The organism is Streptomyces sp. A0958 (assembly GCF_004795035.1).
Classification (GTDB): domain Bacteria; phylum Actinomycetota; class Actinomycetes; order Streptomycetales; family Streptomycetaceae; genus Streptomyces.
On the sequence record NZ_SSBK01000026.1, the window covers coordinates 55,935 to 98,389 of the forward strand.

Annotated in this window: 33 protein-coding genes, 1 tRNA gene and 5 pseudogenes (1 of these 39 only partly in view); 23 read left to right on the forward strand and 16 right to left on the reverse strand. The window is 70.3% G+C overall.

What is annotated here, in order from left to right; translation table 11 throughout:
• From E6P78_RS23425 to E6P78_RS33910, 5 genes and pseudogenes are all read left to right on the forward strand, one after another.
• Positions 1-767, forward strand: the 3' portion of a protein-coding gene (locus E6P78_RS23425; RefSeq protein WP_206307889.1) for a type II secretion system F family protein. It extends 76 nt beyond the left edge of the window; only the last 767 of its 843 coding nucleotides appear in the window; its start codon lies off the left edge, out of view; its stop codon occupies positions 765-767.
• Entirely contained in the window at positions 764-1,603 is an 840-nt protein-coding gene (locus E6P78_RS23430) for a type II secretion system F family protein (protein WP_206307890.1), read from the forward strand. The genes E6P78_RS23425 and E6P78_RS23430 overlap by 4 nt, the downstream gene beginning before the upstream one ends.
• 66 nt (positions 1,604-1,669) lie before the next feature.
• Positions 1,670-1,876, forward strand: coding sequence for a DUF4244 domain-containing protein (locus E6P78_RS23435; protein ID WP_206307891.1), 207 nt, complete (start codon positions 1,670-1,672; stop codon positions 1,874-1,876).
• A complete protein-coding gene (locus tag E6P78_RS23440; RefSeq protein ID WP_136205601.1) occupies positions 1,863-2,381 on the forward strand; it encodes a TadE family type IV pilus minor pilin in 519 nt (172 codons plus the stop codon). The genes E6P78_RS23435 and E6P78_RS23440 overlap by 14 nt, the downstream gene beginning before the upstream one ends.
• Positions 2,382-2,425: 44 nt before the next feature.
• Positions 2,426-2,725, forward strand: a pseudogene (locus E6P78_RS33910) (Rv3654c family TadE-like protein); the annotation flags it as partial.
• Positions 2,726-2,765: 40 nt separating this feature from the next.
• Here the strand turns inward: E6P78_RS33910 and E6P78_RS23450 are convergent.
• Positions 2,766-5,363, reverse strand: coding sequence for a DEAD/DEAH box helicase (locus tag E6P78_RS23450; protein WP_240799340.1), 2,598 nt, complete (start codon positions 5,361-5,363; stop codon positions 2,766-2,768).
• 78 nt (positions 5,364-5,441) lie between these two features.
• Here E6P78_RS23450 and E6P78_RS23455 point away from each other — a divergent pair, with 78 nt between their 5' ends.
• From E6P78_RS23455 to E6P78_RS23475, 5 genes and pseudogenes are all read left to right on the forward strand, one after another.
• Positions 5,442-5,795 carry an STAS domain-containing protein gene (locus E6P78_RS23455; protein ID WP_003967428.1) on the forward strand — a complete coding sequence of 118 codons (354 nt, stop codon included), beginning with the start codon at positions 5,442-5,444 and terminating at the stop codon, positions 5,793-5,795.
• Positions 5,796-6,085: 290 nt separating this feature from the next.
• Complete coding sequence (locus E6P78_RS23460; RefSeq protein WP_136205602.1) at positions 6,086-6,556, forward strand: ATP-binding protein; 471 nt, start codon at positions 6,086-6,088, stop codon at positions 6,554-6,556.
• Positions 6,557-6,773: 217 nt separating this feature from the next.
• A pseudogene (locus E6P78_RS23465) lies at positions 6,774-7,970 on the forward strand (sodium/proton-translocating pyrophosphatase); the annotation flags it as partial.
• Positions 7,971-8,234: 264 nt separating this feature from the next.
• A complete protein-coding gene (locus tag E6P78_RS23470) occupies positions 8,235-8,867 on the forward strand; it encodes a small secreted protein (RefSeq protein ID WP_136205603.1) in 633 nt (210 codons plus the stop codon).
• Between the two features lie 123 nt (positions 8,868-8,990).
• Positions 8,991-10,541 carry a class I SAM-dependent methyltransferase gene (locus E6P78_RS23475; RefSeq protein WP_136205604.1) on the forward strand — a complete coding sequence of 517 codons (1,551 nt, stop codon included), beginning with the start codon at positions 8,991-8,993 and terminating at the stop codon, positions 10,539-10,541.
• 115 nt (positions 10,542-10,656) lie between these two features.
• Here the strand turns inward: E6P78_RS23475 and E6P78_RS33580 are convergent, their stop codons facing one another.
• A complete protein-coding gene (locus tag E6P78_RS33580; protein WP_240799341.1) occupies positions 10,657-10,974 on the reverse strand; it encodes a hypothetical protein in 318 nt (105 codons plus the stop codon).
• Here E6P78_RS33580 and E6P78_RS33585 point away from each other — a divergent pair.
• The 10 genes from E6P78_RS33585 (at position 10,963) to E6P78_RS23525 (ending at position 25,233) form a co-directional block, all read left to right on the forward strand.
• Positions 10,963-11,367: a hypothetical protein gene (locus E6P78_RS33585; protein ID WP_240799349.1), complete on the forward strand. Its 405-nt coding sequence runs from the start codon at positions 10,963-10,965 to the stop codon at positions 11,365-11,367. The two genes, E6P78_RS33580 and E6P78_RS33585, sit on opposite strands and share 12 nt — an antisense overlap.
• 8 nt (positions 11,368-11,375) lie before the next feature.
• Positions 11,376-11,543, forward strand: coding sequence for a helix-turn-helix domain-containing protein (locus E6P78_RS33590; RefSeq protein WP_240799347.1), 168 nt, complete (start codon positions 11,376-11,378; stop codon positions 11,541-11,543).
• 274 nt (positions 11,544-11,817) lie between these two features.
• Complete coding sequence (locus E6P78_RS33595; RefSeq protein WP_240799342.1) at positions 11,818-12,258, forward strand: ABC transporter ATP-binding protein; 441 nt, start codon at positions 11,818-11,820, stop codon at positions 12,256-12,258.
• Positions 12,259-13,067: 809 nt separating this feature from the next.
• Positions 13,068-14,594 carry an ABC transporter permease gene (locus tag E6P78_RS33600; protein ID WP_240799343.1) on the forward strand — a complete coding sequence of 509 codons (1,527 nt, stop codon included), beginning with the start codon at positions 13,068-13,070 and terminating at the stop codon, positions 14,592-14,594.
• A 194-nt stretch (positions 14,595-14,788) separates the two neighbouring features.
• A complete protein-coding gene (locus E6P78_RS23500) occupies positions 14,789-14,986 on the forward strand; it encodes a hypothetical protein (RefSeq protein ID WP_136205605.1) in 198 nt (65 codons plus the stop codon).
• A 335-nt stretch (positions 14,987-15,321) separates the two neighbouring features.
• Positions 15,322-18,198 (forward strand): type I DNA topoisomerase, encoded by a 2,877-nt coding sequence (gene topA / locus E6P78_RS23505; RefSeq protein WP_136205606.1) that lies wholly within the window; start codon positions 15,322-15,324, stop codon positions 18,196-18,198.
• 458 nt (positions 18,199-18,656) lie between these two features.
• Positions 18,657-21,965: a dTMP kinase gene (tmk, locus tag E6P78_RS23510; protein ID WP_206307894.1), complete on the forward strand. Its 3,309-nt coding sequence runs from the start codon at positions 18,657-18,659 to the stop codon at positions 21,963-21,965.
• Positions 21,966-22,157: 192 nt separating this feature from the next.
• Positions 22,158-23,363 carry a DNA polymerase III subunit delta' gene (locus E6P78_RS23515; RefSeq protein WP_136205607.1) on the forward strand — a complete coding sequence of 402 codons (1,206 nt, stop codon included), beginning with the start codon at positions 22,158-22,160 and terminating at the stop codon, positions 23,361-23,363.
• A gap of 128 nt (positions 23,364-23,491) precedes the next feature.
• The gene (locus tag E6P78_RS23520; protein WP_136205608.1) at positions 23,492-25,042 is read left to right on the forward strand and encodes an alpha/beta hydrolase; all 1,551 of its coding nucleotides are present in this window, start codon (positions 23,492-23,494) and stop codon (positions 25,040-25,042) included.
• Positions 25,043-25,159: 117 nt separating this feature from the next.
• A tRNA-Thr gene (locus E6P78_RS23525) sits at positions 25,160-25,233 on the forward strand.
• A gap of 128 nt (positions 25,234-25,361) precedes the next feature.
• On the opposite strand, the pseudogene E6P78_RS23530 reads toward E6P78_RS23525, so the two are convergent.
• Positions 25,362-26,267: pseudogene (locus E6P78_RS23530) on the reverse strand (site-specific integrase); the annotation flags it as partial.
• A gap of 100 nt (positions 26,268-26,367) precedes the next feature.
• Between E6P78_RS23530 and E6P78_RS23535 the strand changes: the two are divergent.
• A pseudogene (locus E6P78_RS23535) lies at positions 26,368-27,876 on the forward strand (ISL3 family transposase).
• Positions 27,877-27,974: 98 nt separating this feature from the next.
• Here E6P78_RS23535 and tyrS read toward each other — a convergent pair.
• From tyrS to E6P78_RS23585, 10 genes are all read right to left on the reverse strand, one after another.
• A complete protein-coding gene (gene tyrS / locus E6P78_RS23540) occupies positions 27,975-29,378 on the reverse strand; it encodes a tyrosine--tRNA ligase (protein ID WP_136205609.1) in 1,404 nt (467 codons plus the stop codon).
• Between the two features lie 97 nt (positions 29,379-29,475).
• Entirely contained in the window at positions 29,476-30,387 is a 912-nt protein-coding gene (locus tag E6P78_RS23545; RefSeq protein ID WP_136205610.1) for a glycosyltransferase family 2 protein, read from the reverse strand.
• Positions 30,384-31,346 carry a hypothetical protein gene (locus E6P78_RS23550; protein ID WP_240799344.1) on the reverse strand — a complete coding sequence of 321 codons (963 nt, stop codon included), beginning with the start codon at positions 31,344-31,346 and terminating at the stop codon, positions 30,384-30,386. The genes E6P78_RS23545 and E6P78_RS23550 overlap by 4 nt, the downstream gene beginning before the upstream one ends.
• Positions 31,347-31,471: 125 nt before the next feature.
• Positions 31,472-32,236, reverse strand: coding sequence for a methyltransferase domain-containing protein (locus E6P78_RS23555; protein WP_240799345.1), 765 nt, complete (start codon positions 32,234-32,236; stop codon positions 31,472-31,474).
• Between the two features lie 93 nt (positions 32,237-32,329).
• Positions 32,330-33,346 (reverse strand): hypothetical protein, encoded by a 1,017-nt coding sequence (locus E6P78_RS23560; protein ID WP_136205611.1) that lies wholly within the window; start codon positions 33,344-33,346, stop codon positions 32,330-32,332.
• The gene (locus E6P78_RS23565; RefSeq protein WP_136205612.1) at positions 33,343-34,239 is read right to left on the reverse strand and encodes a radical SAM protein; all 897 of its coding nucleotides are present in this window, start codon (positions 34,237-34,239) and stop codon (positions 33,343-33,345) included. Before E6P78_RS23565 ends, E6P78_RS23560 begins: the two co-directional genes overlap by 4 nt.
• Positions 34,233-35,384: a hypothetical protein gene (locus tag E6P78_RS23570; protein ID WP_136205613.1), complete on the reverse strand. Its 1,152-nt coding sequence runs from the start codon at positions 35,382-35,384 to the stop codon at positions 34,233-34,235. The genes E6P78_RS23565 and E6P78_RS23570 overlap by 7 nt, the downstream gene beginning before the upstream one ends.
• Before the next feature lie 17 nt (positions 35,385-35,401).
• On the reverse strand, positions 35,402-36,415 hold the full coding sequence (locus E6P78_RS23575; protein ID WP_136205614.1) for an alcohol dehydrogenase catalytic domain-containing protein: 1,014 nt from the start codon (positions 36,413-36,415) through the stop codon (positions 35,402-35,404).
• Positions 36,400-37,077 (reverse strand): HAD family hydrolase, encoded by a 678-nt coding sequence (locus E6P78_RS23580; protein ID WP_168712687.1) that lies wholly within the window; start codon positions 37,075-37,077, stop codon positions 36,400-36,402. The genes E6P78_RS23575 and E6P78_RS23580 overlap by 16 nt, the downstream gene beginning before the upstream one ends.
• 306 nt (positions 37,078-37,383) lie before the next feature.
• Positions 37,384-37,581, reverse strand: a complete 198-nt coding sequence (locus E6P78_RS23585) for a hypothetical protein (RefSeq protein WP_136205616.1) — start codon at positions 37,579-37,581, stop codon at positions 37,384-37,386.
• A gap of 212 nt (positions 37,582-37,793) precedes the next feature.
• Between E6P78_RS23585 and E6P78_RS23590 the strand changes: the two genes are divergently transcribed.
• On the forward strand, positions 37,794-38,834 hold the full coding sequence (locus E6P78_RS23590) for an AAA family ATPase (RefSeq protein ID WP_136205617.1): 1,041 nt from the start codon (positions 37,794-37,796) through the stop codon (positions 38,832-38,834).
• Entirely contained in the window at positions 38,831-39,391 is a 561-nt protein-coding gene (locus E6P78_RS23595) for a guanylate kinase (RefSeq protein WP_136205618.1), read from the forward strand. The genes E6P78_RS23590 and E6P78_RS23595 overlap by 4 nt, the downstream gene beginning before the upstream one ends.
• A 37-nt stretch (positions 39,392-39,428) precedes the next feature.
• On the opposite strand, the gene E6P78_RS23600 is transcribed toward E6P78_RS23595, so the two are convergent.
• From E6P78_RS23600 to E6P78_RS23610, 3 genes and pseudogenes are all read right to left on the reverse strand, one after another.
• Positions 39,429-40,286 (reverse strand): NAD(P)-dependent oxidoreductase, encoded by an 858-nt coding sequence (locus E6P78_RS23600; protein ID WP_136205619.1) that lies wholly within the window; start codon positions 40,284-40,286, stop codon positions 39,429-39,431.
• Positions 40,283-40,957, reverse strand: a complete 675-nt coding sequence (locus tag E6P78_RS23605) for an HAD-IA family hydrolase (RefSeq protein WP_136205620.1) — start codon at positions 40,955-40,957, stop codon at positions 40,283-40,285. Before E6P78_RS23605 ends, E6P78_RS23600 begins: the two co-directional genes overlap by 4 nt.
• A gap of 559 nt (positions 40,958-41,516) precedes the next feature.
• Positions 41,517-42,320: pseudogene (locus tag E6P78_RS23610) on the reverse strand (NADP-dependent oxidoreductase); the annotation flags it as partial.
• Between the last annotated feature and the right edge of the window lie 135 nt (positions 42,321-42,455).

A 42,455-nucleotide genomic window follows, 5' to 3' on the forward strand; every position in this document is an offset into this window, starting at 1 on the left:
GGGGGCTGTTCTCCGACGAGGGCAGGCTGTCGCGGCCCGAGGAGCGGTGGGGGAGTGTCCGCACCCGGATTCAGGAGCGGCTGAAGGGGCGGTGGGAGTGGCTCTGCCTGCCGGTGGCCTCGGTTCTGGCGGTTCTCGGACAGTCAGTGCTGCCGATGGTCGCGGGGGCGGCCGCGATTCCTGTGGTGCGGAGGTGGTTGTGCAGAAGGAAACTGCGTGCGGAGCAGGAAGCCCGGGCTGACGGAGTCGTGGACCTGTGCGGTGCGCTGGTCGGCGAATTGAGAGCGGGGCACGAGCCGGGGCAGGCACTGCTCGCCGCGGTGCGCAGCACGGGTGTGCTGGGCGAAGCCGGATTCCGGGTATCGGCCGCCGCGCGGTTCGGTGGCGATGTCCCGAATGCGCTGGTGCAAGCGGCGGGTGAACCGGGTCTGGAGGGGTTGGCCGGAGTGGCCGCCTGCTGGCGGGTGGCAGTGGGCAGCGGGGCAGGCCTTGCGGCGGGGCTGGACCGGCTGGAGAGCGCGTTGCGGGCCGAGCGTCGTCAGCGCGAGGAGCTGCGGGCGCAACTGGCGGGCGCGTGGTCGACGGTCGCGGTCCTCGCTCTACTGCCGGTGCTGGGCATGGGACTGGGCGCCGCCCTGGGAGCAGATCCGCTGAGGGTGTTGTTCCACAGTCCCGCCGGCTTGGTCTGCCTGGTCATGGGCGGGCTGCTGGAGGTCTGCGGTCTTCTGTGGGCCGCCCGGATCGTGCGGGCGGGAGAAGTGGGATGAGGGTCTTGGCCGGCGATGTCGTTCATGCGGTTGGGGCCGTTGGGGTGGCACTGGGTCTCTGCGGCCAGGTGGTTGTGCCGTTGGTCAGGCGGCAGACCGGTCAGCGGGTGCGACGGCGGGGCGAGTGGCTTCTCGCGGTAGCTCCGGTGGCGCCTGCGGTGTGGTCGGGTCCGCCCCGGGCGGCCATGCCGCAGGTGGGGCGGCCGGTGTCCGTGGGGCCGGCCAAACGGTGGGCGGCGTTGCTGGGTGTCGTGCTGACCGGCTGGTTCCTCGTTGGGGGTCCGGCGGGGTGGGCGGTTGGTCTGGCGTCGGCCTACGGCGCCTGGCGGTGGCAGCGGGCTCGCCTCGGGCAGGCCGCCGGGCTCGCGGCGGAGGAGAAGGCGCGTGCGGCGGAGGCCGCGCGGCAACTTCCTCTGGCCGCCGACCTGCTGGCGGCCTGTATCTCCGCCGGTGCCGGTCCGACGGAGGCGGCCGAGGCGGTGGGTGAGTCGCTGGGCGGCCCCGTGGGCGAGCAGCTTGCACGCACCGCGGCGGAAATCCGGCTCGGTGGTGACCCAGCCGTCGCTTGGGGGCGGTTCGGAGGAATACCGGGTGCTGCAGCGCTGGCCAGCTGCCTGGACCGAGCGGGTTCGACCGGTGCTCCGGCGGCGGTGCCGGTCGCCCGGATGGCCGAAGCGTTGCGGGCCGAGCGGGCGAGGGCGGCTGTGGCCCGGGCCCAGCGAGCCGCCGTGATGGTCACCGCGCCTGTCGGGCTCTGCTTCCTCCCCGCCTTTTTGGCGGTAGGGGTGGCGCCTGTGGTGATCGGGCTGGCCGGGGGCTTGCTGCAACCCGCATAGCCGGAAAAGGACTGTAAGAGAAATATCATACGATTAATTCCGTAAGTGAGATATCGGGGGTTTGAAATGGTGCGCAAGATCATGCACTGGGTGCGGTCCGTGTCCGACGTCGTCCGGGCCCGAGCCGACAGCGGAATGACAACTTCTGAGTATGCGGTGGGCACGATCGCGGCCTGTGCCTTTGCCGCGGTGCTCTACAAGGTGGTCACCAGCCCTGCGGTCATGGCCCAGCTGCAATCGCTGCTGAAGGGCGCACTCGATGCGAAGTTCTGAGACCGGCGCTGAAGCGGTGGCAGGCGTCAGGTGGCTGGGCGATCGGGGCGCGGTGACTGCGGAGGCCGCGATGGTGATCCCGGTGCTGGCGGTTTTCGCCCTCGCGTTGCTGTGGGCGTTGATGGCCGCCTCTGCCCAGATTCGTTGTGTGGATGCCGCCCGGGCCGGCGCCCGTGCGGCAGCCCGTTCGGAACCGGCGCCGCAGGTGAAGGAGGCCGCTCTTTCCTCAGCGCCCGAGGGGGCTGCGGTCGATGTGGAGCGGTCCGGGGCGCTGTGGCGGGTGAGGGTGACCGCCCCGACCCCCGGCCCCGGGCGCCTGGCCGTGACCCTGAGCGCGGAGGCCGCTGCGGCGGCGGAGGACGCGCCGGTGACGGGGGCCGCGTCGGTCGCGGAGACGGAAGCGGGTGCGAAGCCGGGGGCCAGGAGCGGGGCCGGGGCGGCGGATGGGCAGGGCGGAGGAGGAGGGCTTGGCGGGGGACGAGCTGTGAGGGAGGACGAGGGGTGAGGGGGTGGGGCCGGCCGCCGGTCTGCCCTCCGGCCCGGTGGTGGGTGCGTCCGTCGGCTCGGTGGGCGGCCCGATGGCGGGGCCGGGCGGGGGATCAGGGGCTGGCGACTGTATGGGCTGCGGTGACCACGACGACGTTGTGCACCGTGTTCGCGGTGGTCCTGGCTCTCGGACAGGTGGTGGCCGCCCGGCACCGTGCCGGGGGTGCGGCTGATCTGGCCGCTCTGGCTGCGGCCGACCGGGCACTGGAGGGCGTGGCGGAGGCATGCCGGTCGGCCCGGGAGGTGGCCGAGGCGCAGGGGGCGGAGGTGGTGCGGTGTGCTGTCCAGGGTCAGGTGGCCGATGTGACGGCCAGAGTGCGGTTCGGGCCGTACGCGCCCGTGGTCAGGTCCCGGGCGGGGCCTGCGACGGCGGCTCCTCCGCCTTCGACGCCTCCGATGGAGACGCCACCGCGTCCGGCGGGCCAGGAGAGCCGGGCTCGGTCGGACCGTCCTCCGGGCCGGGCGAGCCCGGCGACGCAGGACCGTCTGGGGCAGGAGGTGCGGATCGGAGGAGTTCTGTGAGAAGCCGGACGGCGCCTCGTTTGTGCAGGGGCTCGTTGCCGTTGCCGCACTTCGGGGACTGGATGCAGGACGGGCAGCCCGCATCGCACTCGCAGGACGCGATGGCCAGGCGTGTGGCGGACAGCCACTCGCGTGCGGTGTGGAACGCGCGCTCGGCGAATCCGGCACCGCCGGGGTGGCCGTCGTACACGAAGACGGTCGGCAGCAAGGTGTCCGGGTGCAGGGGCACGGACACCCCGCCGATGTCCCAGCGGTCGCAGGTGGCGAAGAGCGGCAGCATCCCGATCGAGGCGTGCTCGGCGGCGTGCAGCGCGCCACCGAGGATCTCGGGATTGATCCGGGCGGCGTCGAGCTGCTCCTCGGTCACCGTCCACCACACGGCACGGGTGCGCAGGGTGCGGGGCGGCAGGTCCAGCTTGCTCTCGCCGAGCACCTCGCCGGTGATCAGTTTGCGGCGCAGGAAGGAGACGACCTGGTTGGTGACTTCGACGGACCCGTAACAGAGCCGCCCGTCCCCCCAGGGGATCTCGGTGTCGGTGTCCAGGACGGCGATGGCGGTGGTGTCGCGTGCGGTGGTCGAGTACGGCGGGGAGGCCTCCTCGACCAGGGCCACGGAGTCCTCCAGGTCCAGTTTCCGGACCAGGTAGGTGCGGCCCTGGTGGAGGTGGACGGCACCCTCGTGCACGGCGCTGTGGGCGGCGGATTCGTCCACGGTGCCCAGCAGCCTGCCGGTGCCCTCCTCGACGATCTGGACGGGCCGGCCGCCTTCGCCGCGGATGTCGGTGAGGTCGGCGGCCCGCTCGCGCCGGGTCCAGTGCCAGCCCGACGCCCGCTTGCGGAGCAGCTTCGCGGTCTCCAGCTGCGGGAGCAGACCGGCCGCGGCCGGTCCGAAGAGCTCCAGGTCGCGCTCGGTGAGCGGCAACTCTGCGGCGGCGGCGCACAGGTGGGGGGCCAGGACGTACGGGTTGTCCGGGTCGAGGACGGTCGACTCCACGGGCTGCTCGAACAGGGCCTCGGGGTGGTGGACGAGGAAGGTGTCCAGCGGATCGTCGCGGGCCACCAGGATGGCGAGGGCGCCCTGGCCCGCCCGGCCGGCCCGGCCCGCCTGCTGCCACAGGGAGGCCCTTGTGCCTGGGTATCCGGATATGACGACGGCGTCCAGGCCCGACACGTCGATGCCGAGTTCAAGGGCGGTGGTGGCGGCGAGGCCGAGCAGTTGGCCGGAGTGCAGAGCGCGTTCCAGGGCGCGGCGTTCCTCGGGGAGGTACCCCCCGCGGTAGGCGGCGACCCGCGCCGGGAGGGTGCGGTCGACCTCGGCGAGGCGTTCCTTGGCGATGACGGAGATGAGCTCCGCGCCGCGCCGGGAGCGTACGAAGGCGACCGAGCGGACGCCCTGGACGGTGAGATCGGTGAGCAGGTCGGCGGTCTCGGCCGTGGCGGTACGGCGTACCGGGGCGCCCTTCTCGCCGTGGAGCTCGGTCAGCGGCGGCTCCCACAGGGCGAAGACCATCTCGCCGCGCGGGGAGGCGTCGTCGGCCACCTCTGTGACGGGGAGGCCGGTGAGGCGGCCCGCCGCGAGTGCGGGCTGCGCGGAGGTGGCGGAGGCGAGGAGGAAGACGGGGTCGGCGCCGTAACGGGCGCACAGACGACGGAGCCGGCGCACCACCTGGGCGACGTGGGAGCCGAAAACGCCCCGGTAGGTGTGGCACTCGTCGATGACGACGTAGCGCAGGGAGCGCAGGAAGGAGGACCAGCGGGGGTGTGACGGGAGTATCCCGCGGTGCAGCATGTCGGGATTGGTGAGGACGTAGTTGGCGTACTGGCGCACCCACTCGCGTTCTTCGAAGGGGGTGTCACCGTCGAAGACGGCGGGCCGGACGCCGTTGCCCAGCGGGGCCGCGAGGGCCCTGACCGAGCGCCGCTGGTCGGCCGCCAGGGCCTTGGTGGGGGCGAGGTAGAGAGCGGTGGCCCCGCGCCCGTTGGGGGCCTCGGAGCCGTCCAGGAGGGCGCTGAGCACCGGGGCGAGGTAGGCCAGCGACTTGCCGGAGGCGGTTCCGGTGGCGATCACGACCGATGTGCCGTCCAGAGCGTGCTCCGCGGCGGCCGCCTGATGGGCCCAGGGGTGGTCGATGCCGGCCTTCTGGATGGCCGCGATCACTTCTGGACGGATGCGATCGGGCCAGACGGCATGGGTTCCCGCGCGCGGGGGCAGGTGCTCCGTATGAGTGATGCGCGCGGACCGGCCCGCCCCTGCGGCGAGCCGGTCGAGGACCATGTCGGGAGAGGGGCGGGAGCCCCCACTCTCCGGGGGTCGACTGGGGCGGTGATTCTTGGCCATCGGCACCGAGTGTGTCACTGGCAAGGCGGACAATGGTCCCAAGGCGTCGTGCATGGCTGCCGGTAAGTGATTGAATGCCATCGCGGCTGGCGATCCGTCCCCCGGCTCCGTCGGGGAGACCGAGGGGCGACCGCTCGATAGCAAGGTGCTGGAGGATCCGTGGACCTGTCCTTGTCGACTCGCAATGTGTCCGGCCCTGGTGGCGACCGTACGGTCGTCGAGGTCGGTGGCGAGATTGATGTGTATACCGCGCCCAAGCTGCGCGAGCAGTTGGTCGAGTTGGTGAATGACGGCAGCTACCACCTGGTTGTCGACATGGAAGGCGTCGACTTTCTCGACTCCACCGGCCTCGGCGTGCTCGTGGGTGGCTTGAAGCGCGTGCGTGCCCATGAGGGCTCGCTGCGCCTGGTGTGCAACCAGGAGCGCATTCTCAAGATTTTCCGGATCACCGGTCTGACCAAGGTGTTCCCGATCCACACCACGGTCGACGAGGCCGTCGCGGCCACCGACTGACCTCCGGTCTGCCGTCGGGCCGGTTCCATGCCGGTCCGGCGACGGTCGGGGCGAAGGCGGCCTCGGAGAAGGATCGCCGGTGCGACGGCCCTCGTTCCCCGGTCGTCCGGTGACCCCGGCGATCGGTGTTCGGCGGTCGGCCGTCACCCGGTCGGCGGCATGGGGCTGATTTTATTTGTCAGCCGTGCGCCCCGTCGGAGACAGAGCCAGGGGCTCGCAGACAAAGCCAGGGGCCCCGGGCCGTGGGGCCCGTTTCTGGCATGCATATACGTACGTTCGAGGGGGATCGCATGGCCACCGTTGAACTCCGCTTCAGCGCCCAGCCCGAACACGTCAGGACTGCCCGTCTCGTGGCGGCGGCCGTGGCGCGCCGGGCCGGGGTCGACGAGGCCGTGCTCGACGAGGTCCGACTCGCCGTGGGGGAAGCATGCAGCCGGGCCGTCGGGCTGCACCGCAGCCATGGCATCACGGCTCCTGTCACGGTCTTCCTGATCGAGGAGGAGAAGGCGTTCTCCATCGAGGTCGGTGACGAGGTGCCGGGCCCCGGCGCCGACGGCTCCGTGCCCGGTGGGGCCTCCGGACGGCGCGGTGTCGTGTCCGGCGGTGGGCTCGACGAGCCCGAACCGGAGGCCGACGACGAGGACGAGATGGGCCTCGCGGTCATCAGTGGTCTCGTCGACGACGTCGAAGTCAGGTCCGGTGCGGACGGCGGAGTGATCCGGATGAGCTGGCCCAAGACGCCGGTGGCCGTACTGCCCTGAGCCGCGCACCCCGCCGCGCATCCCCGTTCGACCGGGCGGACCGGGCGTAGGCCGGCGCCGGAGCCGGCCACGTGGGTCGGGCCCCGCAGCCTTTCCCCGCGGCTGCCCGCAGCTACCCGCGGCTTCCCAAGGCCCTGCTGAGCAGGGTCTTTTTCATTTTTCCTTGATCGGTGATCTACGGGAAATTCGTCTGCGTCATTACTGCATTTGGTGGTGGGTCGGCGGCGGGATTTTCACCAAGGCCGCCGACGTCGGTGCCGACCTCGTGGGGCAAGGCGGAACAGGGCCTCCCGGAGGACGACCCGCGCAACGCCGCCACCATCGCGGACAACGTGGGCGACAAAGTTGGTGACTGCGCGGGCATGGCCGTCGACCTCTTCGAGTCGTACGCCGTGACGCTGGTCGCCGCGCTGATCCTCGGCAAGGCGGCCTTCGGTGACTCGGGGCCGGCCCTCCCCCTGATCGTTACGGCCATCGGCGTCGTCACCAGCAATGATCGGTATCTTCGCGGTCGCCCCGAGGCACAGGGACCGAAGCGGTGTGTCCGCCATCAACCGCGGTTTCCTCGCCTCCGTGGTGATCTCACTCGTCCTGGCGGCAGTCGCGGTCTTCGTCTACCTGCCCTCCTCGTACGCGGAGCTCGACGGTGTCGGCGGCACGGCCATCACCTCGCACGGCGGCGATCCGCGCGTCTTCGCCCTCGTGGCCGTCGCCATCGGCATCGTGCCGGCGGCCCTGATCCAGCAGCTGACCGGAGCTGACCGGCTACCTCACGGAGACCAGCCGGCGCCCGGTGCGGGACATCGGCACGTCCTCGCTGACCGGCCCGGCCACCGTCGTGCTCGCCGGATCTCCCTTGGGCTGGAGTCCGCCGTCTACACCGCGCTGCTCGTCGGGCTCGCCATCAACGTCGTGTCACAGTCCGCGGGCGCCGTCGTTCACGAGGTGCGGCGGCAGTTCCGCGAGCATCCCGGGATCATGGATTACGAAGAGAAGCCGGAGTACGGGCGCGTCGTCGACATCTGCACCAAGGACGCGCTGCGCGAGCCGGTGACGCCGGTCTGCTGGCGGTACTGGCACCATCGCGGTCGGATTCGCCTTCGGCCTCGGCGGGCTCGGCTCGTATCCCGTCGGTGCGATCGACACCGGCACACTCATGGCGGCCTTCCTCGCCAGTTCCGGCGGTGCCTGGGACAAGAAGCTGGACTGTCATTACGGCGGCAGGGGAGCGACGCCCATGCCGCGACCGTCATCGGTGACCCGTTCAAGGACACGGCCGTGCTTGCGATCAACCCCTTGCTCGCGTCGGCCGTCGTCGGGCGCGGTGTACGTCTCCAAGCGGCGGGGGAGCGCCGTCGGCGACCCCGGCAGCGGGGACGGGCGAGGTGCGGCGTACAGGCAGCTCGGCAGGTGATTGGCGGTCAGTAGTGCGGTGACTGAGGTCTTTTGATGCGGTGTTCACTGCGCGCGTCTTCGTCTGCCTTCTCGCGCCTCCTCGTACGAGTGGTGATCCGTTCGCGCGTTCCCGTTGGTGGGGGCCGTGTGGGTGAGTTGTATCTCCCTCGTTTCCCTTGGTGCAAATGGCTGCAAAAGCTGTCCTACCGGACGACTGGCACCCGGATGGAGGGCGTTCGGCGTGTAAGTTCCGGGGCCGAGAGCCTTGGAAGGGACCAATCCGGTGAACAAGAAGCTTGCAGCCGCACTGTCCGGCGGTGCGGTACTGGTACTGACGCTGTCGGGCTGCAGCGACGACAGCGACGACAAGGTGAACGACTGGGCCAAGGAGGTCTGCGACCAGGTCCAGCCCCAGCTGCAGAAGATCGCGAACGCCAACGCCTCCATCCAGCAGCAGACCTCCGACAACAGCAAGCCCGCCGACGTCCAGGAGACCGACTCGGCCGCCTTCCAGCAGATCTCGCAGGCGTACAAGGCGCTGGGCTCCGCCGTCGAATCGGCTGGGCCGCCGCCGGTCGACGACGGCGAGACCACGCAGAAGGAAGCCGTGAAGGAGCTCAATTCCTCCTCCGCCGCCTACGCGAAGCTGCAGAAGAAGGTCGACGCCCTGGAGACGAAGGACCAGGCGAAGTTCGCCGACGGCCTCAAGGACATCGCGGAGGAACTGAACAAGATCAGCACCAACGGCGACCAGGCGCTGAACAAGCTCCAGTCCGGCGAGGTCGGCACCGCGATGGCCAAGCAGGAGGGCTGCCAGAAGCCGACCGCCTCGGCCTCGCCCTCGACCGGCTCGTCGGACGACTCCGAGCCGTCGAAGGAAGCGTCCCCGTCCGTGTCGCCCAGCAAGAAGGCGTAACCGGCCGGACGGCCGTCGCGGCCACGGTCACGGCCGACCGGCCTCGGACAAGCGGCCCGGCACGCCCCTGGAACGCGCAGGGCGGCGGCCGGGCCGCTGCCGTTGTCAGTGGTACCCCTCACAATGGGTCACGTGAGTAAGACCAGCCTTTTCGCAGCAGACCTGCCCGCGGCAGACCACACGCCCCGGCTCCGCGAAGCCCTGCTCGCCGCCGCCTTCACCGCCGACGGGCTCCTCGACCAGCTCGGCGCGCCCGCCTACGCCGCGCTCGCCCGCAGCGAGACGGTTCCGGCACTGCGCGCCACGCGGGGCGAGGCCCCGCTCGACACGCTGGTGCGGCTCTTCCTGCTCCAGCGCCCCGTTCCGGCCGGGCGGGCCGCCGCCGTGCTCCCGCTGGTGGAGTGCGTGGCGGACGGCTGGCTGACCGAGACGGACGGCGAGGTGCGGGCGACCGTTGACGTGCGGCCGTACAGCGGGCCGGAGGGCCAGGACTGGTTCATCGTCTCCGACCTGGGCTGCGCGGTGGGTGGCGCGGGCGGTATCGGCTCGCGCGAGAAGGGCGTCGTCCTCGGTATCGGCGGAGCGTCAACCACTCTGGCCGGGATCACCGTCCGCCGGCCCGTCGCCTCCGCCCTCGACATCGGTACCGGCTCCGGCATCCAGGCGTTGCACGCCGCGCAGCACGCCACGAGGGTCACGGCCACCGACCTCAACCCGCGCGCCCTCGCCTTCACCCGGCTCACCCTCGCCCTGTCCGGCGCCGCACCGGCCGACCTGCGCGAGGGTTCCCTGTACGAGCCGGTCGGCGCCGAGACCTTCGACCTGATCGTCTCCAACCCGCCGTTCGTCATCTCGCCCGGCGCCCGGCTCACCTACCGCGACGGCGGCATGGCCGGCGACGACCTGTGCCGGACCCTTGTGCAGCAGACGGGCGACCGGCTCAACGAGGGCGGGTTCGCCCACTTCCTGGCCAACTGGCAGCACACCGAGGGCGAGGAGTGGCAGGACCGGGTGCGTTCGTGGGTGCCGGACGGCTGCGATGCCTGGATCGTGCAGCGCGAGGCCCAGGACGTCACGCAGTACGCCGAGCTGTGGCTGCGCGACAGCGGCGACCACCGCACGGACCCGGCGGAGTACGAGGCGCGGTACGACGCCTGGCTGGATGAGTTCGAGGCCCGCCGGGCGAAGAGCGTCGGCTTCGGCTGGATCACACTGCGGAAGTCCGCCGCGGCCGCCGCCGGTGAGCCCTCCATCGTGATCGAGGAGTGGCCGCACGCGGTGGAGCAGCCGCTCGGCCCCGCCATCGAGGCGCACTTCGCCCGCCAGGACTATCTGCGTGAGCAGGACGACGCGGCGCTCCTGGCCGCGCATTTCACCCTGGCCGCCGAGGTGGTGCAGGAGCAGGTCGGGCTCCCCGGAGCGGAGGACCCCGAGCATGTGGTGCTCCGTCAGAGCCGGGGCATGCGGCGGGCGACGAAGGTCGACGCGGTGGGGGCGGGGTTCGCGGGCGTGTGCGACGGCTCGCTGCCCGCCGGGCGCATCCTGGACGCCATCGCCCAGCTGATGAACGAGGACCCGGTGCTTCTGCGCGACCGCACCCCGCAGGCCATCCGGCTGCTGGTCGAGGAAGGCTTCCTGGAGCCGCTGCCCCCGGGCGGGCAGGTGGCCGGATGATCCGGATCGAGCTGGACGAGGCGTCGCTCGGCGCGACCTGGATCGCCATCAGCCCCCTGTGGGACGCCTTCCGCAGCCTCCATCTCGCGATGCCGCACCGCCACCCCTCCCGTCCCTACGAGGAATGGGTGGTGCGGGCCCGCGAGGTGCTGCGCGAGGACGACCGGACGCATGCGCTCCGGCTGTTGATCGACGGCCCCACCAGTTCCCGGACTTCCTGCTGCCCCGGCCGGTCGGAGCAGCGTCCGTCGAGACCGAGCTCGACACCATCCGGGCCACCCCGGCCGACGTCGTACGGGCCGGAGTCGCCGAGCACTATCCGGGGCTCCAGGACCACCCGCACGTGCGCCCGTACCTCGTCGATCCCGAGGCCGCCTGCGGGGCGCTCGCCGATGCGTATGCCGCGTACTGGGAAGGGGCGATGGCCGCTCACTGGCCCGTCATGCGCCGCCTGGTCGAGGACGAGGTGCTCATACGGGCCCACACCTTCACCACCGAGGGTGTGGACGCGCTCTTCACCGAGCTGGAGAGCCGGGCCAAATGGGAGCCGCCCGTCCTGGAGCTGACGAAGCACATCGACGCGGAGTACCGGGCGGGGGAGCGACGCCTGCTGCTCGTACCCCTCGTCTTCGCGGAGGGCTGCCGGCTCTGCTCCACCGACGACCCCGACGTACTGATGGTGTCCTTCCAGGCCCGTGGTGCGGGCGCCTTGCGCGAACGGCCCGCAGAACGGGCCGACAGCGGCGACCGGCTCGGGCTGCTGCTGGGGCGGGGCCGCGCACCGGTCCTGCGGCAGCTCGGCGGCCGTTCACCACGGCCGGGATAGCCGACCGGCTGGGGCTCGCGCCGAGCACGGTCTCGGAGCACCTGTCCGTCCTCGCCGGCGCGGATGTCGTCACCCGCCACCGGATCGGGCGCAGCGTGTACTACCAGCTCACCGACAGCGGGCGCGCCCTCCTCGCGCTGCTGTCAGGGGAGGACGTGCTGCGCGCGGTGTCCTGAGGGGCGCGGACCAGGCGGAAGGGGGCTGAGGGCGGGCCGGACGATTCGGGCGGCTCCGAATTGATGGCGGGGGTGGCAGGGCCGGGCCCAGCGTCCGCGCCCTGCTTGCGATCGAGGCGAAGAACCTGCGCCGCACCTACACCAGCCGGACCGGCTTCCTGCGTCCGCGCCGCACCGAGACCGAAGCCGTGCGCGGTTTCACCTTCGAGGTGGCGCGCGGCGAACTCTTCGGCCTCCTCGGGCCCAACGGCGCGGCAAGACCACCACCATCAAGATGCTCAACACCCTGCTGCTGCCCACCTCCGGCACGGCCCGGGTGCTGGGGCACGACGTGGCGTCCGACCCCGTCGCCGTACGCCGCAGGATCGGCTACGTCTTCGGCGGCGACCGGGGCCTGTACGACCGGCTCTCCGCCCTCGACAACCTGCGCTACTTCGCCGAGCTGTACGGCGTCGAGCCGCGTGACCAGAAGCGGCGGATCGCCGAACTGCTCGATCTGGTCGGTCTTGCCGGGCGGGAGAAGGAGCGCGTCGAGGGGTACTCGCGGGGCATGCGGCAGCGGCTGCACATCGCGCGCGGCCTGCTGCACCGGCCCGATGTCCTGTTCCTCGACGAACCGTCGAGCGGCGTGGACCCGGTGGCGGCGCGCGATCTGCGCCGTACCGTCGCCGATCTGCGGGCCGCCGGCACCACCGTGCTCCTGACCACGCATTAGATGGCGGAGGCGGACGATTTGAGCGACCGGATCGCGGTCATTGCGGGCGGCACCATCCGGGCCCTGGGCACGCCGGACCGGCTCAAGTCGCGCGTCCAGGAACGCGACATCCTGGAGGTCGAGGCGTACGGGGCGGGCGAGGACCACCTCGAACGCATCCGTGCCGTGGCGGGCGTGCACGGGGTGGCCGCCGAGGACCGGGGGAGCCGACAGGCCGTCATCGTGCAGACGGAGCCCGGCGCGGACCTGCACGCCCAGGTGCTGGCCGAGCTCGACGGGGTCCGGGTCGGACGGGTCGTCACCCGCGAACCCACGCTGGAGGACGCCTACATCGCGATTGTCGAGGAGGCGGATGCGACATCCGGTGCGGATGCGACACCCGGGGCGGATGCGACATCCGAGGCGAGCATGGCGTCCGAGGCGCGTGCGACACCTGGGGCGGGCAGGGCACCCGATCCGAGCAAGGCCCCCGATCCGGGCAAGGCCCACGAGTCGGCCGAGGCGCGTACGCGGAAGCCGCCGAGGCAGCTGATGCGGAGGCCGCGGAGGCCTCGGAGGCCTCGGAGGCCGCGGAGGTCGGGCGGGTCGACGGCGGGGTTGTCGACGGCGAGGTTGTGGCATGAGCCTCGGCAGGGCCTTGCGCCTGATCCTCGTCGGCGTGCGTACGCACGTCTCGTACATGAGCCGTTCACCGCTCGAAATCACCTTCGCCGTCCTCGTACCCCTGGTGTACGCGACCCTCTCCGTCTACCTCTTCCGCGCCGCCGACGACCCCGACCGGCTGCTCACGGCGGGTCGGCGCCGGGCTGATGGGCATCTGGTCCTCGGCGCTCTTCGGGTCGGGCGGAGCCGTACAGAACCAGCGCTGGCTCGGCACGCTGGAGACGCTCGTCGCCTCTCCCACCTCGCTCTCCCTCGTCCTGCTGCCCATCACCCTGGCCACCGCCGTCATCGGCACGTACGCCATGGGCGCGACGGTGATCTGGGGCGCCGTGCTGTTCGACGTGCCGCTCGACTGCGCGCATCCGGTGCTCTGCCTGGTCGCCGTCCCGGTCTGCGTGCTCTCGCTCGGGATGACGGGGCTGCTGCTCGCCGCGACGTTCGTGCTGCTGCGCAACGCGAACGCGCTGGCCAACCCGCTGGACGCGCCCGTGTGGCTGCTGTCCGGGATGCTCGTGCCCGTTACCGTGCTGCCGGACTGGACGCGTCCGATTTCCTGGGCGCTCCCCACCACTGGGGCTCCCGCGCGGTGCACGCGGCGGCCTCCGGCAGCTCGGGAGCCGGTGAGGTGCTGGTCCCCATGGGCGTGGCCCTCGCGCTCGGCGCGCTGTACGCGCTGCTCGCCGTCCTCGTTCTGGGGAGGGTCGAACAGCGTGCGAGGGCCGCCGCGACCCTCTCCCTGGCCTGACACCCGCCCCGAATACCTAGAAGTCCAGTCCGGTCCAGCCCGGTCCCACCCCAGGAGTTGCCCGCATGCCCGCCCGTACACCGCACACGGAGCCCCGCCCCACACCCCGGATCACGCCCCGAGCCTCTACCGCCGGATCGTTTCCGCGTGGCGGCTCGTCGTGATCGGTGGCGCCCTGTCCTACCGGGCGCTCTTCAACTGGACGACGCCGCCCATGTTCATCGGCACCCTGCTCGTCGGCCCGTTGCTGCAACTCCTCTTCTTCGTCTTCCTGGGTCGGCAGCTCCAGATCGCCGACGACCAGTTCTATCTGCTCGGCAACGCCGTGATCTCCGCGTCGACCGCCTGCGTCTACGGCGGGACGATGGCCGTTGCCAACGAGCGGCCGTACGGGACGCTCGGCGCGGTGCTGCTCAGCCCTCGGAACCGGGCTCCGCTCTGGTTCGGACGCGCGCTCCCGTATGTGCTGAACGGCCTCGTCATCAGTGTCTTCACGCTCTCCGCCGCCTGCCTCCTCCTCGGTCTGCGCATTCCGGTTGCGGCTCTGCCGGGGCTCGGAGCGGTGCTGCTCGCCGCCGCCGCGGGGTGTTCCGCCTTCGGCCTGGCGCTGGGGGCGCTGGGGGCGCTGGGGCTGCGGTTCCGCGACGTCTTCCTCGTATCGAACGTGGCCAGCTCCGTGCTCCTGCTTCTGACCGGTGCCAACGTGCCCCGGCAGACCCTGCCGGGGTGGATGCGCGCCCTCGGGGACGTACTGCCGCTGACTCACGCCGCCGACGCGGCACGTCAGTTGTCCGCCGGGGCCGGGTTCGACGGCCGGGGCGTCGCGGCCGAGCTGGCGACGGGGACGGGGAACGCGCTGCTCGCCGTCGTGCTCCTCGCGGTGTTCGAACGGGGGAGCAGGCGGCGCGCGACGCTCGACGTGATGTGAGCGGTGCGGCGTGAAGGGCCCGGTGTGAGTTCGGCCATGGTCGGGGCGCCGGGGCCCGTTCCTTCGCTGCGCTCCGAAAGCCTCCGCTGTTCACCAGGCGTTGGCGTTCGCGACGTTCCGTGGTGGGAGCCTCCCTGCGAACCCAGGAACGAGAAGCCAAGCCAGGGGATCAGGGGGAGAGGGAGGCGTACGGGATGGAGAGAGGACCCGCTGTGTTCGCCGGGACGGCGTTCGCGCTGTTCGGTGCGGCACTGCTGCTGTGGACGGGGGCGCGCGTGCTGCACCGCGCGCCGGTGGTGTACCGGGTGAGCCCCGCCGTCTCCACCGCACTCGCCACTGTGTTCGGCGTACTTTTCCTCGTCCTCGGGGTGTGGTGCTTCGGCCACGTCTGAGTCCGCGCCCGCACCGCGCTCCCGGACCCGCCCCGGCGGCGGCGCTCCTCCGGCCGCCGGAACACGCCCGGGCGTCCCGCCCCTCCTCCCCGGCCCCCGCAGGGCGGCCGAGGTGGCTCCGAAACCCGCAGGCAGTGACCCTGCACACGGCGGACCGAGCGGGCCGGGCGGCAGGAATGGCGGAAGTCGGGTTACCGTTCGAGTGGCCGTTGCGGGCTTTTGCCGTTTGACACGGGGGCGGGTTGTACCGTCACACTCCGCAGCGACAGCACTGTCGGCAGCGCCCCTGCGCTGCCCTGATGCCCACCGAGCGTCGACCGGAGAGAAGAGCGAAGTTGTCCCCGACCAGCGAGACCGCACAGGGCGGCCGCCGACTCGTCATCGTCGAGTCGCCTGCCAAGGCGAAGACGATCAAGGGCTATCTCGGCCCCGGATACGTCGTCGAGGCGAGCGTCGGGCACATCCGCGACCTCCCGAACGGCGCCGCCGAGGTGCCGGACGAGTACACCGGCGAGGTGCGTCGGCTCGGCGTGGACGTCGAGCACGACTTCCAGCCGATCTACGTCGTCAACGCCGACAAGAAGGCCCAGGTCAGGAAGCTGAAGCAGCTGCTGGCCGAGTCCGACGAACTCTTCCTCGCCACCGATGAGGACCGCGAGGGCGAAGCCATCGCGTGGCACCTGCAGGAAGTCCTGCGGCCCAAGGTCCCGGTCCACCGGATGGTCTTCCACGAGATCACCAAGGACGCGATCCGGGCCGCCGTCGCCAACCCGCGCGAGCTGAACCAGCGCATGGTCGACGCCCAGGAGACCCGCCGCATCCTCGACCGCCTCTACGGCTACGAGGTCTCGCCGGTCCTGTGGAAGAAGGTCATGCCGCGGCTGTCCGCCGGCCGCGTCCAGTCCGTCGCCACCCGGCTCGTCGTCGAGCGGGAGCGCGAGCGCATCGCCTTCCGATCCGCCGAGTACTGGGACCTGACCGGCACCTTCGCCACCGGGCGGGGCGGCGACGCCTCCGACCCCTCGACGTTCACGGCCCGGCTCAGCGCCGTCGACGGACGCCGGATCGCCCAGGGCCGCGACTTCGGTCCGGACGGGCAGCTCAAGTCCGCCTCCGGCCAGACGCTGCACCTGGACGAGGCGAACGCCCGCGCCCTGGCCGCCGCGCTCGCCGACTCCGCGTTCGCCGTGCGGTCCGTCGAGTCGAAGCCGTACCGCCGCTCCCCGTACGCGCCCTTCCGTACGACGACCCTCCAGCAGGAGGCGAGCCGGAAGCTGGGCTTCGGGGCGAAGGCGACCATGCAGGTCGCGCAGAAGCTGTACGAGAACGGCTTCATCACCTATATGCGTACGGACTCCACGACCCTCTCGGACACCGCGATCGCCGCGGCCCGGGCGCAGGTCACGCAGCTGTACGGGGCGAACTACCTGCCCGACAAGCCGCGCACGTACGCCGGCAAGGTCAAGAACGCGCAGGAGGCGCACGAGGCGATCCGCCCCTCCGGCGACCGCTTCCGCACGCCTGCCGAGACCGGCCTCACCGGCGACCAGTTCCGGCTCTACGAGCTGATCTGGAAGCGGACCGTCGCCTCCCAGATGAAGGACGCGGTCGGCAACTCCGTCACCGTCAAGATCGGCGGCCGGGCGAGCGACGGCAGGGACGCCGAGTTCTCCGCGTCCGGTAAGACGATCACCTTCCACGGCTTCATGAAGGCCTACGTCGAAGGCGCCGACGACCCGAACGCCGAGCTCGACGACCGCGAGCGGCGGCTGCCGCAGGTCGCCGAGGGCGACGCGCTGTCCGCCGACGAGCTCTCGGTCGACGGCCACGCGACGAAGCCGCCGGCTCGTTACACCGAGGCCTCGCTGGTCAAGGAGCTCGAAGAGCGCGAGATCGGCCGCCCGTCGACGTACGCGTCGATCATCGGGACGATCCTCGACCGCGGCTACGTGTTCAAGAAGGGCACGGCCCTCGTGCCGTCGTTCCTGTCCTTCGCCGTGGTCAACCTGCTGGAGAAGCACTTCGGCCGGCTCGTGGACTACGACTTCACGGCCCGCATGGAGGACGACCTCGACCGCATCGCACGCGGTGAGGCCCAGTCCGTGCCGTGGCTGAGGCGGTTCTACTTCGGCGCGCAGGACGGGGACGGCGCGGCCGGTGCCGGTGCGGCCTCCGACGCGGGCAACGGCGACGGCGACCACCTCGGCGGGCTCAAGGAGCTCGTCACCGACCTCGGCGCGATCGACGCCCGGGAGATCTCCTCCTTCCCCGTCGGCAACGGCATCAAGCTCCGCGTCGGCAAGTACGGCCCGTACATCGAGCGGGGCGAGAAGGACGCCGAGGGCTACCAGAAGGCGGACATCACCGATGACCTGGCGCCCGACGAGCTGACCGTCGAGTACGCGGAGGAGCTGCTGGCCAAGCCGAGCGGTGACTTCGAGCTCGGCGCGGACCCGGTGAGCGGGAACCAGATCGTCGCCAAGCACGGGCGTTACGGGCCGTACGTCACCGAGGTGCTGCCCGAGGGCACGCCGAAGACCGGCAAGAACGCGGTGAAGCCGCGGACCGCCTCGCTCTTCAAGTCGATGACGCTCGACACGGTGACGCTGGCCGACGCGCTCAAGCTGATGTCGTTGCCGCGAGTCGTCGGCGAGGACGCCGAGGGCGTCGAGATCACCGCGCAGAACGGCCGCTACGGCCCGTACCTGAAGAAGGGCACGGACTCGCGGTCGCTCACCTCCGAGGACCAGATCTTCGACATCACGCTCGAAGAGGCCCTCGCCATCTACGCGCAGCCTAAGCAGCGGGGGCGGGCCGCGGCCAAGCCGCCGCTGAAGGAGCTGGGCACCGACCCGGTGAGCGGGTCGCCGGTCGTCGTGAAGGACGGGCGCTTCGGCGCGTACGTCACCGACGGCGAGACGAACGCGACGCTGCGCACCGACGACAGCGTCGAGGACATCACGCCGGAGCGCGGATACGAGCTCCTCGCCGAGAAGCGGGCCAAGGGGCCGGCGAAGAAGAAGACGGCGAAGAAGGCCGCGGCGAAGAAGGCTCCTGCGAAGAAGGCGGCGGGGGCCGCGAAGAAGACCGCGGCGAAGAAGACGGCTGGGGCCGCCAAGAAGACGGCCGGGGCTGCGAAGAAGACTGCTGCTGGGGCGAAGAAGGCTGTGGCCAAGAAGTCGGCGGCTTCGGGGGCGGGGGCGGAGGACTGAGTCCTGGGGCCTTCTGGGCCCTGGCCCAGGCCCTGGCCCTCTGAGTGTCCTGGGGCCCTGCGGCCCTTTGAGGCTGGGGGCTTCGGGGGGTGGGCGCCTGCGGCGGGCTTGTCCCCTCCCCGCCCCTTCCCGTAACCGGGGCTCTGCCCCGGGCCCCGCGCCTCAAACGCCGGCGGGGCTGGAAAACAATGCGCCGGCGGGGTTGGGGAGTGGGGCGTCGGCGGGGCTGGTGGGTGGGGCTCTGCCCCGGGCTCCGCGCCTCCAACGTCGGCGGGGCTGGAAAGCAAGGCGTCGGCGGGGTTGGGGAGTGGGGCGTCGGCGGGGCTGGGGAGTAGAGCGCTGGCCGGGCTGGGGTGATGTGCCTGGTGGGGGTGGTCGGGCAGCGGTTCGGGGGTGGTTGTGGGCGTATGTTCGGATGCGGGACACGGGTAGCGGGACCGTCCCGATAGGCTGGGCGGATGACGCGAGCCGAGCAGCCTACGGTCGTGAGCCCCACCTCCGACACACTTGCCGCAGACTCACGCGAGCGCGCCGTACGAGCCCTGTTGCGTGTTCCCCCGCTGAAGCGGTTGTGGAGCGCCCAGCTCGTCGGCAGTACCGGCGATGCACTCGCCCTTCTCGTGCTGGTGTTGCTGTCGCTGCAAGCGGCGGTCATCGAGGGCTCATTCGGGACCGGATACCGCGGGGCGGCCTTTGCCGTCGCCGCTGTGTTCGGGGCCCGGATTATTTCCACCCTGCTCTTCGGAGCCGTACTCCTGGGGCCGTTGACGACCCTGACCGCGCCGGGCGGGCCGCTCGACCGGCGATGGCTGATGATCGGTGCCGACGGGCTGCGGCTCGCGCTGCTGGTCGTCGCGCCGCTGTGGATCGACTGGACGCCCGCCAACGCGCTCACGCTGATCCTCGTCACCGTCTTCGTGACCGGCGCCGCCGAACGCCTGTGGACGGTCGCCAAGGAGAGCGCGGCCCCCGCGCTGCTGCCCGCCCCGCCGATCGAGGGCGCCGCCGTGCGCCCGCTGCCGGACCACCTGGACACACTGCGCCGGCTCTCCCTGCGTACGGACTTCGCGGCCGTTCCGGTCGCCGCGGCCGTCCTGCTGGTCGCCACGGTCATCGGCAACCTGCTGGGCTCCGGCCTCGACTGGTTCTCCTTCCACCAGGCGGCCCTCGGCTCGTACGTCGCGGCCGGGCTGTTCTCCGCCTCCATCTCCACCCTGTACTTCCTGGAACTGCCCGGTACGCAGACGCCCCGCCCGCGCTCGCCGCTCGAAGGATTGCGGCGGCCGTCGACGGGGAACGGCCCCGACAAGGGCCGCACCGGTGCCATCCCGCTGATCGTCGCCACCTGCGCGGCCGTCGCCGGGGTCATCGCCGCGGCGGCGGCGGTCGCCGTGCTGCACGCCACCGATCTCGGCGGCGGTCCCGTCACCCTCGCACTGCTGATCCTCGCCCTGACCGGCGGCACCGGCGTCGGTATCCGTACCGCGCAGAAGGTGCTGCCGACCCTGTCGCGGCGGCGGCTGCTCTCGCTGGCCACCGCCGTCACGGGCATCGCCCTCCTCGCGATGGGCCTGGTGCCCGACACCGCGACCGTCGTCCTGCTCGCCGTACTCGCCGGGTACGCGGCGGGCGTCGCCGCGAACACCGGTCATGTCCTCGTCGACCAGGAGACCGAGGAAACCCGCCGGGCCAGGACCACCGAACACCTCCAGGCCGTCGTCCGGGTCCTGATCGCACTCGGTGCGGTCGGCGGCCCCCTGGTGGCCGCGGCCATCGGCACCCACCGGCTGACCGTGGGCGACTTCGTCTTCGCCCACGGCGGCGCGGCGTTCACGCTGATGCTGGTCGGCGCCTTGCTGCTGCCGGTCGCCGCGATCGTCCTCGCGAAGACGGACGACCGCTCCGGCGTACCGCTGCGGCGCGACCTGCGCGAGGCGCTGCGCGGCGGCGACCCGGCGGTCGCCCCCGCCACGACCGGCTTCTTCCTCGCCCTGGAGGGCGGCGACGGAGCGGGCAAGTCCACACAGGTCGAGGCGCTCGCCGGGTGGATACGGGCCAAGGGCCACGAGGTCGTCGTCACCCGCGAGCCGGGTGCGACCCCCGTCGGCAAGCGGCTGCGCTCCATCCTGCTCGACGTGTCGTCGGCCGGTCTTTCCAACCGGGCCGAGGCCCTGCTGTACGCCGCCGACCGCGCCGAGCACGTCGACGCGGTCGTCCGCCCGGCCCTGGAACGCGGCGCGATCGTCATCTCCGACCGCTACATCGACTCGTCCGTCGCCTACCAGGGCGCGGGCCGCGACCTGGCGCCGACCGAGATCGCCCGGATCTCGCGCTGGGCGACGAGCGGACTCGTCCCGCACCTGACGGTGCTCCTGGACGTCGACCCGGAGACCGCGAGGGAACGGTTCACCGAGGCGCCCGACCGGCTGGAGTCCGAGCCGCCCGAGTTCCACGCCCGCGTGCGCTCCGGCTTCCTGACGCTGGCCGCAGCCGACCCGACGCGCTACCTCGTGGTGGACGCCGGCCAGGACCCGGAGTCGATCACCACAGTCGTACGCCACCGGCTCGACCGGCTCCTGCCACTCTCCGAGGCCGAGATCAAGGCCCGTGAGGAGGCCCGCAAGGCCGCCGAGGAGGAGGCCAGGCGCCGCGCCGAGGAGGAGGCCGCGCGCAAGGCGGAGGAAGAGCGCCTGGAGCGCGAACGGCAGGAGCAGCTCGCCAAACTCCGCGCCGAGGAGGAGGAGCGCAAGCGCCGCGAGGAGGAGGAAGCCCGCCGCCGCGAGGCCGAACGGCAGGAGGAGGAAGCCCGGCAGCGTGCGGAGGAAGCCCGCCGGGTCGCCGAGGAGGAAGCCCGGCAGCGTGCCGAGGAGGCCCGCCGGGTCGCCGAGGAGGAGCGGGCCCGCCGCGAGGCCGAGGAGGCGGCCTACGAGGCCGAACAGGCCCGGCTGCGCCGCCAGGCGGAGGAACAGGCCCGGCTGCGGCAGGAGGCCGAGGCCAAGCGGCTGGAGAAGCAGCGCAAGGCCGAGGAGGCCCTGCTGCGCGCCGAGGCCGCCCGCCGCCAGGCGGAAGCGGAGGCACGGGCCGAGGCGGAAGCCGCTGCGGAGCGGGCTCGTGCACAGGCCGCTCGCGAGGAGGAGGCCCGGCTGCGGCAGGAGGCCGAGGACCGGAACTCCCGGGACTCCTCGCCGTCCGCTCCCGACAGTGAGCTGACGGTGCCCACCCCGATCGTCAGCCCGAACGTCAACCCGAACGAGGTCACTCAGCCGGTGCCCTCCCCGGTGGACCGGCCGGACCGGCCGGACCGGCCGTCGGACGAGGCCGAGACGACGATGCTCCCGAAGTTCTCGGACACGACCGAGCCCCCCGGCTCCGCCGACGAGACGACGGTGCTCCCGGCGGTGCGGGACGCGGGTGAGGACCACGGACGGGGTACGGGCCGGGGCTCCGGCCGCGGCGGCGCACGGGCCTCCGACCCCGCCGACCGGGTGCCGCGCGGCATCTTCCGGGACGAGCGCCCGGCCGGCTCCGCGGCGGAGGGTGAGAACGAGCGCACCCGCGAGCTGCCGCAGATCACCGATCCGCACGCGGACCCGCGGCAGGCCGAGAACCAGCAGCCGCGCTCCCGCCGGCCCCGGCGGCCCCGCCCCGACTGGGCGGAGGAGACCCCGTTGGACGACCTGCCCAGCCTGGCCGACGAGCTGCTGGGCGGTCATGACGACGAGGGCCCGGAGTCCTCGGGCGGCCGGGGACGACGGCCGCGCCGCTGACCGGACACCGGGTACGACACCGAGACCGGATACGCCGATGGTCCCGCCCGTGAACGGGTGCGGGGCCATCGGCGTCCGCATTGTCAGACCCGTCCCCCACAATGGGAAGCCGGATCGACGAGAGCCACACATGGTCGCGCCGCCGCCCCACGGACGGTGGCGCGACCGCAGATGCCTGAAGGACGGTGACCCATGTCCGTATGGGACGACCTGGTCGGCCAGGACCGGGTGCAGGAGCAGCTCGGTGCCGCCGCCCGGGATGCCGACGTGCTGGTCACCGCCAACTCCGCGGGGGAGCCGGTGCCGCCCGGATCGAAGATGACGCACGCCTGGCTGTTCACCGGCCCGCCGGGCTCCGGGCGGTCCACCGCCGCCCGGGCGTTCGCCGCCGCCCTGCAGTGCACCAGCCCGGACCGCGCCCTGGGCGGGGCTCCGGGCTGCGGCTTCTGCGACGGCTGCCACACCAGCCTCATCGGTACGCACGCCGATGTCGACGTGATCCGGACCGACCTGCTCTCCATCGGTGTGAAGGAGACCCGGGAGCTGGTGCGCCGCGCCCAGCTCTCGCCGGCCGTCGGGCGCTGGCAGGTCATCGTCATGGAGGACGCCGACCGCCTCACCGAGGGCGCGGGCAACGTACTCCTGAAGGCGGTCGAGGAGCCCGCGCCGCGCACGGTGTGGCTGCTGTGCGCGCCCTCGCTGGAGGACGTGCTGCCGACGATCCGGTCCCGGTGCCGCCACCTCACACTCCGTACGCCGCCGGTCGACGCGGTCGCCGACGTCCTGATCCGGCGGGACGGCATCGATCCGGAGCGGGCCGCGGCCGCCGCCCGCGCCACCCAGGGCCATATCGGCAGGGCACGCCGCCTGGCCACCGACGAACGGGCCCGGGCGCGCCGGGCCGCGGTGCTGAAGCTTCCGCTGCGCGTCGAGGACATCGGGGGCTGTCTCAAGGCGGCGCAGGAGCTCATCGACACGGCGACCGATGACGCGAAGCAGGCGTCCGAGGAGATCGACGTCAAGGAGACGGAAGACATGAAGGCGGCGCTGGGTGCCGCCGCCGGGGGGCGGATGCCGCGCGGCACGGCGGGGGTGATGAAGGAGCTGGAGGACAAGCAGAAGCGCCGCAAGACCCGTACCCAGCGCGACAGCCTCGACCTGGCGCTCACCGAGCTGACCGGCTTCTACCGCGATGTGCTCGCCCTTCAGTTCGGCTCGCGGATCGCCATAGCCAACGCCGACGCCCAGGACTCCCTGGACCGCGTCGCCCGCTCGTCCACCCCCGAGCGCACGCTGCGCCGGATCGAGGCGGTGTCGGCCTGCCGCCGCGCCCTGGACCGCAATGTGGCGCCGCTGCTGGCGGTTGAGGCGATGACGATGGCCTTGCGCGCGGGCTGAGGCCGAGCCGGGCCGGAGTCAGCGGCGGGCGTCACGACCCCCGCCGCCGACAGTGCCGGTTCGTCCGCCGAATCACCCGAAAGAGCAGGGAATCGGGCGAGCGGCGGGGTGGCGGCTACGCTCCGGGCATGGACACCAGGCGCCCGTTCCGCACCTTCGCCCTCGCGCTCGGCACTGCCGGCCTGCTCATCTCAGGGTGCAGCAGTGGAAGCTCGTCTTCGGGTGCCTCGTCCCCCGAGCAGTCGGCCTCCGCCTCTCCCTCGGCCGTGCCGGCGGCCCTGAAGCCGTTCTACGCGCAGCACCTCAGTTGGCGGGACTGTGGGGTGAGCGGATTCCAGTGCACGACGATGAAGGCGCCGCTCGACTACGCGAAGCCGGACGGCGGCGACATCAAGCTCGCGGTCTCGCGGAAGAAGGCGACCGGCCCCGGCAAGCGGATCGGCTCCCTCCTGGTGAACCCGGGCGGCCCCGGCGGATCGGCCATCGGCTATCTCCAGGGCTACGCGGCGATCGGCTACCCGGCCCAGGTGCGCGCCCGCTACGACATGGTGGCCATCGACCCGCGCGGGGTGGCGCGCAGCGAGCCCGTCGAGTGCCTGACCAGTGCCCAGATGGACGCCTATACGCAGGTCGACCAGACCCCGGACGACGACGCGGAGGTCACGAAACTGAGCGGCGCCTTCAAGAAGTTCGCCACGGGCTGCGAGAAGCGCTCCGGCGAGGTCCTGCCGCACGTCTCGACGGTGGAGACGGCCCGCGACATGGACATGCTGCGCGCCCTGCTCGGCGACGAGCACTTGAACTACGTCGGGGCCTCGTACGGGACGTACCTGGGTGCGACGTACGCGGAGCTGTTCCCCGGCCGGACCGGCCGCCTGGTCCTCGACGGGGCGATGGACCCCTCGCTCTCGTCCATCGAGATGAACCGGGACCAGACGGCGGGGTTCGAGAAGGCGTTCCAGTCCTTCGCGCAGGACTGCGTGAAGAAGTCGGACTGCCCGCTCGGCACCACGTCCGCCGACGACGCGGCGACCCGGCTGAAGAAGCTGTTCAACAGGCTGGACGCCGAGCCGATCCCCACGGGCGAGTCCCGCGAACTCGGGGAATCCCTCGCCACCACGGGCGTCATCGCCGCCATGTACGACGAGACGGCCTGGCCCCAGCTCCGGGAGGCGCTGACCGCCGCCGAGGCGGACGACGGCTCCGGCCTGCTCGCCCTGGCCGACAGCTACTACGAACGCGAGCCGAGCGGTAAGTATGCCAACCTGATGTACGCCAACGCCGCGGTGAACTGCCTCGACCTCCCGCCCGCCTTCGCCACCTCCCAGGCCGTCACCAAGGCCCTCCCCTCCTTCGAGAAGGCCTCCCCGGTCTTCGGCGAGGGCTTCGCCTGGGCGGCCCTGAACTGCGCCTACTGGCCCGTCCCCGCCACCGGCACCGCCCACCGCATCGAGGCCGAGGGCGCCGCCCCCATCGTCGTGGTCGGCACCACCCGCGACCCGGCGACCCCGTACGCCTGGGCCGAGTCCCTGGCGGACCAGCTCTCCTCGGGCACCCTCCTCACCTACGAGGGCGACGGCCACACCGCGTACGGCCGGGGCAGCGACTGCATCGACACGGCGATCAACACGTACCTCCTGGAGGGCACCCCGCCCCCGGCCGGCAAGAAGTGCTCCTGACCCCCACCAGGCCCCTGACCTGCACATACGCCGCCGCTGCGGGCTGGTGCGGAGCACCCCCGGAAACTGTGTAGACTTGGCGTCGCTGCTGATCGCATCATGGTGCGGACAGGGCGCGCCGCCTTAGCTCAGTTGGCCAGAGCAACGCACTCGTAATGCGTAGGTCTCGGGTTCGAATCCCGAAGGCGGCTCAGAAGAACCCCAGGACTCACTCGCCGTGACCTGGGGTTTTTCCTTGCTCGGGGCACGACGCGTCACACGGCCGGGGTGCCGCGAGATTGCTTGCGTGAGCGATGCGTGAGCGGAGCCGCTCGGGGACCTACTTCTTGGGCTTGCGGCGTGTTGCCTTCTTGGTGGTCTTGGCCTGGGCTTTCGCCTTGTCCTTCTTCGGCTTGCCGCCCTTGCCGGCGTCGGCCTCCTTGGCCGCAGCCTTCCTGGCTTTCTCCTTTTTCGCGGCCTTGCGCGCGGCCTTCTCGGCCTCGGCCTTGCGCTGGAGAGGCACGAGCTTCGCGGTGGCCTCGGCGGCACTCTTGCCGACGTGGGGGAGGACGCTCTGGTAGATGTCGCGCGTGATCCGGGTGTCGCTGTGCCCGAGGGTGTCCGACACGATCTTGATGTCGATGTCGGCGGCGAGCATGAGGGTGGCCGCGCCGTGCCGCAGGTCGTGGAGGCGGATGGGCGGGAGGCCGGAGGCGGCGACGAGGCGTTCGAAGAGGTCGGTGACCTTGCCCGGGTGGAGCCAGGAGCCGTCTTCCTGCGTGAAGACGTGGCCGGTCTCGAACCAGGCCGTGCCCCACTCCTCGCGTGCCTTGTCCTGCCGCTCGCGGTGGCGCTTCAGGACGTCGACGGTGTCGTCGTCGAGGGCGACCACGCGGGAGCCGCTGTCGGTCTTGGGGTCGGACGCTTCCACTTCCCAGCCGTCCTGGACGAGTTGGGAGGAGACAGTGAGGGAGTGGGTGTCGAGGTTCGTCTCCGACCACGGCTGCCCGCATGCCTCGCCACGGCGGAGACCGCGGAAGGCGATGAGATGCCACATCGCGTACAGCCGGTTCTCGGCGACGAAGTCGAGGAAGGCGCCGGTCTGCTGAGGAGTCCAGACCATCACGGGGGACGGCTTCTCGCCCGTCTGCTCCCACTTGGCGACCCTCTCGTCCGTCCACACGAGCGCCTTCGGCTTGCGTACGGGGTCGATCTCGACGTGGGCGGCCGGGTTGAACGTGATGAGGGTCTGTCAAACACGTTCGGCCCTGTCTCATATTCGGTGGTGACGCAGAGTCGTGGAGGTCGTTGATAGTCACGTGAAGGATGTCAACGAGCTTGTGCAGATGGTGTTTTCGGGTCTGTCCCCGCTGGTCATCGAGGATGTGGCCGACGAGGGCGAGCGGATCGTGGTGCGGGCACGAACGCCGCAGGACACGGCGGTCTGCCCAGTGTGCGGGGCGTCGTCGGGGCGCGTGCACGGCTACCACTGGCGGACTGTGGCTGACGTACCGATCGACAGCCGACGGGTGGTGGTCCGTGTGCGGGTACGGCGTCTGGTGTGCCCCACCCGCGGCTGCCGACATACCTTCCGCGAGCAGGTGCCCGGAGTCCTGGACCGATACCAGCGACGCACCACCCGCCTGACCAGGCAAGCCAAGGCCGTGGTCAAGGAGTCAGCGGGCCGGGCGGGGGCACGTTTGCTGGCGATACCCGCGTCGGGCGTCTCGCGTCACACGGCCCTGCGTACCCTGTTGCGCATCCCGCCGCCCGCAGGGCGGACGCCCCGCGTGATCGGCGTCGACGACTTCGCTCCGCGCCGGCGGCACCGCTACGCCACCGTGAACATCGACGCCGAGACGCATGAGCGGATCGACGTACTGCCCGACCGCACGGCAGACACCCTGGAGGAGTGGCTACGCGAACATCCAGGCATCGAGGTCGTCTGCCGCGACGGCTCCGCGACCTACGCCGAGGCCATCCGCCGCGCCCTGCCCCGTGCGACGCAGGTCGGTGATCGGTGGCATCTGTGGCACAACCTGTGCGAAGCCGTCTTGAGCGAGGTCAAGGCGCACAGCACCTGCTGGGCCACCGTACTGGACGCGCCTATCTACGACGGACCCCGCGCCCAGACCACCCTGGAACGCTGACACCAGGTCCACGGCCCACTCGATCAGGGCGTGGACCTGCTCGAATGCGCCCGCCGCCTGGAACTGGCCCTGAACACCGTCAAACGCTACGCGCGAGCCGACCGGCCCGAGCGCATGCTCCGCGTCCCCAAGTATCGCGCCAGCCTCCTCGACCCCTACCGCGAGCACCTGCGCAAACACCGGGCCGAGGACCCCGGCGTCCCCGCCCAGCACCTCTTCGAAGAGATCAGGGCCCTCGGATTCACCGGCTGCCTGAACCTCCTGCACAAGTACATCAACCAGGGCCGTGCGGACGCCGACCGCAGCCACATCTCCCCGCGCCGCCTCGCTCGGATGATCCTCACCCGACCCGACAACCTCAAGAGCGAGAATCGCCATCTTCTGACCCGGCTCACCCCCGCCTGCCCTGAGATGACCCAACCGACCGCCTGCATCCGGGACTTCGCCGAACTCCTGACTCCTCGCCCAGAACATGCCGCCAAGCTCGATCCCTGGATCACCCAGGTCCGCACAGCCGATCTGCCTCACCTGCACGCCTTCCCCCGCGGCCTGGACCGAGACCGCGACGCCGTGATCACCGCGCTCACACTTCCGTACAGCAACGGCCCCACTGAAGGTGTCAACACCAAGACCAAGCGGACCGCCCGCCAGATGCACGGGCGAGCAGGTTTCACCCTTCTTCCCCACCGCATCCTCCTCGGATAGCGACACTCTCCGTCACCACCGAATGTGAGACAGGGCCGAACGTTTTACAGTCCCGAGGGACACCGACCCATGACCGTGAGTCGGCGCCGCGTCTGATCTCAGACGTCGATGCGGGCGACCTTACGGCCGACCTTGAGGTACAGCTCGGCACCGTCGAGCGCGCCGATCTCGCCGACGACTTCGCCGAGCGTCTGCTGGACAGAAGCCTCCGGGAGTGGCGTCGGCTGCTGGTCTCCGTTCGACTCGCGGATCAGGCGGAGGCCCTTCTGCTGAGCCACACGGCGCACGGCGGAGATGCTGGGAGCGAAGTCCAGCATGCGGCTGATCAGCGCCCCGAGCGTTTCCTCGGCGTGGTCCTTCAGCGAGATGATGGGAAGGTTCTGGGTGTCCGCGAAAGAGCGCTTGGAGAAGCGCGCCGTGAACTCCGCGCGAGCGGCGGCAGCAGCGTCCAGGCCGTGGAGGGCGGCCACCACCTCGCCGGCGAGGATGCGCTTGATCGCCATCGGATGCGCGGTCCCCTCCTCCAGACGCTTGGTGACCACGCGGATCTCGTCGTCCGTCCACTCGGTGAGCAACTGGAGGTACGGCTCGGTCAGGTGGTCGGGGATGGACATCAGGCGGCCGTAGACGTCATCAGGCGACGCCGTCAGGCCCACGTAGTTGCCCTTGCTCTTGCTCATCTTGGTGCCCGTGCCGTCGGTGCCTTCGATGAGCGGGGTGGTGATGACGACCTCGGGGTCCTGCTCCGAGATCTCCATGATCTTGCGGCACATCTGGAGGTTCAGCAGCTGGTCCACACCGCCGAGTTCGACATCGGCGTCGATGGCCACGGAGTCCCAGGCCATGACGACGGAGTACACGAACTCGGCGACGGACAGTCCATGGCCATCGGCCAGCCGGGTGCGGAAGTCCTCGCGCTGGAGAGACATGGAGACCGGTACCCGGGCAAGAACCCCGACGAGCTCCGGCAGGGTGACCTTGTTCAGCCACTCGCCGTTGAAGCGCAGGTCGGCACGCTCGAAGTCGATGAACGGCGTGACCTGCTGCTGGTAGCCGCTCAGGTTGCGGGCGATGTCCTCGTTGGTGAGGGGCGGTCGATCCGAGGACCGTCCCGACGGGTCACCGATCTTGGCCGTCACGTCACCGATGATGAAGACGACGTGGTGGCCCATCCGCTGGAACCGGCTGGCGATGATGATCGGTACCGCGTGGCCCAGGTGGACGTCGGGCGAGGTCGGGTCGATGCCGTACTTGACGACGAACGGGCGTCCGGCGGCCTGCGCGGCTTCGATCTTCCCGGCGAGTACCGAGGCCGAGGGGATCAGGTGGTTCGCACGCCCCTCGACCAGTGCGGCCTGCTCTTCGGGGGAGAGGTCGGAGAGGTCCAGGGAGCGCCGTGCTGTTGTCTCGCTGAGCAGCTGCGCGGCCGTATAGTCCGCGCCCAGGTCCGCTCCATCGAGGATGTGCATGACACGGGTGACAGACTCGCTCAAACGGCTCATGGCGCTTATACGCTCCTGGGTCGGACAACTGGCCTGACCAGTAGGGATTGGAAGCGGCGATTTTATCATCGCCACCCCCGTCGCATCACCGAAATGATCACGGTTCAGCCCGCTCTCCCTTGGTCGTCGAGAGCTGTACCAGCGGCCGGCCCACGATCGTACTGGAGAGGGAGCGGAGCCACGGGGCTATTGGGTCTCGGGCTCGGAGCGTGGCGATGAGCATCCCCGGAAGGAAGATCATGGCGCGGAGGTGCTTCTTTCGCTGCAAGGCGGATTCCACTCTGTGCCCGGAAGCGAGTACGCGGAAATGCTGGGAGATCCTCCTGAGCTGGCGAGTCGTCGCCCAGGTGGGAGGGTTCCCATCCATCATGCGGAGCCGATCCGAGAGTCCCAGACACACCTCGGCCCGATAATCCTGCGACAGGCCGGGCGTACTTCGGTCGGTCATGCTGTGCGAGTGGACCCGATAGAAGGTCAACGGGTCCTGGAGGACGGCACCGCGGCCAGCCTCCCGCAGCGCGTGGAAGAAGATCTCGTTGCTCACCGGAAGGAGGCTGAGAGCAGCCTCGCGACGGACCACCAACGTGCTTGTGTTTCCGCCCGGGTGCGGATCTTTCAGCTTGGGGTTTCCGTTTGAGTCGACGACGTCTTCCCAGTGCTCGATGAACAGCGTTTCACCCGTCATCGCCTCGGCGCACGTATGGAGCTTCGATGGGTGGAACCAGTCATCGGCGTCGAGCGGAGCCACCCAGTCGCCTGTGCTGAGGAGAAAAGCGTCGGTCAAGGTTTGGCCGAAACCTTGCTGGCTCCTCCGGATGACCTTGACGTTCTTTTCGTGGCGACGGCATACCTCCTCAGTTTCGTCGTTGGATCCGTCGTCGATGACGATTATTTCGTGAAGGACGAAGTTTCCAGGCTCCTGTTCCAGACAGCTTGTTATGGCCTGGTCCAGATATCGGCCGTAGTTGTGGCACAGGATCACGCACGAAATACGCGGAATGGCGCTCACCGGTCACCCCCGTACACGCGGGCGTAGTCGTCCAGGATCGTCCTGTGTTCCTGGGTCCTGTAGTCGAGGAACTCGCGGTCGAGGCGGCGCGGCCTGGAGCCGAGCCGCGCTGCCGCGTTCTCCAGCGCGGTCAGGAACTTCTCTCCGAAAAGGTTGGGATGCCCCTGCGACCAATCGAACCATTCAGGTTCTTCGACGAATCCCTTGTGCCGCTCGTACTGCTCGGGCAAGTGCCCTGTGAGGGAGCAGACCGGAAGCAGGTTCAGGTCGAAGGCCAGTTCCAGCTGCCCGGAGTGACTCCCCCAGAGGTACGGCAGCAGCAGGGAGTCCGAAGCCAGCCCGGCTCTGACCACTTCGTCGTCCGTGGGATACGGGCGCATGGTGAGGCGGATACGCGGATCGTGCCGGGCCGTCTCCAGGAGCAGCGGGGCGCGGCCGGCGTCAGCGAAGTCCGCAGGGCTGAACGCGCGCAGGAGGACGTGGAGCGTGCTGTGGGGATCCGTGATCCCCAGGCTCCAGTTGGCCATGGTGGACAACTGGTCCCGGCTGGCCCGGGAGGCACCGAACATGAGGTACCTGGCCCCCGGGTCCCTCGCCTCGCGCTCCAGGTCGGCCAGCGACTCCGGGGCAGCGACGTATCCGTGGGGGATGACCGTTGCAGTGACCTGCTCGCCGAGGACCTCCGTCAGCTTCGTGACGGACCCGTCAGTGAGACAGACCCAGCTGACCTCGGCAGACCGGAGCAGCCGCAGCCGCTCGACGAAGCCTTCGGCGTTGCCGACCATGGGCCGGGTGTCATGGGCGGTGAAGACCAGGTTGACCCCGTAGCCCAGGCACGCGTCGAGCAGGCGCTCCAGGGTGGCGATGTCCTCGAAGTCGATGTGGTGCAGGTGCAGGACGTCGAGCCACGTGAGAGGGCCGTGTTCGAGGAGCCATGCGGTGCTGACCGCCTCTGGCACAGTCTCGCCCGTGGGAATCTCCGTCCCGTTCAGGATGTGGAAGTCAGGGCTCTGTAGCTTCCACGCGTACGGGGTACGAGCCGGCAGGTGAACGACACGCAGGCCCCTGGACCGGGGAACCGCCGTCACTGCTCTCCCACCTCCGTCCCTCCCACACCGACGAGGAGCAGCTGGGTGGACAGACCGTTGGAGGCGTCGTCGCTTCGGGTGAGGCCCGCGTAGTGGATCTCGAATCCGGACGCCCGCAGCAGCGCCTGGAACTCGTCGCTTGCCCACTCCCGCACATGGCTGGGGTTGCGCGGCGGTCCAGGAGTGTCGTAGCCGCTGCGGCACTCACGGGCCGGTGTCGACAGGACGGCAGCGGCGCTGCCCTCCCGCAGCAGGGCCAGGATGAGGGACAGGGCCGGGGCCGGGTCCACCAGGTGCTCGATCACGTCGGAGCAGATCACCACCGACCGGCGAACGAGGTCCGGGTCGAGCGGCAGCCGCTCTGCCGATTCGAGGTCCGCCTCCACCCACTGTCCGAAGGGGTGGTTGTCGTGGCACCAGCGCAGGTTGTCCCCGAAGTCCACGCCGACGAAAGTCCAGTCGGGGTGCGCGACGGCCAGCGAGGCCAACTTGCCCGCCTGCCCGCAGCCGATGTCGATCACGACGTCACGGCCGAGCTCCTTGGCCCGCTCGGCGGCGTAGGGGTACACGTCGGGCTGCCAGGTGACGGTGTCGTCCGTCTCGTCAAGGAAGTACTCGACCTCGCTCCGGCTGCGGTAGCCGCGGCGAATGAAGAAGGTCTCGGGGCCGCCTATCGACTGCGAGGACTCGGAGAGGGCCGGGAGCCGCGGGGCATCGGGGCCGGTCAGGGGCTGTGATGTGGTCGTGGTGTCCGCGTGCACAGTCAGACTCCTTGCTTGCTCGGGTGTGTGGTGCGGCAGAGGGCACACGGCCTGCTACAGCCGCGAGTTCGGCGCTCCCCCGAAGGGGGCCTGCTACTTCGGCCAGCAGGAGAACAGCGTGATCAGGCGTTCGACGAGCTCCTCGCGGATCACACGCCACTCCCGGTCTCCGGCGAGCCGCGCGGCGGAGGCGCGGTCGTACTCCGCCTGGCCGACCTCGGGCAGACACGCGTACATCTGGAGCAGGGCCGACCCGTCGTCGGAGGGTGCCGAGTCGGTGTCCGCCGCCAGCAGGGCCCTGATGTCCTCGGCGGGCATGGAGCCGTCGATTCCGGAGCCGGGGATGCTCTTACTCATCTTCGGCAGGCCCCCGAGGCCCGGGATCATCTTGGTGTAGATGCCGGCCAGCCGGTCTGCGGGCAGACCCCAGCGTTCCGCCCCGCGCCGGGCGAGGGCGACGTACTTGTGCTCGTCGACGCCCAGGGACACCAGCACGTGCCGTCCTTCGCGCAGCAGGTGCACGAAGTCAGCGGCCATCAGCAACGTGGCCTGCTTCATGCCGTAGTTGAGGTGGTCGAAGACGCCGTGGTTGCGGTAGAGCCCGGCGAGGTCCTCCTCGGCCCACTGGAAGTCGTCGTCGTCCAGATGGCGCGAGAGCAGGAACGCGGTGGCCATGACGTCGGTCTCGCCCTCCTGCCGGCGCAGTACACCGCGCCTTGGGTCGAAGCCGAGCCCAAGCGCGAACTCCTCGTACTGGTTGGCCAGGCGGCGCACCGCGTCCAGCGGCGTGCGACGCGCGTTGTAGGAGTCGAGGTCGCCGAGCACGATCTGCACGTCGAGCCCGCACTGCTGGAGCTTGACTGCGCGCAGCAGCTGGAACAGAGTGCCGGCGTGCGGCGGCCCGCCGAGCCCGACGCCAGTGGTGACGATCGTCGGCCGACCCGCCGAGACGGCGTCCGCGAACTCCCGCGCACCGGTGTGGCACACCCACTTCGTGTGCAGGTCGCCGGGGCTCATCCCCGCGAGGGCGAAGTCGATGGTGCCGAGGCCAAGATGCTCGTACTGGTGCTGGTCGATGACGCTCTCGTAGTACGCGGTGTCGAACTTCATGCGATCCCCTCCAATTGAGGCTGCTCTCGTAGGGCGAAGGCCCGGCGGACCAGTGGCTCGAAGCCGTCGGCCAGTAGGTCCCCGATCACGGCGTTGCGGGGCGCGGCCACGCTGCCGAGGTCCGCGGTAACCGTTCCGTCGGCGAGGACCCAGACGCGGAACGGGTACGGGTCCTCGGGCGCCCGTGTGGGTTGGGCGAAGATCTCCACCGGGGCGACGGCACCGCGCACCCCGTCCACGGCTCGGACGAAGTCATCCCGCTCGAAGCCGTAGAGCTCCGCCTTGCCCGCGCTGGCACGGCCGATGGGCCTGTACTGGGAGATCAGCCAGTACTCGACCTCCGTGCGGTCAGCGATGCCGGCGACGAACTCCGCGAGCCGCGGCAGCTCCCGCACGGACGCGGCCGTGGTGAACGTGTTGAAGGCGAGTCGGCGCCGGTCGGCGACGAGGAACTCGATGTTGGACCGGAACCGTTCGAAGTAGCCCTGCCCGCGGAACCAGTCAGCCGAGTCCGCCTCCGGACCGTCGATGGCCAGGGAGTAGAGGGTCACGTGGTCGCGCACCCCCGCGTAACGGCCGCTCAGGAGCAGCCCGTTGGTGTGGAGATTGGTTTCGAAGCCGGCTTCCTGCGCGTGCCGGAGGGCGACCTCCAGGTGGTTGTCGTAGGGCATCACGGGGTCGCCGCCGGTGAACACGACCCGGTGGGCTTCGGACTCGGCGCGGACCTGGTCGATGACCCTCCGGACGGTGTCCGGGTCCGTCTTGACCCGGTTGCGCTCCCGATAGCAGAACCGGCACACACCCGGTGAGGCGCTGGTCGGTGCCAGGTCCCAGGCGTTGCAGTCGGTGTTGAGGACCAGGTGAACGATCGCGAGTTCGTCGTGCGTCAGCATGGGGCCTTCTCCTTGTTGCCAGGGCTGACCAGGAGGGCTGTCGGGGTGACGTGCCGAAGGAGCGAGCGGAGCTTGTCCGGGGCACCGCCGGTGAGGCGTAGGAACTGCTGCAGCGTGTCCAGACCCGCGCCGGCGTCGATGATCGTGAGTGCCGTGTCGATGCCGGATTGGACGGTGGGCACCGCCTCGGACATCACCATGAGCAAAGCCGCGTTGAGGGCGACCGCGTTCCGCGCCTGACTGGTGTCATGGCCTGCCAGTAGGCGTATCGCGGCGGCGACGTTCTCCCGAGGGTCCTCGTGCTGGGTGACGGACATCAGGTCCTGCGGCATCGAGGACGCGCCCTTGCGTACTTCGTCGTTGAAGGTCAGGTCCTCGTCGCCGGCGTTGATGCGGCAGGCTCGCACGGTGCTTCCGGGGATCAGTTCGTCGACCTGGACCGTCTTGCCAAGGCTGGAGTTGATGACCGTCACGTCGGGCAGGCCGAGTCTGGAGAGCAGCCGGGCGGAAGCGCCGACCGCAGGGTGCGAAAGGCCGTACACGTAGGCGGAACAGGTGACCGGGCTGAGGAGGGCGGGGAACGCCAGGCTGAGGGCGTGCACGGCCTGGAACCTGCCGCCGTAGCGACGGTCGAACTCGGGCACGCGGTTCTCGATGGAGAAGAACCCGAAGCCGGTCTCCGCTGTGATGTCGACCATCTCCTGGTGCGGCACCATGTCGCTCGTCGCGCCCACGAGGTCGATGAAGTCGCGGGACCCGGTCTTCGACGACGCACTGCGCGATCCGAGCTTGGCGACGTGTGCTCCCCCGGTGGCCGCCACCAGCGCGGCGGCGGTACTGAGGTTGATCGTCTTGAAGGTCTTCTTCCCGCTGCCCGTGTAGCCGACGAACCGCATGCCCTCCGGCGGCTGGTGGAAGTCCCAGTTGCTTCGGTCCAGGGATGTCGCGGCCTGGACAGCGGCCTCGACCTCCTCCAACCGTGGCCCCCGCAGGAGCAGTCCCGTCAGGACGCTTCCCAGCATCACGTCGCGCGTGTGGCCCTCCGGTAGGGCGAGGATGCGCGTGATCCCGTCGTGGACGTCCTGGGGTGGAATGTCGGCCGGCGAGTTGATCTTGTGGGCCAGCAATGGCGTTGTGACCGCCATGGCGTGGGCTCCTTCCGTCACGTGTCGGATGTGAGCAGGACCTTGAAGGGGCGATGACGGGCTTCGTTGTCCAGGGCCGCCAGTCCCTGCGGCAGTTCGCCGAGGGGGAATCGATCTCGGGTCATCAGGGCGGCCCAGTCGCCGCCCTTGGCGATCACGTCGATGGCGTCTCGAAAGTCGTCGTGGCCGTCCGCGCGGCAGTAAGAGAAGGAGCCGCGCAGGGTGATCGAGCGACGGAAGACGTCCCGGAGGGGGACCGAGAGAACGACGCGGGGCGCGTAGGCGTTCTGGACGAGAACCGTTCCCCCGTCACGAACAGCCTTCAGCGCCTGGCGTATGGGGGCGTCGCTGTGACCAGACGCGGCGTCCACGACGGCGTCGCACGTCGGCAACTCGGCAGAGTGGAGAGTGATGTGCCGGTCGAGGACGTAGCGCAGTTGATGCGATCGCGAGGGTTCCCTGACCAGCATGTGCACGTCCCACCCCGCCTCCGCCGCGCAGATGGCCGTACACACCGCAAGGACGCCGCCCCCGATGATGCCGAGCCGCCCCATGGGCACACGTAGCCCGCAGCGGACTCCGTGCAGGGCCACCGCCATCGGGTCGGCGAGGACTCCGTGCGCGGGATCGTGCAGGTGGCGAAGCGGGACGATGCTGTCGCGGGGCGCCCGTACGCAGGCGGCGAGACCTCCGGGAAGATCCCACCCGATGCGCTGGAGTCGTGGGCAGAGGTGGACATGGCCGCGGTCGCAGTAGTGACACGAGCGGCAGGAGACCAGCGGGTCGATTGCGACCCAGTCACCTGTCTCCGTGTCGACACCGACGATCTCGTGCCCGGGGTACCACGGTTCCGGCAACTGTCCTTGCCAAGGGTGATTGAGCTTCGCGACGTCGCTTCCGCACAATCCCGTGAAGCGTGTCTCGATGAGCGTCGTGTCGGGTGCCGAGGACATGGCGACCGGAGCGGGGAGTCGGCTGAGGACTCCGTTCTCAACTGCCCACGCGTCCGGGCCGGTCATCGCTGCCCCCATCTGTCCAGCAAGGTGGGGAGAGCTTCCACGTCGGGTATCGCCCTGCCGGACCAAGCGGTCTCGCCGAACGCGAGGCCACTCGGCCCGCCCCGACGCTCCACGCGCATGGCACGCATGCCGGCCCGCTCTGCGCCTCCAAGCTCGTCACCGCCGCCGTCGCCGCAGTAGAGGGCCTGCGGCGGGGCGACACCGAGGTCTCGGAGGACCGCCCGGAAGAGCAGACGGTCGGGCTTCACCGCCCCCGCCCGGCAGCTGAACACGACAGCGTCGAAGTGCGGCGCGAGGTTGCTTGCGCTCCACGCTTCGGCGATGTCCGGAGACGCGTCGCTGAGGACGGCCAGCCTGGTGCCACCGCGCCGAAGCTGCTCCAGCGCCCGCAGGAGAGAGGCATCGGCCTGGAGACGGACATGGGCGAGCCGGGTCAGGAGCACTTCCAGCTCATTCACACAGCCCGCAGAGGCGTCGCAGCGGGCGACGAGGTGAACCGCCACCTCGGTGGTGGACGCCATCTGCCCGTCGTGCCTCGCCTGCCAACTGCCGGACAGCACCGACTCGGCGACCGCCGGGGACACGCGCAGTATCGCGGCGAACTGGGCAGCGGCAGCCCTCCGCTCGACCACACTCGGGGCTGCGACGAGCGTGCCGAATAGATCGAGTATCACTGCGGTCGGGTGTGGAGCCGGAGCAGCGGAACTCTGCTGCGGTGAAGGGCCAAGCAGTACGTCACCCACTGGATGTGTGGCGGGCGCGGACAGACTCGTCGACATGCAGGTGCCCGTCGGCGGATAGCGCATGGTGAGCCTCCATCGGTAGATCGGTGATCTCATGCAGAACCGAACTCTCCGGCTGGCTGGGCTGTGGCCAGATGACGCCTTTTCGGGCGTCTGACAGACGAGGAAGGAGGACTTGACTGTCACCAGGCCGAGGCCACGCTGGGTCGCCAGGGCCCGGCGATGCCGTCGGCGCGCTCACAGCCGTAGCCCTGACAGCAAGCCGGCGATCGACGCCGTGACGTCCTTCGCGAACGGGCCGACGTTGTGGGTCTCGGCGAGATACAGACCGAAAACAGCGCACACAACGGCGTGACCCGCCTTGAGCCCACCTCCGCGGCACAAGAAGACGATCACGATGCCGAGGAGCAGCAGGACAGCAACATCGACAGCCACTGCGGAGCCCCCTTCGATCTCGGACGAATAGTGGAGACCGAGGCGGCTACTGGGACGACCGCGTCGGTGTGACCATGACAGCGGCTCGGAGCTGTGCGGAGTATCACAAGCCGTTCCTGAAGCTGCTCATCAGCAGCTCATGGCTGGCCGACCTGACTTTTCAACATCCGCTTACACACGGGTTCATGACAGGCAGACTTAGGCTCCGGATCATGACCAGGGATGGGCAGGCGGTAGGCGCGGTGGGTAAGAGTCGCCCGGGGTGGCGCCCGGACAAGTTGAGACAACAACGCGAAGCTCACGGCCTGACGCTCGAAGGCGCGGGCGAGCAGTTGCGCGAGGTGGCCCGGGCTGCGGGGCTCACGGTGCCGGCGGCCAACTTTCAGACGCTGTGGCAGCACGAGCAGGGAGAGGTCTATCCCGGACCGCACTACCGTCGCGCGTACTGCCTTCTGTACCGTGCGACCGAGCCCGAACTCGGCTTCCGTAACGCACTGCCCGACGAGGCCACGAAGCTCAAGTTCACCGCGTCGAGCGAACCGCAGAACGGCGCCCACGTCCTGGCCGTAGAACGGGCATTGCACCAGCTGGCGCCGAGCGCGGACGACGCCGACGGCGTGGGCGTCCAGCAGCGAATCCTCGACGCCTGGAAGCGGCGTCACACCGGCGGTGATCCAAACCGGCCGACACTGATGATGGTCGGCGGCTACGCGGGCAGCGGAAAGTCGGAATTCGCGCGCTTCGTATCGCAGCTCACTGGATGGCCCGTCCTCGACAAGGACCCCATCACGCGCCCGCTCGTCGAGCGCCTCCTTGTTGAAATGGGCAGCGAGCCCAACGACCGGCACACCGATCTATACCGGGAGAAGGTCCGCCCGCTGGAGTACCAGTGTCTGCTGGAGACCGCGTACGCGAACGTCGACTGCGCGATCAGCACCGTCCTCTCCGCGCCCTTCATCGCCGAGACCACCGACCCTAGGTGGATGCGGCGCCTGATCAACCGCTGCGAAGCACGTGGCGTCACCGTTGCTGTCGTCTGGATTCAGTGCGACCTCGACACGATGCACGAGTACATCAGCTTCCGTTCCGCCGCCCGGGACAGCTGGAAACTCCAGAACTGGGACACATACGCCGCCGGGATCGATCTTGAGCTGCGGCCCGTCGTGCCGCACTTGGTTGTCGACAACCGGCTCGGCTCCGCGATATCGCTCACAGACCAGGTGCGCCAGGTCTTCGGGACGGTGTTCCAGTGAGGGAGGGCATCCTGCTGTACGGGCCGCCGGCGGCGGGCAAGGACACGATCACGGCGGCGCTCACCGAACTCGACGAGCGGTACGTACTGTTCACCCGGCTGAAGATCGGGACCGGGAAGACCAAGGGCTACCGGATGGGTACGCCAGAGCAGCTGACCGCCCTAGATGCACGCGGCGATGTCATCTACCGCAACGACCGGTACGGCAACATCTACGTCGTCGACCGCCCCGGCCTCGACCAGGCCATGGAGGGCGGCAGCATCCCCGTCGTCCACCTCGGTCAGATGGCGGGGATGGAGCAGGTGACCGCCCTCTTCCCGGCGCGCTGGGTGCGTGTTCTGCTGTGGTGCTCCAAGGAGACCACCGCTCGCCGCTCACCACAGCGCGGGGACACCGACACGGCGGCCCGGCTGGCCGCGTGGGACGCCACTCAGGCCGATCTTGCGGCTCACCCACGGGCCCAGTGGGAACTGCGCGTGGAGACGGACGCGACGGCACCCCATGGAACCGCACAGAGGATCGACGACATCGTCCGCACCACGCCCCCTCGCTCCTGACAGCCAGGACGTCAGCGCCCGCGCGGATGCGACCTGCTCAACTCGGGTTGTCCGGGTCCCGCTCAAGGCGCAGAGCTTCCAGGGCCTCAGCGATATCCAGCCGCTCGTCTCTGTTCCCGTCCCACCGGGCAAGCGTCGCGGCAGCCGCGTGCATAAGGGAGTCCGGCAACCCGGCGTCGGCGAGAAGGGCCGCCGCGTCCTCAAGCTCTGGGCCCCAACGCCAGGCACGAGCAGCGGTCTTGGGGATGTAGTCGGTCTCCACGAGGTAGCTGCGGGTGCGCTTGGCCGCGATCAGCAGCAGCTCGTCCGCGACCCCGTACGTGTCCGCCGCCCCGTAGGCCACGGCAGCCAGCACCCGGGAGACCTTCTGGTAGCTGGAGTACGCGAGCTTGAGTGCGGAAGCTTTGCCGATGCAGTCGCCCAGGACGTGGGTGTGCACGTCGGTGCCGGCGAAAAGCTCGGCGATCCGGTCGGTCTGTTCGACGGCGCCGGAAAGGTAGAGCGTCGGGGACTTGCCGCCCACCGGAGGCGATCCGACCACCGCTGCGTCGATGACCGGCATCGAGCTCAGGCGGTCGGCGATACTCACCACGCGGGACGGCGAGACCGCGTTCGCGTCGACATAGATCGTGCCCGCTTCGGACATGCCGAGCTCGGCTACTTGGCTGGCGGTCTCCTCCGCTGCGGCGGGAGGGCACAGGGAGAGCAGCACATCGGAGCGGAAGACAAGCTCGGGCAGCGCTGCGGCTTCGAGGCCCGCGCGCTCGGCCCGGCGGCGGGTTGTGTCGCTGCGTCCGTCGGGGCACCACAGCACGATGTGGCCTCTCGCGCGCAGCTGGGCGCCGAAGGCGGAACCCATACTGCCGGGGTGCAACAGCCCAATGGTGCTCGTCATGCCGTTGTCCTTGTGTGGTCAGTGGAGTGCAAAAGCAGCAGGTCGATGGCGGCGCGTGCATGCGGCACCACGTGGTCCGGCCCGGGATCGTCCGGCGGCCAGGAGCGGCCGTCGCCGATCCAGATGGTGCGCAGCCCTGCTGAGCGTCCGCCGCCGATGTCGTTGACCGGGTTGTCGCCGACCATCCAGCCGCCGTCGCCCAACACGGTGCCGCAGCGGGCCGCCGCCAGGGCGAAGTGCCGGGTCTGCGGCTTGCGCGCGTCGGCCTCCTCGGAGACGAAGACGCCGTCCACGCGCTCGGAGATACCGGTGGCCCGCAGCTTGGCGCGCTGGATATCCGCCGCACCGTTGGTCGCCACCCCCACCCGCCAGCCGGCCGCACGCAGCTCGTCCAAGCCGTCGAGGACTCCGGCCTGACACGACACCAAGGCCGCGATGTCGGTGCAGTACGCACGCCACAGCTCCGCAGTCGACATGGGTAGCCGGTACCGAGTGCGGATCACGTCAAAGGTGGACGGATAGGCCCGCTCGGCCACCATGTCTAGGACGTTCGCCTGATCTTCGTCCTCCAGGCCGTGCTGGGCGGTGAACTCTGCGGCCCAGCCGGCGAGCGTTCCCTGCCGGTCCACGAGGGTGTTGTCGAGGTCGAAGAGAACCAGAGGCGGCTGCACATCCCGCACCCTAAGGCGCGAGGATCAAGCTCTGCACCTCGGCCTCCGACCGCACCCGTATGGCGATCACATCGCTCAGCCAACGTCGGACGAAGATCCCACCGGTTGCGCCGATGTCGGCGGAGCTGGCAGCCGCAGGATCGTCACAAGGCTTAACAGGCGCCGCGTCAGCGGCCTGCACTAGGCTTTGCGCCATCGAGTTCGTTTTGTCGGACCGGTGTCCCGGAGGGGGAATGCATTGAAGGTCGTGAGCAACCGGGGTGGCGACCGATTGATCGATGCGGTGCGGCCGAGTCTGCAACCGGGCGGTGCATTGGACCTCGACGTCGGCTCCACGGCCGCGGAGCCGTTCCGCGTAACGTGCCGCTTCCTCCGGCGACCCCCATGAGTAGACGCCTTCTCCGTATTGTCCGCGAATGCGAAGTCTTCCGTTGGCCAGGGCGTTCCGCCTCCCCGTGGACGAGTCGCGTTCGCGGCGTCCTGAACGGTGTGGGACTCGTGGTACTCGGGAGCGAGGCCGAGCGGGGGCCTGTCCGGCGGGTCGGCTCGGTGGGAGGGGTCAGGCCGTGGTGCGCAGGACGAGCTTGCCGCGGGTGCGGCCGTGCTCACCGTGGATGTGGGCGCGGGCGGCCTGGTCCAGTGGGAAGACCTCCTCGACCGCGACCGCGACCTTCCCTGCGTCGATGAGTGCGGCGATGCGCGCGAGCGCCGGGCCGTCCGGTTCCACGAGGAACGGGGTGACCCGGACCTCGCGGGCCGCTGCCGCGTCGGCCAGTTCGGGGGAGACTCCGGCGGGGACGGCGACGAGGAGGCCGCCGGGGCGCAGCACCTCCAGGGAGCGCAGGCCGGTCCTGTCGTGGGCGTCGCCGACCAGGTCGATGACGACGTCGATGTCCCGGACGACGTCCTCGAAGCGGACGGCGGTGTAGTCGACGACCTCGTCCGCGCCCAGTTCCTTGAGCCACGCGTGGCGGGCGCCGCTGGCGGTGGCGACGACGTGCGAGCCCAGGTGCTTGGCGAACTGCACCGCGAAGTGTCCGACTCCACCGGCGGCGGCGTGGACCAGCACCCGCTGCCCGGCCCGGACGTCGGCGGTGCCCACCAGCGCCTGCCACGCGGTCAGCGCTGCGAGCGGCACGGCGGCGGCCCGGTCGTGATCGACTGTCGCCGGCTTGTGGGCGAACTGGCGGGCGGGGGCGGTGACGTACTCGGCGTAGCCGCCGGCCGCGCGCGGGAACCACGGCATTCCGTAGACCTCGTCGCCCTCCTTGAGAGTGGTCACGCCGAAGCCGACTTCCTCCACCACGCCGGAGACGTCCCAGCCGAGCACGAACGGCGGCTGACCGAGCACTCCGGCCATGCCGGTTTTGGGGCTCTCCTGCCGTATGTGTGGGTGCCCTGGGCTGGGCTGATACGTGAAACACGCCGCTCTCTGTGAACCTTGAGGTGTCTAGCAACAAGGTTGATCAAGCAGAGAAGCGGCGTGTCCATCTTCAGC

What these genes read in the sequence shown, in the direction of transcription:
- E6P78_RS23575 (WP_136205614.1), bottom strand. Translation starts at nt 36,415, where the DNA reads ATGGGGGCAGCGATGACCGGCCCGGACGCGTGGGCAGTTGAGAACGGA.
- E6P78_RS23475 (WP_136205604.1), top strand. Translation starts at nt 8,991, where the DNA reads ATGGGTCACGTGAGTAAGACCAGCCTTTTCGCAGCAGACCTGCCCGCG.
- E6P78_RS33595 (WP_240799342.1), top strand. Translation starts at nt 11,818, where the DNA reads ATGCTCAACACCCTGCTGCTGCCCACCTCCGGCACGGCCCGGGTGCTG.
- E6P78_RS23590 (WP_136205617.1), top strand. Translation starts at nt 37,794, where the DNA reads ATGACCAGGGATGGGCAGGCGGTAGGCGCGGTGGGTAAGAGTCGCCCG.
- E6P78_RS23450 (WP_240799340.1), bottom strand. Translation starts at nt 5,363, where the DNA reads ATGGCATTCAATCACTTACCGGCAGCCATGCACGACGCCTTGGGACCA.
- E6P78_RS33585 (WP_240799349.1), top strand. Translation starts at nt 10,963, where the DNA reads ATGGCCGCTCACTGGCCCGTCATGCGCCGCCTGGTCGAGGACGAGGTG.
- E6P78_RS23500 (WP_136205605.1), top strand. Translation starts at nt 14,789, where the DNA reads ATGGAGAGAGGACCCGCTGTGTTCGCCGGGACGGCGTTCGCGCTGTTC.
- E6P78_RS23460 (WP_136205602.1), top strand. Translation starts at nt 6,086, where the DNA reads ATGGCCACCGTTGAACTCCGCTTCAGCGCCCAGCCCGAACACGTCAGG.
- E6P78_RS23430 (WP_206307890.1), top strand. Translation starts at nt 764, where the DNA reads ATGAGGGTCTTGGCCGGCGATGTCGTTCATGCGGTTGGGGCCGTTGGG.
- E6P78_RS23440 (WP_136205601.1), top strand. Translation starts at nt 1,863, where the DNA reads ATGCGAAGTTCTGAGACCGGCGCTGAAGCGGTGGCAGGCGTCAGGTGG.
- E6P78_RS23520 (WP_136205608.1), top strand. Translation starts at nt 23,492, where the DNA reads ATGGACACCAGGCGCCCGTTCCGCACCTTCGCCCTCGCGCTCGGCACT.
- E6P78_RS23600 (WP_136205619.1), bottom strand. Translation starts at nt 40,286, where the DNA reads ATGACGAGCACCATTGGGCTGTTGCACCCCGGCAGTATGGGTTCCGCC.
- E6P78_RS23570 (WP_136205613.1), bottom strand. Translation starts at nt 35,384, where the DNA reads ATGGCGGTCACAACGCCATTGCTGGCCCACAAGATCAACTCGCCGGCC.
- tmk (WP_206307894.1), top strand. Translation starts at nt 18,657, where the DNA reads ATGACGCGAGCCGAGCAGCCTACGGTCGTGAGCCCCACCTCCGACACA.
- E6P78_RS23560 (WP_136205611.1), bottom strand. Translation starts at nt 33,346, where the DNA reads ATGAAGTTCGACACCGCGTACTACGAGAGCGTCATCGACCAGCACCAG.
- E6P78_RS33600 (WP_240799343.1), top strand. Translation starts at nt 13,068, where the DNA reads ATGGGCATCTGGTCCTCGGCGCTCTTCGGGTCGGGCGGAGCCGTACAG.
- E6P78_RS23435 (WP_206307891.1), top strand. Translation starts at nt 1,670, where the DNA reads ATGGTGCGCAAGATCATGCACTGGGTGCGGTCCGTGTCCGACGTCGTC.
- E6P78_RS23565 (WP_136205612.1), bottom strand. Translation starts at nt 34,239, where the DNA reads ATGCTGACGCACGACGAACTCGCGATCGTTCACCTGGTCCTCAACACC.
- E6P78_RS23515 (WP_136205607.1), top strand. Translation starts at nt 22,158, where the DNA reads ATGTCCGTATGGGACGACCTGGTCGGCCAGGACCGGGTGCAGGAGCAG.
- tyrS (WP_136205609.1), bottom strand. Translation starts at nt 29,378, where the DNA reads ATGAGCCGTTTGAGCGAGTCTGTCACCCGTGTCATGCACATCCTCGAT.